The organism is Enterobacter mori LMG 25706 (assembly GCF_000211415.1).
In the GTDB taxonomy this organism is placed as follows: Bacteria; Pseudomonadota; Gammaproteobacteria; order Enterobacterales; family Enterobacteriaceae; genus Enterobacter; species Enterobacter mori.
Genome location: NZ_GL890775.1, coordinates 261905 through 319575 on the forward strand (window position 1 = coordinate 261905; position 57671 = coordinate 319575).

General features: G+C 57.0%; 51 protein-coding genes, 2 tRNA genes and 2 pseudogenes (1 of these 55 cut by a window edge). 32 read left to right on the top strand and 23 right to left on the bottom strand.

Translation table 11 applies throughout. The features are described from left to right. Positions 1–1612: ABC transporter permease (locus tag ENTMO_RS23900; RefSeq protein WP_010428239.1), on the top strand; the 1612-nt coding region annotated here is incomplete at its 5' end. A 182-nt stretch (positions 1613–1794) separates the two neighbouring features. Further along, on the top strand, positions 1795–2940 hold the full coding sequence (locus ENTMO_RS0106285) for a porin (RefSeq protein WP_010428241.1): 1146 nt from the start codon (positions 1795–1797) through the stop codon (positions 2938–2940). Between the two features lie 123 nt (positions 2941–3063). Here the strand turns inward: ENTMO_RS0106285 and mnmH are convergent, their stop codons facing one another. From mnmH to ppiB, 6 genes are all read right to left on the bottom strand, one after another. Beyond that, complete coding sequence (gene mnmH, locus ENTMO_RS0106290) at positions 3064–4134, bottom strand: tRNA 2-selenouridine(34) synthase MnmH (RefSeq protein WP_010428242.1); 1071 nt, start codon at positions 4132–4134, stop codon at positions 3064–3066. Positions 4135–4218: 84 nt separating this feature from the next. Then, complete coding sequence (gene purK, locus ENTMO_RS0106295; RefSeq protein ID WP_010428243.1) at positions 4219–5286, bottom strand: 5-(carboxyamino)imidazole ribonucleotide synthase; 1068 nt, start codon at positions 5284–5286, stop codon at positions 4219–4221. Continuing rightward, on the bottom strand, positions 5283–5792 hold the full coding sequence (gene purE, locus ENTMO_RS0106300) for a 5-(carboxyamino)imidazole ribonucleotide mutase (protein WP_010428244.1): 510 nt from the start codon (positions 5790–5792) through the stop codon (positions 5283–5285). Before purE ends, purK begins: the two co-directional genes overlap by 4 nt. 171 nt (positions 5793–5963) lie before the next feature. After that, positions 5964–6173 (bottom strand): YdgH/BhsA/McbA-like domain containing protein, encoded by a 210-nt coding sequence (locus ENTMO_RS0106305; RefSeq protein ID WP_010428245.1) that lies wholly within the window; start codon positions 6171–6173, stop codon positions 5964–5966. Between the two features lie 139 nt (positions 6174–6312). After that, positions 6313–7035: a UDP-2,3-diacylglucosamine diphosphatase gene (lpxH, locus tag ENTMO_RS0106310; RefSeq protein WP_010428246.1), complete on the bottom strand. Its 723-nt coding sequence runs from the start codon at positions 7033–7035 to the stop codon at positions 6313–6315. 3 nt (positions 7036–7038) lie between these two features. Then, the gene (gene ppiB / locus ENTMO_RS0106315; protein ID WP_010428247.1) at positions 7039–7533 is read right to left on the bottom strand and encodes a peptidylprolyl isomerase B; all 495 of its coding nucleotides are present in this window, start codon (positions 7531–7533) and stop codon (positions 7039–7041) included. Between the two features lie 174 nt (positions 7534–7707). Here ppiB and cysS point away from each other — a divergent pair, with 174 nt between their 5' ends. Continuing rightward, the gene (gene cysS, locus ENTMO_RS0106320) at positions 7708–9093 is read left to right on the top strand and encodes a cysteine--tRNA ligase (RefSeq protein ID WP_010428248.1); all 1386 of its coding nucleotides are present in this window, start codon (positions 7708–7710) and stop codon (positions 9091–9093) included. Positions 9094–9184: 91 nt separating this feature from the next. Here the strand turns inward: cysS and ENTMO_RS0106325 are convergent, their stop codons facing one another. From ENTMO_RS0106325 to folD, 5 genes are all read right to left on the bottom strand, one after another. Further along, entirely contained in the window at positions 9185–9706 is a 522-nt protein-coding gene (locus tag ENTMO_RS0106325; RefSeq protein WP_010428249.1) for a metal-dependent hydrolase, read from the bottom strand. Between the two features lie 73 nt (positions 9707–9779). Beyond that, on the bottom strand, positions 9780–10796 hold the full coding sequence (malI, locus tag ENTMO_RS0106330; protein WP_010428250.1) for a Mal regulon transcriptional regulator MalI: 1017 nt from the start codon (positions 10794–10796) through the stop codon (positions 9780–9782). A gap of 83 nt (positions 10797–10879) precedes the next feature. Continuing rightward, the gene (locus ENTMO_RS0106335; protein ID WP_010428255.1) at positions 10880–12379 is read right to left on the bottom strand and encodes a PTS transporter subunit EIIC; all 1500 of its coding nucleotides are present in this window, start codon (positions 12377–12379) and stop codon (positions 10880–10882) included. A gap of 234 nt (positions 12380–12613) precedes the next feature. Continuing rightward, positions 12614–12826: a ribosome-associated protein YbcJ gene (ybcJ, locus tag ENTMO_RS0106340; protein ID WP_010428256.1), complete on the bottom strand. Its 213-nt coding sequence runs from the start codon at positions 12824–12826 to the stop codon at positions 12614–12616. A gap of 1 nt (position 12827) precedes the next feature. Further along, positions 12828–13694, bottom strand: a complete 867-nt coding sequence (gene folD, locus ENTMO_RS0106345; RefSeq protein WP_010428257.1) for a bifunctional methylenetetrahydrofolate dehydrogenase/methenyltetrahydrofolate cyclohydrolase FolD — start codon at positions 13692–13694, stop codon at positions 12828–12830. Between the two features lie 309 nt (positions 13695–14003). On the opposite strand from folD, the gene fimA reads away from it, so the two are divergent. From fimA to sfmF, 6 genes are all read left to right on the top strand, one after another. After that, positions 14004–14567, top strand: a complete 564-nt coding sequence (gene fimA / locus ENTMO_RS0106350; RefSeq protein WP_010428258.1) for a type 1 fimbrial major subunit FimA — start codon at positions 14004–14006, stop codon at positions 14565–14567. A gap of 69 nt (positions 14568–14636) precedes the next feature. Continuing rightward, positions 14637–15179 (top strand): type 1 fimbrial protein subunit FimI, encoded by a 543-nt coding sequence (fimI, locus tag ENTMO_RS0106355; RefSeq protein ID WP_010428261.1) that lies wholly within the window; start codon positions 14637–14639, stop codon positions 15177–15179. A 34-nt stretch (positions 15180–15213) separates the two neighbouring features. Next, positions 15214–15906, top strand: coding sequence for a type 1 fimbria chaperone FimC (gene fimC / locus ENTMO_RS0106360; RefSeq protein ID WP_010428263.1), 693 nt, complete (start codon positions 15214–15216; stop codon positions 15904–15906). Between the two features lie 14 nt (positions 15907–15920). Continuing rightward, positions 15921–18482 carry a fimbrial biogenesis usher protein gene (locus ENTMO_RS0106365; protein WP_010428265.1) on the top strand — a complete coding sequence of 854 codons (2562 nt, stop codon included), beginning with the start codon at positions 15921–15923 and terminating at the stop codon, positions 18480–18482. Positions 18483–18495: 13 nt separating this feature from the next. Beyond that, the gene (fimH, locus tag ENTMO_RS0106370) at positions 18496–19500 is read left to right on the top strand and encodes a type 1 fimbria D-mannose specific adhesin FimH (RefSeq protein ID WP_010428267.1); all 1005 of its coding nucleotides are present in this window, start codon (positions 18496–18498) and stop codon (positions 19498–19500) included. A 9-nt stretch (positions 19501–19509) separates the two neighbouring features. Next, on the top strand, positions 19510–20034 hold the full coding sequence (sfmF, locus tag ENTMO_RS0106375) for a fimbria assembly protein (RefSeq protein ID WP_010428269.1): 525 nt from the start codon (positions 19510–19512) through the stop codon (positions 20032–20034). Positions 20035–20085: 51 nt separating this feature from the next. Here the strand turns inward: sfmF and fimZ are convergent, their stop codons facing one another. From fimZ to ENTMO_RS0106390, 3 genes are all read right to left on the bottom strand, one after another. Continuing rightward, on the bottom strand, positions 20086–20718 hold the full coding sequence (fimZ, locus tag ENTMO_RS0106380; RefSeq protein ID WP_010428271.1) for a fimbria biosynthesis transcriptional regulator FimZ: 633 nt from the start codon (positions 20716–20718) through the stop codon (positions 20086–20088). An 810-nt stretch (positions 20719–21528) separates the two neighbouring features. Beyond that, positions 21529–22245: a helix-turn-helix transcriptional regulator gene (locus tag ENTMO_RS0106385; protein ID WP_010428273.1), complete on the bottom strand. Its 717-nt coding sequence runs from the start codon at positions 22243–22245 to the stop codon at positions 21529–21531. 24 nt (positions 22246–22269) lie between these two features. Continuing rightward, entirely contained in the window at positions 22270–22968 is a 699-nt protein-coding gene (locus ENTMO_RS0106390; RefSeq protein WP_010428275.1) for an EAL domain-containing protein, read from the bottom strand. Positions 22969–23246: 278 nt separating this feature from the next. Here ENTMO_RS0106390 and ENTMO_RS0106395 point away from each other — a divergent pair. The 11 genes from ENTMO_RS0106395 (at position 23247) to pheP (ending at position 35945) form a co-directional block, all read left to right on the top strand. Next, a tRNA-Arg gene (locus ENTMO_RS0106395) sits at positions 23247–23323 on the top strand. A 284-nt stretch (positions 23324–23607) separates the two neighbouring features. Beyond that, positions 23608–23683, top strand: a tRNA-Thr gene (locus ENTMO_RS0106400). A gap of 79 nt (positions 23684–23762) precedes the next feature. After that, entirely contained in the window at positions 23763–24593 is an 831-nt protein-coding gene (locus ENTMO_RS0106405) for a CPBP family intramembrane glutamic endopeptidase (RefSeq protein ID WP_010428277.1), read from the top strand. A 97-nt stretch (positions 24594–24690) separates the two neighbouring features. Continuing rightward, on the top strand, positions 24691–25551 hold the full coding sequence (gene uilS / locus ENTMO_RS0106410) for a UilS family quorum-quenching N-acyl-homoserine lactonase (protein ID WP_010428278.1): 861 nt from the start codon (positions 24691–24693) through the stop codon (positions 25549–25551). Between the two features lie 329 nt (positions 25552–25880). Beyond that, positions 25881–26897: an iron ABC transporter substrate-binding protein gene (locus tag ENTMO_RS0106415; RefSeq protein ID WP_010428279.1), complete on the top strand. Its 1017-nt coding sequence runs from the start codon at positions 25881–25883 to the stop codon at positions 26895–26897. Positions 26898–26921: 24 nt separating this feature from the next. Beyond that, a complete protein-coding gene (locus tag ENTMO_RS0106420; protein ID WP_010428280.1) occupies positions 26922–28496 on the top strand; it encodes an ABC transporter permease in 1575 nt (524 codons plus the stop codon). Position 28497: 1 nt separating this feature from the next. Continuing rightward, a complete protein-coding gene (locus ENTMO_RS0106425) occupies positions 28498–29529 on the top strand; it encodes an ABC transporter ATP-binding protein (RefSeq protein ID WP_010428285.1) in 1032 nt (343 codons plus the stop codon). Positions 29530–29679: 150 nt separating this feature from the next. Further along, positions 29680–29955: a DUF1471 family periplasmic protein YahO gene (gene yahO / locus ENTMO_RS0106430; RefSeq protein ID WP_010428286.1), complete on the top strand. Its 276-nt coding sequence runs from the start codon at positions 29680–29682 to the stop codon at positions 29953–29955. Positions 29956–30170: 215 nt separating this feature from the next. Then, positions 30171–32354, top strand: a complete 2184-nt coding sequence (locus ENTMO_RS0106435; RefSeq protein WP_010428288.1) for a TonB-dependent receptor — start codon at positions 30171–30173, stop codon at positions 32352–32354. Between the two features lie 126 nt (positions 32355–32480). After that, a complete protein-coding gene (locus ENTMO_RS0106440) occupies positions 32481–34454 on the top strand; it encodes a PhoX family protein (RefSeq protein WP_010428290.1) in 1974 nt (657 codons plus the stop codon). Positions 34455–34556: 102 nt separating this feature from the next. Then, on the top strand, positions 34557–35945 hold the full coding sequence (pheP, locus tag ENTMO_RS0106445) for a phenylalanine transporter (protein ID WP_010428292.1): 1389 nt from the start codon (positions 34557–34559) through the stop codon (positions 35943–35945). Between the two features lie 125 nt (positions 35946–36070). On the opposite strand, the gene ENTMO_RS0106450 is transcribed toward pheP, so the two are convergent. Then, positions 36071–36370, bottom strand: a complete 300-nt coding sequence (locus ENTMO_RS0106450; RefSeq protein WP_010428293.1) for a helix-turn-helix domain-containing protein — start codon at positions 36368–36370, stop codon at positions 36071–36073. Then, a pseudogene (locus tag ENTMO_RS26470) lies at positions 36358–36489 on the bottom strand (type II toxin-antitoxin system RelE/ParE family toxin); the annotation flags it as partial. The pseudogene ENTMO_RS26470 and the gene ENTMO_RS0106450, both read right to left, overlap by 13 nt. Positions 36490–36676: 187 nt before the next feature. Between ENTMO_RS26470 and ENTMO_RS0106455 the strand changes: the two are divergent. The 4 genes from ENTMO_RS0106455 (at position 36677) to ENTMO_RS0106470 (ending at position 41138) form a co-directional block, all read left to right on the top strand. Then, a complete protein-coding gene (locus tag ENTMO_RS0106455; protein WP_010428297.1) occupies positions 36677–37915 on the top strand; it encodes an MFS transporter in 1239 nt (412 codons plus the stop codon). A 15-nt stretch (positions 37916–37930) separates the two neighbouring features. Next, on the top strand, positions 37931–38956 hold the full coding sequence (locus ENTMO_RS0106460) for a sugar phosphate isomerase/epimerase family protein (RefSeq protein WP_010428299.1): 1026 nt from the start codon (positions 37931–37933) through the stop codon (positions 38954–38956). Then, positions 38949–40091, top strand: coding sequence for a Gfo/Idh/MocA family protein (locus ENTMO_RS0106465; RefSeq protein ID WP_010428302.1), 1143 nt, complete (start codon positions 38949–38951; stop codon positions 40089–40091). Before ENTMO_RS0106460 ends, ENTMO_RS0106465 begins: the two co-directional genes overlap by 8 nt. 75 nt (positions 40092–40166) lie before the next feature. After that, positions 40167–41138, top strand: a complete 972-nt coding sequence (locus ENTMO_RS0106470; protein ID WP_010428303.1) for a LacI family DNA-binding transcriptional regulator — start codon at positions 40167–40169, stop codon at positions 41136–41138. Here the strand turns inward: ENTMO_RS0106470 and ENTMO_RS0106475 are convergent, their stop codons facing one another. Further along, on the bottom strand, positions 41139–42383 hold the full coding sequence (locus ENTMO_RS0106475) for a mechanosensitive ion channel family protein (protein ID WP_010428305.1): 1245 nt from the start codon (positions 42381–42383) through the stop codon (positions 41139–41141). A gap of 65 nt (positions 42384–42448) precedes the next feature. After that, complete coding sequence (locus ENTMO_RS0106480) at positions 42449–43885, bottom strand: MFS transporter (RefSeq protein WP_010428307.1); 1437 nt, start codon at positions 43883–43885, stop codon at positions 42449–42451. A gap of 107 nt (positions 43886–43992) precedes the next feature. Between ENTMO_RS0106480 and ENTMO_RS0106485 the strand changes: the two genes are divergently transcribed. Further along, positions 43993–44862, top strand: a complete 870-nt coding sequence (locus ENTMO_RS0106485; RefSeq protein WP_010428309.1) for a helix-turn-helix transcriptional regulator — start codon at positions 43993–43995, stop codon at positions 44860–44862. 153 nt (positions 44863–45015) lie between these two features. Beyond that, entirely contained in the window at positions 45016–45618 is a 603-nt protein-coding gene (locus ENTMO_RS0106490) for a hypothetical protein (RefSeq protein ID WP_010428311.1), read from the top strand. Between the two features lie 27 nt (positions 45619–45645). On the opposite strand, the gene nfsB is transcribed toward ENTMO_RS0106490, so the two are convergent. From nfsB to ENTMO_RS0106505, 3 genes are all read right to left on the bottom strand, one after another. Continuing rightward, positions 45646–46299 (bottom strand): oxygen-insensitive NAD(P)H nitroreductase, encoded by a 654-nt coding sequence (gene nfsB / locus ENTMO_RS0106495; protein ID WP_010428312.1) that lies wholly within the window; start codon positions 46297–46299, stop codon positions 45646–45648. A gap of 120 nt (positions 46300–46419) precedes the next feature. Then, positions 46420–46788 carry an MmcQ/YjbR family DNA-binding protein gene (locus ENTMO_RS0106500; RefSeq protein WP_010428314.1) on the bottom strand — a complete coding sequence of 123 codons (369 nt, stop codon included), beginning with the start codon at positions 46786–46788 and terminating at the stop codon, positions 46420–46422. Beyond that, a complete protein-coding gene (locus ENTMO_RS0106505) occupies positions 46778–47368 on the bottom strand; it encodes a TetR/AcrR family transcriptional regulator (protein WP_010428315.1) in 591 nt (196 codons plus the stop codon). Before ENTMO_RS0106505 ends, ENTMO_RS0106500 begins: the two co-directional genes overlap by 11 nt. Before the next feature lie 191 nt (positions 47369–47559). On the opposite strand from ENTMO_RS0106505, the gene ENTMO_RS0106510 reads away from it, so the two are divergent. Together ENTMO_RS0106510 and ENTMO_RS0106515 are read left to right on the top strand one after the other, a co-directional pair. Next, on the top strand, positions 47560–48663 hold the full coding sequence (locus tag ENTMO_RS0106510; protein ID WP_010428316.1) for a RomA family MBL fold metallo-hydrolase: 1104 nt from the start codon (positions 47560–47562) through the stop codon (positions 48661–48663). A gap of 32 nt (positions 48664–48695) precedes the next feature. Then, positions 48696–49037: a RamA family antibiotic efflux transcriptional regulator gene (locus tag ENTMO_RS0106515; protein WP_010428317.1), complete on the top strand. Its 342-nt coding sequence runs from the start codon at positions 48696–48698 to the stop codon at positions 49035–49037. A gap of 106 nt (positions 49038–49143) precedes the next feature. Here the strand turns inward: ENTMO_RS0106515 and ENTMO_RS23910 are convergent. Then, positions 49144–51288, bottom strand: a pseudogene (locus tag ENTMO_RS23910) (TonB-dependent siderophore receptor). A 123-nt stretch (positions 51289–51411) separates the two neighbouring features. Here ENTMO_RS23910 and ENTMO_RS0106525 point away from each other — a divergent pair. Continuing rightward, positions 51412–52980, top strand: a complete 1569-nt coding sequence (locus ENTMO_RS0106525) for an alpha/beta hydrolase-fold protein (protein ID WP_029484997.1) — start codon at positions 51412–51414, stop codon at positions 52978–52980. On the opposite strand, the gene ENTMO_RS0106530 is transcribed toward ENTMO_RS0106525, so the two are convergent. Continuing rightward, positions 52966–53214, bottom strand: coding sequence for a DUF1158 domain-containing protein (locus tag ENTMO_RS0106530; protein ID WP_010428319.1), 249 nt, complete (start codon positions 53212–53214; stop codon positions 52966–52968). The genes ENTMO_RS0106525 and ENTMO_RS0106530 overlap by 15 nt on opposite strands. A gap of 479 nt (positions 53215–53693) precedes the next feature. Here ENTMO_RS0106530 and ENTMO_RS0106535 point away from each other — a divergent pair, with 479 nt between their 5' ends. The 3 genes from ENTMO_RS0106535 to ENTMO_RS0106545 form a co-directional block, all read left to right on the top strand. Further along, the gene (locus ENTMO_RS0106535) at positions 53694–56402 is read left to right on the top strand and encodes a cation-transporting P-type ATPase (protein ID WP_010428320.1); all 2709 of its coding nucleotides are present in this window, start codon (positions 53694–53696) and stop codon (positions 56400–56402) included. A gap of 106 nt (positions 56403–56508) precedes the next feature. Continuing rightward, a complete protein-coding gene (locus ENTMO_RS0106540) occupies positions 56509–57573 on the top strand; it encodes an efflux RND transporter periplasmic adaptor subunit (protein WP_010428321.1) in 1065 nt (354 codons plus the stop codon). A gap of 9 nt (positions 57574–57582) precedes the next feature. Further along, positions 57583–57671: the start of an efflux RND transporter permease subunit gene (locus ENTMO_RS0106545; protein ID WP_010428322.1), read on the top strand. Its footprint extends 3046 nt past the window's final position; only the first 89 of its 3135 coding nucleotides appear in the window; it begins with the start codon at positions 57583–57585; the stop codon falls past the right edge of the window.

Consider the following 57671-nt stretch of genomic DNA (forward strand, 5'->3'; position numbering starts at 1 on the left):
CAGCCGCTACGACCTGGTGGCGATCCTCAAAACCCTCGGCGCGGGCCGGGCGCAGCTGCGCAAGCTGATCGTCGGCCAGTGGCTGATGGTGCTGGCGCTGTCTGCCATCACCGGCGGGGCCATCGGGCTGCTGTTTGAGAAGCTGCTGATGGTGCTGCTAAAGCCGGTACTCCCTGCCGCGCTGCCGCCCGCCAGCCTCTGGCCGTGGCTATGGGCAATCGGCGCGATGACGGTGATTTCGCTGCTGGTAGGGCTACGCCCGTACCGGCTGCTGCTCGCGACGCAGCCGCTGCGGGTGCTGCGTCAGGACGTGGTTGCCAGCGTCTGGCCGCTGAAGTTTTATCTGCCGATCATTTTTGCCGTGGCGGTTGGGCTGCTGGCCTGGCTGATGGGGGGCAGCACGCTGTTGTGGGCCGTACTGGCGGGGGCCGTGGTGCTGGCGCTGCTGTGCGGCGTGCTCGGCTGGCTGTTGCTCAACGTGCTGAGAAAGCTGACGGTGAAATCGCTGCCCGTGCGGCTGGCGGTCAACCGTCTGCTGCATCAGCCGTGGTCCACGCTCAGCCAGCTGTCGGCGTTTTCGCTGTCGTTTATGCTGCTTGCGCTGCTTTTAGTGCTGCGTGGCGATCTGCTTGATCGCTGGCAGCAGCAGCTTCCGCCAGAAAGCCCGAACTATTTCCTGATCAACATTGCCCCGGAACAGGTGACGCCACTGAAGGGCTTCCTGTCGGAGCACCACATTATTCCTGAGTCGTTCTATCCCATCGTTCGCGCGCGCCTGACGCAGATCAACGGCCAGCCGACGGAAGGAAATAAAGATGAGTCCCTTAACCGCGAGCTGAACCTGACCTGGCAGGATAAACGTCCTGACCATAACCCGATTACCGCCGGAACCTGGCCGCCAAAAGCGGGGGAGGTGTCGATGGAAGAGGGGCTGGCGACGCGCCTGAACGTGAAGCTCGGGGACCGCGTGACGTTTACCGGCGATACGCAGGACTTCAGCGCCAAAGTCACCAGCCTGCGCAAGGTGGACTGGGAGAGCCTGCGACCAAACTTCTTCTTCATCTTCCCGGCAGGTGCGCTGGACGGTCAGCCGCAGAGCTGGCTCACCAGCTTCCGCTGGGAAAACGGCAACGGCATGCTGACCCAGCTTAACCGGGAGTTCCCGACGGTCAGCCTGCTGGACATCGGCGCGATCCTGAAGCAGGTGGGGCAGGTGCTGGAGCAGGTGAGTCGCGCGCTGGAAGTCATGGTGGTGCTGGTGACGATCTGCGGCGTGCTGCTGTTGCTGGCGCAGGTGCAGGTGGGCATGCGTCAGCGTAATCAGGAGCTGGTGGTTTACCGCACGCTGGGGGCAAGCAAGCGGCTGCTGCGCGCCACGCTCTGGAGTGAATTTGCTCTGCTGGGGCTGGTGGCCGGTCTGGTGGCGGCGATAGGCGCGGAGACCGCGCTGGCGGTGCTCCAGACAAAGGTGTTCGACTTCCCGTGGGAGCCTGACTGGCGGCTGTGGTTGACGCTCCCCCTCTGCGGCGCAGTGCTGCTTTCACTCTGTGGCGGCTGGCTTGGCACGCGGTTATTAAAAGGCAAGGCGCTGTTCCGCCAGTTTGCCAGTTAGTTCACATCCGTGATGATTGCGCACCGGTGTATATGCTGGTGCGTAAACACTTAATAGCACAAAGCGATAATAAGCACCTGTTTAGTAGCACAAAACATTAAAAACCCGCCGACACAGCCCGTTTATTTCCAGTTAATATTCATCCGCTAAATATTTAGCAGCGTGTCTATTAAGGAAAAATAATGACTATAAAAAAATCAGCGCTGGCGGCAACGATCGGCGCGGCAGTGGCATTGACTACCTTCGCTTCTCAGGCGGAAATCACCGTTCTTAAGCAAGACCCACAGGCAGGTAACCCGCTGAGCCGTCTGAACTTCACCGTTGGTGGCAGTATTCGTCCTCAGTTCCAGAACATGACCGGCGACGACGGTAAAAACAGCTATAAGCGTAACGGCTTCGACGGCGGCACCCGTTTCCGTTTCGCAGCAGATTACTATCTGTTTGATGACATCAGTTGGATCAGCTACTACGAGCTGGGTGTGAACATTCCGGCGCAGTTCAACTGGGATAACCACTACGCCGAGGGTGCGCACGACACGTCCCGTCGTATGCTCTATACCGGTCTGAAGAGCGACACCTGGGGTACGCTGACCTTCGGTCAACAGAACAGCGTTTACTATGATGTGGTTGGCGCGAAAACCGATATCTGGGACTACGACATGATCGGCCAGGCACCGGGCAACGGCATCAACGGCGATTACGACGGTTCTTATCGTTCACGCCAGATGCTGAAATATAAGAAAACCGTGGGCGATGCTGACATCTACGCATCTTACCTGTTTGAAGACAGCGAATACCTGCCGGGCAACGGCCTGCGCTACAAGCGTAAAGGCGGCGGTTCACTGGGTCTGGATTATCACCTGACCACCGATCTGATCTGGGGCGCCGCGTGGAACTACACTCGTGCGGACATGCGTAACCCGGACAACGGCGACAGCAAAACCTATGACCAGAACATTCTCGGTACCGCGCTGAGCTGGACGCCGGACAACTGGACCTTCTCCGCGGGCGGCGGCTGGTACCAGAACTTCCTGACCACCAAAAAAGTGTCGGTTAACGACTACTTCGCCGGTGATGCATGGGGTATTGAATACTTTGCGGGCTACAAGTTCCCAATCGGTCAGTATGCGGTTAAATCCATCCAGCCTTACTTCATGGGCGACCGCATTGAGTACGTGAACGGTCGTAACTACCAGCGCATCGATAACGGCGTGGGTATCAGCTTCCAGCTGGACTACGGTTTCCGCGTGGATTACGAACACGTGTTCACCTCCAGCACCGACAACCTGGGCGACATGAACCTGGTGCGTCTGCGCTACGACTTCTAAGCCGTCATGTAGGGTGCGGTCTGATGCCCTCACCCTGACCCTCTCCCACGGGGAGAGGGAACAAACATTAAAAACGGCAACCCTGGTTGCCGTTTTGCTTTTCCCTCGCCACCTGACTTTGTTTTAGCGATTAAGCCAGTCAGCGACCTCGCCGTACGTCCCGCGATACACAATCTTCTCCGCATTCTTCTCCAGCTGATAACCGTACATCGGGTCGTAATAGTCGTTCAGGAGCGGTACAAGCCAGCTGAAGTGCGCGTCCGTGCTGCCAGAGCGTTGCTGTTCCAACAGCGCGGAATCTAACAGCGCGGTGAATTCTGCATACCGCTGCAGCCCCAGACGGCGGCGAATGGCGAACAGGCCGTGATGCAGATACTCGCTATATTCCTTCCAGCCCGCTTCTTCGCCGTAGGCAGCAGAAAAATCCGCCCACATATGGTCGAAATACTCTTCGCGCAGACGTTCAAGACGAATTTCAAACGGGTCTTCGACGACAACGATAGGGGCTTCAACCATGCGGTCGCGCAGGCACTCCGGCAGGTGGTTGGAGCCAATCATCCGGCCCTCGTCTTCCAGCACCCAGCGAGAGGCGTCTTTTTTCAACAGCTCAACCGCAAGGTGGTTTTCGAAGCTGGCCTGGGAAAGCTGCGGCGTGAGCGTGCGGCCAAACGACGAACCGCGGTGGTGCGCCAGCCCTTCCAGATCGATACCCTGTGCGTGCTGCTTCACCAGCAGGGTTTTACCGTTTCCGGTGCAGCCGCCGATAAGCACCATCGGCTTTTGTGACTGCTCGATGGTCACCTGAATCGCCGTCTGACGCAGGGCCTTATAGCCGCCGCGGATCAGCGGGTAGTCGACTCCCGCCTCTTTCAGCCAGGCCTGTGAGATATGCGAGCGCTGGCCGCCGCGCGCGCAGCAGAGATAGCCCTCAGGATAGGCAAGGCTGGCCTCGCGCCAGGCGTTGATACGCGCGTCACGCGTCTCGCCGTTCACCAGGCTATGGCCGAGCGCCAGTGCGGCGTCCGGTCCCTGACGTTTATAGCAGGTGCCGACGGCGGCGCGCTCGTCATCGTTCATTAAAGGCAGGTTAAACGCCGCAGGCATCGCGCCCTGGGCGAATTCGATCGGCGCGCGAACGTCGATTAAAGGGGTATCAGACGCGAGGATCGCGCGATAGTCCGTTCCATCGTTCATGGTTATTCCAGAAGAAAACTCAGCAGCAATGGGCGGGGATTGTACGCCGGGGAAGGGGAAGGTCAACTCCCCGGCGTAGATGTCTTACTTGAGCTTTGACTGTGCCCAGACAATTCCGCTCGCGTATTCCGGCGGCAGGAGAGGGATCATCGCCTCCAGCGTGGCGCTCAGGCGATCGGTATCACTGTCGTTTAGGTTCAGGTGACCGACCTTACGGCCTGCGCGAACCTCTTTGTCATACCAGTGCAGATGCACCAGCGGCAGCTTCAGCCAGTCGTAGTTCAGATCGGTGCCGATCAGGTTGATCATCACCGACGGGCTGTTCACCACCGGCTGCGGCAGCGGCAGGTCGGTGATCGCGCGCAGGTGCAGCTCGAACTGGCTGATGGACGCGCCGTTTTGCGTCCAGTGGCCGCTGTTGTGCACGCGCGGTGCCAGCTCGTTAATCAGCAGGCCGGACGGGGTGATAAAGCACTCCATCGCTATCACGCCGACATAGCCCAGTTCGTGCATGATGGCTGAGAGCATCTCTTCCGCCTGCGCCTGCTGGTCAGCATTGGCGTGTGGGAAGGCGACGCTGGTGCGCAGAATGCCGTCCTGATGCAGGTTATGCGTTAGCGGGTAAAAAACGGTGTGCCCGTCATGCCCGCGCGCGCCCACCAGGGACACTTCACCGCTGAAGTTAATGCCCTGCTCAACGATGCACTCGCCGTAGCAGTCGTCCGGCAACTCGGCGGTGTCGTCTGCGCGTAAACGCCACTGGCCGCGGCCGTCGTAACCGCCCACGCGGCGCTTCACGATCGCCAGCTCGCCCAGCATCGCGAAGACGTCATTCCACTCGCTTTTATCGGACAGGAGCTGCCACGGTGCGGTTGCCAGGCCGAGCTTGTCAAACAGCTGCTTTTGCGTCAGACGGTCGGCGATGACAGGGAACACGTCGCGGTTAACGAAGGCGTTATGACGCGCCAGCTCGCGGGTCAGCGCGGTTTCCGGCCAGCGTTCGATCTCGGCGGTGATCACGCTCTGGTGGAACGGTACGGCTTCAGGTTCAGCATCCAGCCCGACGGGCCAGACGGCAATACCCAGCGGTTCACCGGCCTGACGCAGCATGCGGCCTAACTGGCCGTTACCGAGAACGCAAACTTGCTTCATGCCGCACCCCGCGGGTCCGGGTTATCCAGCACCTCGTCGGTCTGGGCTTTACGCCATTCGGCCAGACGCTGGTGCAGATCTTTATCGTGAGTCGCCAGGATTTGGGCTGCAAGCAGGGCTGCGTTTGCCGCACCCGCTTTGCCAATCGCCAGCGTACCGACCGGAATACCACGCGGCATCTGGACAATGGAGTAGAGGCTATCCACGCCGCTTAACGCGGCGCTTTGTACCGGGACGCCCAGCACCGGCACCAGGGTTTTGGCGGCAATCATGCCCGGCAGATGTGCTGCGCCGCCCGCACCGGCAATAATCACCTCGTAGCCATTCTCTTCGGCGCTTTCGGCGAAGCTGAACAGTTTGTCCGGGGTACGGTGCGCGGAGACCACTTCGACGTGGTGCGGAACATTCAGGATGTCAAAGATTTCGGCGGCGAACTGCATGGTAGCCCAGTCGCTTTTGGACCCCATCACGATGGCGACACGCGCCGGATTATTGCGGGAAGACATGCGTCTTAAAACTCCTGTGGTGCGAAACACACTGCTTTCGAGGGCACAGAGAATAGCATGTTATACGGGCAAGGAAAACGGTTGCGCGGTTAAATCTTGAGCCGTTGTTGCCATCAATTCATAACAAAACAGACCGCGATCTGGCGGTCTGTTTTCGTCAATCGGCAACGATTATTTAGTCAGTTGTGCGGTCATGTAAACGCGGTTGTCGACCTTCGCGCTCGTAATTTTATAAGAGGCACCCTGTTCGGCGGCCTGCGCGGCAATTTTCGCTTCTGCGCGGTCAAGGGTAGAAGCGGTTGCGCTCACGCTCTGCGCGAAAGAACCGAAAGAAACCAGGGAGAGGGCAGCAACTGCAACGAAAGTTTTGATGGATTTCATGGTCGTGTTCCTTAAGTATTTTGTCTGGAATAGGGCGTTTTGCCCTGATGTGATAAATAATAGGCCGACCACGGGCTGATTAAAATCGAAACAATTTGCCGATATTATTCAAAAAAATAGAATGAATTGTGAGAAGGGATTAAAACGGAAACGCGATCAGCTCTACGCCCTCAGGCGTGACTTTGACCATGGAGCCTTCGGCGTGCCAGGCACCTAATACCACGCGATGGGCAGGTTCGCCGTTGGCGACCAGCGTGTGGACATCAGGGCGATGGGTATGGCCGTGTATAAGCCACTGGACGTGATGTTTCTCCATCACGTTCACGACCGCCTGCGGGTTCACGTCCATGATGGTCATGGATTTGCTGCTGTTGGCGGCCTTGCTGCCCGCGCGCATTCTTGCGGCGATGCGGTTGCGGATAAACAGCGGCAGGGCGAGGAATAGCGTCTGGATCCACGGTGTATGGACCTTAGCGCGAAACGCCAGGTAGCCGGTATCGTCAGTGCAGAGCGTGTCGCCGTGCATGATCAGGACGTTGCGGCCATACAAGTCGAGCACCTGCTCTTCCGGCAGCAGCGTCATGCCGCTTTCGCGGGCGTAGCGCTGGCCTATCAGGAAATCACGGTTGCCGTGAATGAAGTAGCAGGGGACGCCGGAATCCACCAGCGTTTTAATGGCCGAGGCCATTTCACGATGCAGCGGGTTAGGATCGTCGTCGCCAATCCAGGCTTCAAACAGATCGCCCAGGATGTACAGCGCATCGGCGCTTTTGGCTTCACCGCGTAAAAAACGCAGAAAACCGGCGGTGATCGCCGGTTCTTCCGTTTGCAGATGCAGATCCGCAATAAAGAGTGTCGCCACGAATTACTCGCTGACGGTCACGCTTGTAATCACAACGTCTTCTTTAGGAACGTCCTGGTGCATACCGCTGCGGCCAGTAGAGACGGCTTTGATCTTGTCAACCACGTCCATACCTTCAACCACTTCTGCGAAGACGCAGTAGCCCCAACCCTGCAGGCTTTCGCCGGAGAAGTTCAGGAAGTCGTTGTCAGCCACGTTGATGAAGAACTGCGCGGTTGCAGAGTGTGGTGCCTGAGTACGGGCCATCGCCAGCGTACCGCGGGTGTTTTTCAGACCGTTGTTCGCTTCGTTTTTGATCGCTTCTTTGGTCTCTTTCTGGTTCATGCCAGGTTCAAAACCGCCGCCCTGGATCATAAAGCCGTTGATCACGCGGTGGAAAATGGTGTTGTTGTAGAAACCTTCGCGGCAGTAGTCCAGGAAGTTTTTAACTGTTTCAGGCGCTTTGTCATCAAAGGTCTTGATTACGATATCGCCATGATTAGTGTGGAAAGTAACCATTTTTGCATCCTGTTCCGTTATTGTGGTACGTCGACCCGCGTTCGGGTCATCTATAGGGGCTTGTTATAGCATAACCACAGGATGCGATCACCTTGCATTGTGTGCTGCTTCGGGTTTGAATTACGGGTAGAATACCCGGTTTTCGTCCACACACGTGTTTACATGGAATCTTCGATGTTAAAAATCTTTAATACAATGACGCGCCAAAAAGAGGAATTTAAACCTATCCATGCCGGGGAAGTCGGCATGTACGTGTGTGGTATTACGGTTTACGATCTCTGTCACATCGGCCATGGCCGTACCTTCGTCTCTTTCGACGTGGTGTCCCGCTACCTGCGCTTCCTGGGCTATACGCTGAAGTACGTGCGCAACATCACCGATATCGACGACAAAATCATCAAGCGCGCTAATGAAAACGGCGAAAGCTTTGTGGCGCTGGTGGACCGTATGATCGTTGAAATGCACAAAGATTTCGACGCCTTAAACATTTTGCGTCCGGACAGCGAGCCGCGTGCGACCCACCATATTCATGAAATTATCGACATCACCGAGAAGCTGATCGCGCGCGGTCACGCCTATGTGGCAGAAAACGGCGACGTGATGTTCTCCGTGCCGACGGACCCAACCTACGGCGCGCTTTCCCGTCAGGATCTGGACCAGCTCCAGGCCGGCGCGCGCGTTGACGTGGTTGACGTGAAGCGTAACCCGATGGACTTCGTGCTGTGGAAAATGTCCAAAGAGGGTGAACCAAGCTGGCCATCTCCGTGGGGCGAAGGCCGTCCGGGCTGGCACATTGAATGTTCTGCAATGAACTGCAAACAGCTGGGCAAACATTTCGACATTCACGGCGGCGGTTCAGACCTGATGTTCCCGCACCACGAAAACGAAATCGCGCAGTCCACCTGCGCCCATGGCGGCGAGTACGTTAACTACTGGATGCACTCCGGGATGGTAATGGTTGACCGCGAGAAGATGTCGAAATCGCTGGGCAACTTCTTCACCGTGCGCGACGTGCTGAAGTACTACGACGCGGAAACCGTGCGCTACTTCCTGATGTCCGGCCACTATCGCAGCCAGCTGAACTACAGCGAAGAGAACCTGAAACAGGCGCGCTCGGCGCTGGAGCGTCTGTACACCGCGCTGCGCGGTACCGACAGGTCTGTTCCTGCGGCAGGCGGTGAGGCGTTCGAAGCGCGCTTCGTTGAGGTGATGAACGACGACTTCAACACCCCGGAAGCCTACTCCGTGCTGTTCGACATGGCGCGCGAAGTGAACCGCCTGAAGTCAGAAGATATGGCCGCGGCGAATGCGCTGGCGTCCCATCTGCGTAAGCTCTCTTCCGTGCTTGGCCTGCTGGAACAAGAGCCGGACGCGTTCCTGCAGAGCGGCGCGCAGGCGGACGACGGCGAAGTGGCGGAGATTGAAGCGTTGATCAAAGCGCGTCTGGAAGCGCGTCAGGCGAAAGACTGGGCGGCGGCGGATGCGGCGCGTAACCGTCTGACCGAGATGGGCATCATTCTGGAAGACGGCCCGCAGGGGACTACCTGGCGCCGTAAGTAAGTCTGTAATGCCCGGTGGCGCTTCGCTTACCGGGCCTACAAAAACCACGAACGTAGGCCGGGTAAGGCGAAGCCGCCACCCGGCTTTTCTTTTATCTCCGTTTCCACCACAGCAACCCCATCAGCACCACACCCGGTAGCCACACCCACATCAGTTCCGAGATAATGACCTGATGCCCGTACGGCGTGGTGTAGCGCGACAGCGCAAACGGCGCGACCTTGATCACCTGCCACGGCGCAAAGAAACGTTCATCCGACCACGGCCACAGCCAGCCGACGCCTTTCCCGCCGGTGGTGATCGAATCCAGCAGGCTGTGCGACAGCAATGACACCGTTAAAAACAGCCAGCAGCGCGTCAGGCTGGCCCGGAACCATCGTCGGCCAATCAGCACGCAAAGTATTGGCACCACAAAGGCGAACAGCAGGGAGTGGGTAAAGCCGCGATGGCCAAGAATATTCCCGTAGGCGACGCCGAATTTAAACGCCAGCACGTCAGCGTCGGGCAGCATGGCGAGCACGATACCGGCAAACAGCAGGCGGGGAGGGATGACTTTAGTTCCCAGACCTAAGCCCAGGCAAAGCGGAACAGCGGCGTGCGTAATAACGGTAGGCATTGCGATTATCCATGGTAAATCATGGAAATATAGCAGCGAATTCGCTTTTGCAAACCTGTGCTACATTCTGATTTTACGCCGATTCGCGCGCGATAAGCTGCCCGGAGAGGGTAATGCGCTGGGTTTGCAAGTCCGGCTCTTTCAGCTTGCGGATTATCAGCCCCGCGGCCTGACGCCCGGTTTCGTCACTGGCCGAGGAGACGTAGGTGAATGACGGTGATGTGAGGTTAACGTGAAGCATATCTTCAAAACCGATCAGCGCCACCTGCTGAGTTAAGAACACATCTTTCCCCACGGTGCGACCCACCTGATGAATGCCGGAGATAGAGCCGATCATGGCATCCGGCGAATGGCAGAGCAGGGCGGTGATGGCGTTATTTTTTTCCAGCAGCTGGCGAGTCGCCATCGCGGCGGCCTGCGTGTCGTCGCTGCAGGCCGGTGAATAGTCATCGCGCCAGACCAGTCCGCTTTGCGTCATCGCGCTGCGAAAACCGAGCAGGCGCTGCTCGCGGATAAGGCAGCCCTCGCGTCCGCCAATATAGGCGATCGTGCGGTGTCCGCGCTCGATAAGATAGCGCGCAGCCAGGTTCGCGGCCTGGCGGTTGTCGCGCATCACCAGATTGCATTTTTCATCGAGCAGGGACTGCGAGACCACTACCAGCGGCAGCGGACACTGGCGGATCTGCTCCGGCAGAGCAGAGGTGCGGGTGTCAGACGCGAGATAAATGACACCTGCGACACCCTGCTGCTTAAACGACAGCAGGGTCCGTTCCAGATGTTCCCGGTCGTTCAGCGGCTGGCCGAGAAAAACCATGTATCCCTGCTTCTCCAGTTCCTGAACAATGCTTGCCATCACCTTGATGGAAAAGCTGTCGCTGAAGTCGCGCAGGATCAGGCCGATAAGATTGGAGGTGTTGGCGCGAAGGTTGGCAGCGGCGACGTTATGAACATAGCCGAGCGTCGTGATGGCGGCATTGACCTTCCCGATCGTCGCCTCTGAGATTTTCCCTTTCTGGCGTAGCACCAGCGAAACGGTAGAGACCGACACGCCCGCGTGCTTTGCGACATCAATGATGCTGACTTTCTTCAAAACCGCTCCCTGAAATTTACCGATAATCAGCCAGATAAGACACGTCTTCCAGCGTACAGGAGACGTGTCTTTCAGGCATCTTATTATTTGCCGATCATGGTGGACATGGTCTGGGCGATAAACTGTGCTCTGGCACCGAAAATCACCTGTATACCGTTGTCGCCGACGAAGACCACGCCGCGCGCACCGAGACCGTTAAGACCGTCTTTATCTACCGCGTCGCTTTTTGCCACTTCCAGACGCAGGCGGGTGATACAGGAGCCAACCGAATCGATATTGTGCGCGCCGCCCAGCAGGCTGATGATTTCGGTGGCAAGTTCGGAATCGGACTTGTCATTCGCACTGGCGGTCACTTCGGTACGGCCCGGCGTTTTCACGTCGAAACGGCGGATCACAAAGCGGAAGGTAAAATAGTAAATCAGCCCCATTGGGATACCGATGATAACGGCGCTCAGGAAGTTGGTCTGGTAGCCGTTAAACGACGGCAGGATCCCGAAAGACAGGTAGTCGATAAAGCCTGCCGAGAACGACTTGGCGATGTGCGCATGCAGCAGGTACATGGTCATGTACGCAAGGCCCGCCATGATGGCGTTGAAGACGTACAGGATCGGCGCCACGAAGATAAAGGTGAACTCAACCGGTTCCGTAATACCCGTCAGGAAGCAGGTCAGCGCCGCAGAGAACAGAATACCGGCCGCGATTTTCTTATTCTTCGTGTGCGCTTCGTGGTACATCGCCAGGCATGCCGCGGGCAGCGCAAACAGCATCAGCGGGAACTCGCCCTGCATGAACTTGCCTGCGTTCTGGTAGGTGTCGCTGCTGAAGGATTTCACCCCTTCTTCCAGCATCTTGAACCAGATGGTCTGGTCGCCGTGGATCACCTGGCCCGCCTGGGTGGTGTAATCCCCGAACGAATACCAGAAGGACGGATACCAGATGTGGTGCAGACCGAGCGGGATCAGCGCGCGCTCTACCAGACCGAAGATAAAGGTCGAGGCCGCCTGGTTGTCGCCGTTCACCACCACGGAAAGGGCGTCGATACCGGCCTGGATATGCTGCCACACGTACGGCAGCAGCAGACCGAGCAGGAACGACAGTAACGCCGTCGCAATCGCCACAAAACGTTTACCGGAGAAGAAGCCGAGGAACTCCGGCAGCTGCATGGTGTGGAAGCGGTTATAGCACCAGGCCGCGAGAATACCGCAGATCAGGCCGCCGAAGACGCCCATCTGCAGCGTCGGGATGCCGACCACCATGGCGTATTTCCCGCCCTGAGAGGCCATTTCCGGCGTGATGCTTAGCACGGTGCTGATGGTGATATTGGTGACAAACACCGACACTGCCGCAGAGAGCGCCGCGATGCCGGACTCCGACGCCAGACCCACGGCAGAGCCGATGGCAAACAGCATCGGCAGGTTATCAAAGATAACCCCGCCCGCGTTCATCATCAGCGGCAGGTGGAACTTATCGCCGAAGGCCAGCAGCAGGCCCGCAGCGGGAAGCAGTGAAATTGGCAGCATTAAGGCGCGACCAATCATCGATAACTTAGACAGCGATTTAACAAACCCTGATATCAGACTCATGCTGATTTCCCCCGAGTAGCGCTTTTTTGGCGCTGTTATTGTAAGTAGAACGTTTTAGTAGAACGTTCTACTTATCGTGGAGAAAGAGTGAAAAACGCGCAACTGAAATCTCACCTTTCAACAGATGAAATAGTGATTATTTGAAGTTGATCGATAAATAACCGTGATGGGTGTGAGGGGATTTTTTATCCCCTCTCCCTGTGGGAGAGGGTTAGGGTGAGGGCATCAAACGGCTCAGGCCGTAACGGTCACGCTCTGTCCTTCAAAGCTCACGGTCTGACCCGCGACAATCTTGCAGCGCTTGCGGGTTTCCACCGCACCGTCGACTTTCACTCGCCCGTCGGCGATAACGATTTTGGCCTGCGCACCGCTCTCGCTCCAGCCTTCCAGCTTGAGCAGATCGCACAGCTCTACGTGCGGGTGTTTGCCTAATGAAAATGTGGCCATCTTATGCTTCCTCTACGTCGTGGTACTCTTCGCATGCCTGCAAAGTATTCTGAATCAGTGTTGCAACGGTCATCGGGCCCACGCCGCCCGGGACCGGCGTAATGTATGAGGCACGCGCCGCGGCATCTTCGTACACCACGTCGCCGACCACTTTGCCGCTTTCCAGACGGTTGATGCCCACGTCCACAACAATCGCACCCTCTTTAATCCACTCGCCCGGAATAAAGCCCGGCTTGCCGACCGCGACGATCAGCAGATCGGCATTTTCGACGTGGTGACGCAGGTTTTTGGTGAAGCGGTGGGTCACGGTGGTGGTGCAGCCCGCCAGCAGCAGCTCCATGCTCATCGGACGGCCCACGATGTTAGAGGCGCCAATCACCACGGCGTTCAGGCCGTAGGTGTCGATGTTATAGCGCTCCAGCAGCGTCACAATGCCGCGTGGCGTGCACGGGCGCAGACGCGGCGCGCGCTGGCAGAGGCGGCCCACGTTGTACGGATGGAAACCGTCCACGTCTTTGTCCGGTGCGATACGTTCCAGCACCTTCACGTTGTCGATGCCCGCAGGCAGCGGCAGCTGTACCAGAATGCCGTCGATCTCGTTATCGGCATTCAGGGTGTCAATAAGTTCCAGCAGTTCCGCTTCGCTGGTGGTTTCAGGCAAATCGTAAGAGCGGGAGACGAACCCCACCTCTTCACACGCTTTGCGTTTGCTGCCGACATAAATCTGCGATGCCGGGTTGCTGCCAACCAGCACAACGGCCAGCCCGGGGGCGCGTTTTCCGGCGGCTTTACGCGCCTTCACTTTTTCAGCGACCTCAGAGCGCACCTGCTGCGCAATCGTTTTACCGTCAATAATCTTTGCTGCCATCAGAGAGAAGATTCCGTCTGTAACGTTTGAAAGGGGGGATTGCCTATATTTTGTCAGAAGCGAGCGCCGCTGTCAGTCACCCTTTGCGAGATTTCATCACGGGGCCGCAAAACCTTGTGGAAAGTATGGTCAATTTCCTAGGCGCGAATAGGATGTGACCTGGTAAAATGGCAGTGTTTTGACATATTTTAAAATAGTTTCCTGAGCTACTTTGTCTCCTCCGAAATAAGCTTTCAATTAATCAATTGAACGTATTTCTTATTCCCGATTATCCGCGGGAAGGGTTATTTACATTTTAAAGGAATAGACATGAAACTCAGCAACATTGCTTCTACTGTTATTGCAACTTTGGCCCTGGTCGCGGGTGCCGCTCATGCAGAAGATACCACAACGCCTGTTTCCGTTAATGGCGGAACCGTGCATTTCAAAGGTGAATTAGTGAATGCTGCGTGTTCAGTAAATACTGATTCTTCCGAGCAGACGGTTAATCTCGGTCAGTACCGTACCGCGAAATTCACCAAAGTGGGTGACACCACCTCCAATATTCCGTTCACCATCGAACTGAACGATTGCGATCCGCTGGTTGCGAAAACCGCTGCAGTGGCATTCACCGGTCAGATCGACGCGACGGATAAAACCCTGCTGGCGGTCACCTCTGGCAGCAACGACAACACCGCGAAAGGCGTGGGTATCGAGATCCTCGACAGTAAATCCAGCGTCCTGACCCCAGACGGTGCCACCTTCTCTGCCGCGCAGAACCTGATTGAAGGCACGAACACCCTGAACTTCACCGCGCGCTATAAAGCCACTGCTGCGACCACCGAGCCAGGCCAGGCGAACGCTGACGCAACCTTCGTGATGAAATACGAGTAATGCCTGAGTACAGGGATGTGGTCGACCTCAGGGAGGAGGTCTTTTAATCGCTAATGCCGGGAACGAAGGATGACAAGGACTGGGATACTGTTTTTTGCCCTTGCGATTGCCTCAGCGGTAAACGCACATACCGTGGTAATCGACGGCGGTAAGGTTCACCTGAGAGGGGAACTGGTCAACGGCGGCTGCGCCGTGGCGCCTGATAGCCAGAATATGCGCGTGGATATGGGGCAGTACCGCACCAACTCATTTTCCGGCGTCGGCAGTTTTTCCACGGTAAACGTGCCTTTCACCGTACGGCTGCTCGACTGCAGCGTGGACGTTTCTCGTACCGTGGGGATCCAGTTTCAGGGCGCAACCCCTGCAGAAGATCCGCAGGTTTTCCTGGCGACATCGCGGCCAGGTGAAGCTCCTGTCAGCAGCGGCGTTGGTCTGGCGCTTTTCGACGAACAACAACGTCAGATTATCCCGAACGCCACGGCGGTCAGCTGGTTGCCCATTGATACCCGCGAGCTGGCGTTTCATTTCAGCGCTCGCTACCGGGCGATTTCCGAACACCTCGTGCCAGGCAATATTCAGTCGGATGTCTGGTTTACGTTGATTTATCCCTGACGCCTGCGAACACATTATTAAAGGTACGGTTGTGATGAACACCCTGATTAAACCCGGACTGTTTTTATCTTTTATTTTGATGATGGTTTCTGCCTGTGCAAATGCATCCGGCGGAATTGCGCTGGGCGCGACGCGCGTGATTTATCCGGCAGATGCAAAACAGACATCGCTGGCGATCACCAACAGTAACAAGCAGGAGCGTTATTTAATTAACGCGTGGATTGAAAACGCCAGCGGGCAAAAAGAAAAAACCTTTGCCGTCACGCCGCCGCTGTTTGTGAGCGAGCCGGACAGCGAAAACACACTGCGCATTATTTATGCCGGGCCGACCCTGCCCGCCGATCGCGAATCGCTTTTTTACATGAACGTGAAGGCAATTCCGTCAGTGAGTAAGGCGAAAACAGAGAACAATAACGTGCTGCAGCTGGCCATTCTGTCACGCATCAAGCTGTTTGTGCGCCCGGCTAACCTGTCGATGCCGCCGGAAGAGGCGCTCTCCCAGCTGCGCTTTGAGCGCGTCGGGAACCACCTGAAGGTGAGCAATGCTTCGCCCTACTACGTCACGCTGGTCAACCTGAAGCTTGGCGGTCAGACGCTGGAAAACCTGATGGTCGCGCCGAAAAACTCCGCACAGCAGGTGCTGCCAACCGCAGCCAGCGGCACGCTCTCCTGGCAGAGCGTCAATGATTACGGCGCTATTACTCCGGCGCGTAGCGTCAATCTGTGAGCAGAGTCAGGGCGATGAACACTCAATGGCGTTACTGCCCGGTTGCACTGGCATTGATGACAACGCTCTGGCCGCACACCGGCTGGAGCGAAAGCTACTTCAACCCGGCCTTTTTGTCCGACGACGCCGCCAGCGTGGCGGATTTGTCGCGTTTTGAACAAGGACACCAGCAGGCACCGGGCGTCTATCGCGTGGACATCTGGCGCAACGGTGAGTTTATCGGCACGCAGGACGTGCGTTTTGAACAAGCCGAAAACACGCCACCCGTCGCGGGCGGGTTAGCACCGTGCATTACGCGTGCGATGCTCGACCGTTTCGGCGTCAACATTGCGGCGTTCCCGGAACTGGCAAATGTGCAGGGGGAGACCTGCGTTCCGATGACGACGGCTATTCCCGGCAGCGAAACGGCCTTTAACTTTGCGTCACTGCGCCTGAACGTGAGCCTGCCGCAGGTGGCCATGCAAAACAGCGCCCGGGGCTACATTCCGCCTGAACAGTGGGATGAAGGCATTCCCGCCGCCCTGTTGAATTACAGCTTTACCGGCAACCGCGGCAGCGATGACGACAGCTCTTACCTGAACCTGCAGAGCGGGCTGAACTATGGTGCCTGGCGATTACGCAATAACGGCGCGTGGCGTTACACCCAAAGTAACGGTCAGCGTCACAGCAACTGGCAGAATATTGGCACCTGGGCTCAGCGCACCGTCATTCCGCTGAAAAGCGAGCTGGTGCTGGGCGACAGCAATACCGGTAACGATGTTTTCGACAGCGTCGGCTTTCGGGGCGGGCGGCTCTTTTCCTCCGACAGCATGTACCCGGACAGCATGCAGGGCTACGCGCCTACCGTGCGCGGTATTGCCCGCACGCCAGCCAAGGTAGCGATACGCCAGAACGGTTATGTCATTTACCAGAGCTATGTCCAGCCTGGGGCGTTTGCCATTACCGACCTTAACCCAACCTCATCAAGCGGCGATCTTGAGGTAACGGTAGAAGAGAAGGACGGCAGCCAGCAGCGTTACACCGTGCCTTACTCCACCGTGCCGTTGCTGCAGCGTGAAGGACGCTGGAAATATGACCTGGTGGCGGGGGATTACCGCAGCGGCAACAGCGAGCAGGACACGCCGTTCTTCGCTCAGGGAACGCTCATTACCGGCCTGGCCGACGGCTATACGCTGTACGGCGGCACGCAGCTGGCGTCACGCTATACCGCGATTGCCCTCGGGGCCGGGAAAAACCTCGGGGACTGGGGGGCGGTCTCGCTCGATCTCACCCATGCCCGCAGCCAGCTCGCGGATGACAGCCGCCATGAAGGGCAGTCCCTGCGCTTCCTCTACGCAAAATCCCTTAACGGCTTCGGCACCAACTTCCAGCTGCTGGGCTATCGCTACTCTACCAAAGGGTTCTACACACTGGACGATGTGGCGTGGCGCTCAATGGAAGGCTACCAGTATGGCGAAGGTCAGGACGACGACGGCGTGCCGGACGTGCAGAGTTATCACAACCTGACGTGGAACAAAAAGGGGCGCTTCCAGCTCAACATTTCCCAGTCGCTGGGGGACTACGGCTCGGTTTACCTCTCCGGTAGCCAGCAGAGCTATTGGGGCACCAGCGAATCTAACGTCTGGTATCAACTGGGCTATGCGGGCGGCGTGAAGGGGATCAACTACTCCGTGTCCTGGTCGTGGAACAAGGCCGTTGGGATCGACGGTACGGACCGAATTGCGTCGTTTAACGTCTCCGTGCCGTTCAGCCTGTTTACCCGTAACGGCTATCGCCGCGATAGCGCCATCGACAGAGCCTACGCTACCGCTTCTGCCAGCCGTAACAGCGACGGCGATACCAGCTGGCAGACCGGTGTGAGCGGAACACTGCTCGAAGACCGCAACCTGAACTACAGCGTCACGCAGGGGCACGCCAGCAATAATGGTGCAAGCGGCAGCGCCAGCGCCAACTGGCAGGCGACCTACGGTACGCTGGGCGTGGGCTACAACTACGCCCGCGACCAGCACGATCTCAACTGGCAGCTTTCCGGCGGCGTGGTGGGGCATTCAGACGGGGTGACCTTCAGCCAGCCGCTGGGCGACACCAACGTGCTGATCAAAGCGCCGGGCGCCTCCGGGGTGAGCGTGGAAAACCAGACCGGGGTGAAAACCGACTGGCGAGGCTACGCGGTGATGCCGTATGCCACCGTCTACCGCTACAACCGCGTGGCGTTGGACACCAATACCATGAGCAACAACACCGACATCGAAAATAACGTGAGCAGCGTGGTGCCGACCAAAGGGGCGCTGGTGCGCGCCAGCTTCGATACCCGTATTGGCGTGCGCGCTCTGCTGACCGTCAAGCGCGGCGACCAGCCCGTGCCGTTTGGCGCTGTAGTGCGTGAAACGCAAAGCGGCGTCACCAGCATGGTGGGGGATGACGGGCAGATTTACCTCAGCGGGCTGCCGCTGGAAGGTGAGCTGCTTATCCAGTGGGGCGACGGAAAACAGTCCCAGTGCCGTGCAAGCTATCACTTACCACCGGAAAGCCTGAACCAGGCCATTACGCTGGCGGGGGCACGCTGTGAACGCTAACAGGAACCCAATCATGACCATTATCCGTAGCATATTTGGCGCGGCAGTGTTGTGCAGCGCACTGCCCACATGGGCCACGGTGTGCCAGAACTCCACCGGCGTGGCGAAGGATATTTCCTACGATCTCTCCAACGTGTTTAACAGCTCTAACAACAGGCCGGGGGAGATTGTCACCCTGGCGCAAAAATCTGGACTGGTGGGGGTGAATGCCATTTGTCCCCGCGGGACAACCGGTAAATCCACCATGCGCAGCTATGTCACCGACTTGCCCATTACCACGGTGATCGACAGCTATAAATATGTAAAGCTGAATGAGTACCTCGACGGCGCCATGCAGATCCACGATGACTTTGCGGGCACGTTCTACCCTCCCGCGAATTATATTCAGATGGGGCAGCACCCCAACGTACCGAATAACAAGGCTTTTCCGGTAACCGATTCCAAGCTGGTTTTCCGTCTGAGGGTAACGCGGCGCTTTATCAATATGGTGGTGATCCCGCAGCAGACCATGTTCAGGGTCTATGTCACGACGACAACCGCCGATCCGCTTAATACGCCGGTCTATACCATCAGCTACAGCGGAACGATTCAGGTACCGCAAAGCTGTGCGATCAACGCAGGCCAGGTCGTGGAGTTTGATTTTGGCGATATTGGTGCGTCGTTGTTTAGCCAGGCCGGTGCCGGAAATCGACCGCAGAAGGTTACGCCTCAAAGCAAAACCATTGCCATTAAATGCACAAACGTTGAAGCCAATGCGTATCTGACGATGCGTATCGAAGCGGAGAAAGTATCTGGTAACGCGCTGGTTTCTAATAATCCCGATCTGGGGTTTGTGGTCGCTAACGAAAGCGGCACGCCGCTGACGCCTAACACGCTCACCAGCAAAATTCCGTTCCGCCTGGATGACAGCGCTCAGGCACAGGTCGGCATTCGGGTCTGGCCTGTGAGCGTGACGGGCAACAAGCCTGCCGAGGGCCGTTTCACCTCGCGCGGCTATCTTCGCGTGGATTACGATTAAGGAGGAGCAATGGGACACTGGAGCAGGTACATTGCTGCGGGAGTACTGATGATGCTTCACGCTGGCGCTCAGGCGGCCACGGCGCTGGGGGAAATCAATATTGAGATGTCCGGCAACATCGTCGATTTCACCTGCGTGGCCGAAGGCAATGACAGCGATAAGGTTGTCACGCTCGGCACCTGGCCGACCAAACAGCTAAGAACCACGGGGAGCCGCACGCAGCCCATGCCGTTTACGCTGAAGCTGACCGGCTGTCCTCCTGGCGCAGCCTCCATTACGTTTTCGGGGAAAGCAGACGGCAGCGACAGCGGTTTGCTGGCGCTCAATGATGGCAGTACGGCGGGTCAGGTTGCCGTGGAAATCCGCGATGCGGATAAAACACGGCTGGATCTTCAGCAGGCCAGCCAGCCGGTGACGGTTGATGCAGAAGGTAATGCGGTACTGTCGTTTTATGCCAATTATATTGCCACAGCGGATAACCCTCAGCCGGGACGGGCTGATGCAGATGCCACGTTTATGATCAATTATAATTAGCGCTGACCGCACTCCCTGCAACTCACTTAAGTTGCGGGGAGTGATTTCAGTTTATAGCAGTTCGTGTGCCTTCGCGTAATCTATTAATTCCACAATGCTCTGTACGCCGAGCTTGGAATAAATATTGGATTTGTGCGCGCTAATGGTTTTGTTGCTTAATAGCAACTGCTCCGCAATCTCCTTATTGGATAATCCATTCGCCAGATAGCGTAACACCGTGACTTCGCGATTCGATAATGGCATATCCGGCGTGATACCTTTCCCGGAGCCCAGATGATTTATAAAGTTCAGCGTTTCTGACGGGAAAAAAGAATAGCCCATCAGTATCATTTCCACCGCGTTGTAGATCTCACCCAAATCTTTTCGCTTGCTGACAAAGCCATTGGCCCCTGCGCGAATGGCGCGTCCCGCGTAAAACGACTCTGATTTTGACGAGAGGAACAGAACCTTGATGTCTTTGTTTAGGTTTCTGATTCTCTTAAGTAATGAAAATCCATCGGTTCCCGTCAGTTCGATGTCCAGGATAACCAGATCGATGGGGTGGTTGCGAATACAATCAAGCACTTCATGGCTATCGCCAGACTTGAGTTTGACTATGATATTTTTATTTTTCTGTAGCAGGACTTCTATCGACATTCTGACAATAGGGTGTTCGTCCATAATGATAACGGATGCCGGTTTCATTTTTAATGCCTCAGATTGTTAAAAGCGTTATGCGGAGTTTTGTTCAAACTCTCGAAATGCCGGAAGGATATAGATGGTGATCCTTATACGGTAGTAATTCCCTGGAAAGAGCGAAAGCATCCTTGTTAACGTAGCGAGTAAATTAATGCCTCAGCGCGGTTATCTCATTTGGCTGGTGTGGCAAAAAGGTTTTTCTTATTCATATTTGCAACGCATCTTATTATACCGTGTAAGTTTTCTCCGAAAACCCTGTAAATTAATCCTGGTCCATTGCTTTGTATTATCTTCTGGATCTGAATCGCTATTATTTTAAATTTAGCGCAAATGTCCTGCTATTCCATTTACCACATTTTTTCATCTTTATGTAATAACAAAAAATGACATATATCACTTTGTGTTAATTAATTGTTAACAAAACGAGATGGGGAAAGTGGTGCGGTGCTTTCACAGCAAGCGCAAAAAAACGGCACAACAGGTGGTAAAACCTTCAACTGAAAGCGCGTGGCGACCGGCGGAAAAAAGCTAAACTGAGCAGCAGGATATGCTGCAGTATCCTGCACTCGCGCCTGGCCGGTACAGATAAACTGCTTGTTTTTACATCATTATCATATTTTTAACGGACTCCTGGAGAGCTTAACGGATGGAGGAAAGTGCTGCTATTACCGTTTTCTGTAATATTTCGCGTGGTTTAAGTGGATGAATTAGGAATAGTTGTAATTTTGAATGAAATGTTAAATTGAAACGAAAATTTAACACAAATAGTAGGTTGTTTCTTAAAGGTCTTTAGGAATGAACGGGTTAATGCCTAAGTCAAAACGTGCATTCTGAGAGATTATTAAGAAGGTGCAGCAATTCCTGGCGGTGGTTTAACCCCAGCTTGGTCAAAATGCAGCCGAGACGATAGATAATGCGGCTATAGGGGTGGTTTTGAATCAGGGCAATCTGACGCAGCGTTTTGCCGCGAGAAAGTTCCTGCAGTATGGGCCATTCGTTGCGCGTGAACCACTCTTTCACCGAGCCTTGCGGCGGCTTTGTTTCCCGCAAGTACTGCTGCAGTGCCGCAGCGGGCAACTGACGTTCAAGTACATGAAAGGGCCCCGCCGCTTTGCAGAACAGGCGAGTATCGTAATCATCTGCCCTGACAAGTAGATGGGGGGTAAGAAAAGGCGGGTAGAGGCTATATCGTCTTAGCTGATCCAGTTTGTCGATCAGAGCCGTGGCGCGGCTGTCGATATCGACCACCAGACGCGCGGAGGGCCACTGATTCACCGCGCTTAAGGCATCTTCCAGCACCGGATAGTCAGAGCAACAGCTTAGCGGGAAATTCCCGTTCAGCATTCCGGTGCGCAGGTAATGATCTTCCGTGACCAGAATGATAAACGGGGCGTCAGTTTTATGGGTCAGGCTGGTGGACTGGCTCAAAAATTCGAGTCGGTCAAAGAAGGGGGGAGCAAAAGGCGAGCGTGTAAATCCCAGTGCGTCACTTCCTGTACGACGCCGACGGTAACGGCGCACTGTCATTCCCATGGCCTCCCTCCTGGAGATGGCTGTTTAATCCTCCGGCCATGTCCAGGATGGCCAGTAATATCCCTGGCCGAGTTGCGCCCCTGCCTGGCGTGCGCAGGAACGATCCCGTTCAGTCTCAATACCTTCGATAAGCACCTTCCCGGCGAGCCGAAAACAGCGGGAAACCAGTTCCCCCAGCGCAGGGGTGGCGCGCATACGCCAGAAGGTTTCTTTGTCGATTTTTATGCCGCTGAGTGGCAGTGGCCAGGATAAGAAGGGCTGGACAACGCTGTCATCAACGTCATCCAGCCAGATGCGGTGACCCTTTATGGTCAACTGCTTCAGGCGCTGGGCCAGGACTTGCCGCTGTGTATCGGAGAGTGTGAAAATGTCGACAGGGTCGACAATCTCTATATTCAGCGGCGGGCTTCGCAGTTGCAGCAGACGCTGAAAAAGTTCTGGCACCATGAGTACGGTTATCGGCAGATTGATGAAAATATTGTTACAGGCGACCACGTTTTTTAGCACACGAAGCTGCACTTCCAGCAGCATAAGCGACTGTTCTGCCGATTGTTCGCGGAAAAAATCTTCACTTTGCAGCGTGGGTGACAGAACGCTGAGCACCTCAACGCCGATCCTGTGCGAAGAGGCGAGGGCAACGATGGGCTCAAGTTTGATACCGGTGATATCATGAGAAATGTGCTTTAGCCGGGGAGGCGTATAGGTCAGGTTTTGCGCTGTCACTCCATTGTCCTGTTGTCTGTCAGCCTCCAGGCGGCCGGGATACCTTGCACCAGTGTGACGAGGTGGCCTACAGGAAAACAGCAGGCGTTACTTAAAAGCAGCTAAGCCTTTTCGCAGCGGTAAATTCTACGTGGGATGTAGTGAAAATGTTGAAAAAACAGCCTTATTTACAATCAGCTAGCCGTTATCGATACAGATCGGGGAAAAGGCATTGACTCACCTGCCATTGACCGTATAATTCCACGCGTTTCACCACCGCGAAGTTCACGCTTCTCCGTGCGCCCTTAGCTCAGTTGGATAGAGCAACGGCCTTCTAAGCCGTAGGTCGTAGGTTCGAATCCTACAGGGCGTGCCATTTAGTATCAGGCGTTTACGCCAGCCAATTCTTTCCCTGACCTACCCCCCCCTGCCGATCCTTCACTCTGCGCCTGATTTTACCCGTTGAATTTGCATGGTTAATTCCAGGTGTGTATCATTTTGCTCCCGGCCCTATAGCCTGTCGGTGAGAACGTTTGTTCCGCCATCGACCGGTCATTGGTATCGTTCCAGCAAGGGCCACCACACCGCCACTAGCTCATCGGGAAGAGCGACAACCAGGATGTTGTAGTACGGGGTTCGAGGCTCCGGTGGCGGACCAACGCCGACTTAGCTCAGTAGGTAGAGCAACTGACTTGTAATCAGTAGGTCACCAGTTCGATTCCGGTAGTCGGCACCATATTTATGGCTTCCCCGCGGGACGCCTGCGGCACGACATTCCTTTTCACTGTTGTACATGCCTGTCATGAAGGACAAATATGTGGTATCTACTCGCAACATCGCTTGCCGCGCTTTCCCTTAATAAAAGTCTGGCTTACCTGATGCTGGGGTTAACGGCATTTTTCGGCTGGAAAGAGAGCATTCTTGATGCCCCGGCGCTGCTGGTGATTGCATCAATCGTTATTGGTTGGTCTGTTGTTGAATGGCTACGTAATAACAATAATAAATATACTTATCTGCTCGAAGGCCTGTGCATGGTCATCGCCGTTGCCCTGTTTTTGCATGCGATCCCGGGCTTCCATAACCCCAAAGTGCTGGATGCAGTCGTCGTTGGCCCGCAAAGCATACCGTTCACTATGTACTTTAATATGGACAAGGCGGTGGTGCCGTTCATTCTAATGACGTGCATGCCAACGTTATTCGTAGCAAAACCACTCTATAACGCTGGCAAGGCTGGCTGGGGAATAGTCGTTCTTGCGATACCCGTGCTGTTACTTCTTGCTGTTGCATTGGGCGGGCTGAGAATTGAGCCACATGCGCCAGAATGGTTCGCTCAATTTGCCCTTGCGAATATTTTCTTCGTCTCTTTGGCTGAGGAAGCCTTGTTCAGAGGCTACCTGCAGCAACGCTTGTCCAGGATTCTTCATCCTGTTGTCGCGCTGTTGATTGCTTCAGTCATCTTTGGGCTGATGCATTATCGCGGCGGTTTACTCCTGATTATTTTTGCCAGCCTCGCCGGTATTATTTACGGCCTGGCGTGGATGTGGAGCGGTAGGCTCTGGGTTGCAACGTTATTTCATTTTGGGCTGAACTGCGTGCATTTATTGTTCTTCACCTATCCGATGTATGCCCCTCACGCGGCGATGTGATGCTTTTTAAAACGGCCAGTTCTTATTTGGATTTAAGTCAAATTTTTATATTGACTGGGCTGATAGGCTTACCCCTCTTCATTAGAGGGATAAATATATGTTTTTGACAACACACACATTAAATAATGAGATAGCCTTAACCTTACGTCAGCCGGACAGGGATGAAAAAGCTCCGGTTGTCGTGCTTTGCCACGGGTTTTGCGGGATACAGGACATTTTACTGCCGCGCTATGCTGAAGCATTTACTCACGCTGGCTTTGCGACTATCACATTTGATTACCGTGGTTTCGGCGAAAGCGGTGGGGAGCGAGGAAGGCTGGTTCCATCAATGCAAATTGACGATATCTGTACCGTTATTGACTGGGCGGAGAAGCATCCCGGGCTGGAAGGGCAGCGTATCGCGCTATGGGGGACGTCGCTAGGTGCCTGCCATGTGTTTGCCGCTGCCGTCGAGCGCCCGCAGGTGAAATGCATCATAAGCCAGATGGGGTTTGCGGACGGTGAAGTGATTGTCACTGGCAATATGGATGATAACGACAAGCAGGGGTTCGTCGCCACGCTTGAAAAGATGGTCGAAAAACGCGAGCGCCAGGGTAAGGAGATGTTCGTCGCCATCACGAAGGTATTGGGAGACGAAGAGTCGAAAGCCTTCTTTGAGGAAAATAAAGCGCACTATCCTGCGATGGATATCAAAATACCTTTCCTTACCGTTTATGAAACGCTTCGCTACAAACCTTACCAGTACGCTGAGAAGGTCAGCTGCCCGACGCTCGTGGTGGTGGCTGGAGACGATACGGTTAATGATCCTCAGCAGGGTATTGCGCTATACGAATCCGTCAGCGCCCAGGACAAGCGGCTCTATACCGAGCTGGGCGCAAAACATTATGATTTATATGATGGTAAGCATTTCGATAACGTCATTACCCAGCAGCTGGAATGGTTAACAAAGCGCTTATAAGCGCTGACTGTTTCCATTTCCACTTCACCCCCGCACTGGCGGGGTTTTTTATACGCGCGGCACGCGCAGAGAAAAATGTTCACCGGTGCGCCAGAATAAATAGAAGGCTAATTAATTTTATTATTTACGGGCTTAAGGTTTTCTTAATCTTTAATTAATTCTCCTTTTTAAACTGGATTTTTATCACATGTCATTCCCCTATAAAAAAATTTTCCACTTTTACGTCTAAACTGGATTGATACTAATTATCATTAGCGTTGTTGTATGATTTAATCCTGTCCCACAAAGCTATGAGTGATTACTCCCGTTGGTCTATTAAGGATATGTTCATGAATTCTCGCCTGCTGTCATGCTTCTCGCTTGCCTTGTTGTCTTCATCACTTTTCCTTTCTACACAATCAGTTGCTGCTGATAATAATCAGGGTATCGTTGTGTATAACGCACAGCATGAAAACCTGGTGCAGTCATGGGTTGATGGCTTTACGAAAGAAACGGGAATTAAAGTTACTCTGCGAAACGGCGGTGACAGCGAGCTGGGCAACCAACTGGTTCAGGAAGGCAGCGCATCGCCTGCGGACGTATTTCTGACGGAAAACTCGCCGTCCATGGTATTGGTTGATAACGCTAAATTATTTGCGCCTTTAGATGCCGATACGTTAAAGCAGGTACCCACGGAATTTCGTCCAGCGCACGGTCGCTGGATAGGCATCGCCGCGCGTAGCACCGTGTTTGTCTATAACCCGCAAAAATTAAATGAGACACAGCTGCCAGCATCGCTGATGGATCTGGCGAAACCTGAGTGGAAAGGGCGCTGGGCCGCGTCTCCGTCAGGCGCGGATTTCCAGGCGATCGTTAGCGCAATGCTGGCGCTGAAGGGCGAGCAGGCCACGCTGGACTGGCTCAAGGCGATGAAAACCAATTTCGTTGCTTACAAAGGTAACAGCACCGTGATGAAAGCGGTCAACGCGGGCCAGATTGATGGCGGCGTGATCTATCACTACTACCGTTTTGTCGATCAGTCCAAAACGGGTGAAAACAGCAAAAATACCGAGCTCTACTATTTCAAACACCAGGATCCGGGCGCATTTGTCAGCCTCTCTGGCGGTGGCGTGCTGGCATCCAGCAAGCATAAAGCGCAGGCGCAGGCCTTCATCAAATACATCACCGGCAAAGAAGGTCAGGAAAGCCTGCGTACCAACAACGCCTTTGAATATGCCGTCGGCGTGAATGCCGCGTCCAACCCGAAACTGGTTCCGCTGAAGGATCTGGATGCGCCAAAAGTGGAACCTTCCACGCTCAACAGTAAGAAAGTTATCGAGCTGATGACGCAAGCTGGCCTGCTGTGATCCTGAACGCAAAGTGAATGTCTTATGTCTGGTTTGAGTCTCGGCATCGGTAAAAACCGCGTGCGGAAGCCTGTTCGCAGGCGTCCCGCGCTGCCGATGGTTGCGTTAGCTGTCTTGTTTTCATTACTGGCGCTTCTGCCTTTGGGCTTTATCATTGCCATCGGCATTGAGACCGGCTGGGAAACGATTAAGACGCTGGTGTTCCGCCCGCGGGTGGCTGAGCTGCTCAGCAACACGCTGTGGCTGATGGCGTTAGCGGTTCCGCTGTGCATTGTGTTGGGCGTGGCGATAGCCTGGCTGACGGAGCGCACAATGCTTGCGGGACGAGGCGTATGGTCGGCGCTGGCGGTGGCCCCGCTGGCGATCCCCGCGTTTGTGCAAAGCTATGCCTGGGTAAGCGTGGTACCGGGCATGCATGGCCTCTCTGCGGGGGTGTTCCTCTCTGTACTGGCCTACTATCCGTTTATCTACATGCCGGTTGCCGCGGTGTTGCGCCGTCTCGATCCCACGCTTGAAGATGTCGCCGCTTCGCTCGGATCGCCTCCCTGGCGGGTCTTTTTCCGCGTGGTGCTGCCTCAGCTTAAACTGGCAATCTGCGGCGGCGCGCTGCTGGTGGCGCTGCACCTGCTGGCGGAGTATGGCCTGTACGTCATGATCCGCTTCGACACCTTCACCACGGCCATTTATGACCAGTTTCAGTCCACGTTCAGCGGCCCGGCCGCGAATATGCTGGCGGGCGTGCTGGCCTTATGCTGTCTGGCTATCCTGATGCTTGAAGGCGTCACGCGCGGAAAAACACGCTATGCGCGGATTGGCGCAGGCGCCGCGCGCGAGCAGAAGCGCTGGCCGCTTGAGCCTGCTATGGCGTGGCTGGGACAGCTGCTTTTTCTGACGCTGGTGCTGCTGGCGCTGGGCGTACCCTTAATCGTGTTGTGTCGCTGGATCTGGCTGGGTGGCGTGGAAAACTGGATGAGCGCCGATCTCTGGCACTCGCTGCGCCAGACGCTGATGCTCGGCGTGGGCGGAGCGCTGCTGACGACGGCGTGCGTGATCCCCATCGCGTGGCTCGGGATCCGTTATCCACACCGTATTTTCCGTATGCTGGAAGGGTGCATTTATATTACCAGCTCGCTGCCGGGTATTGTGACCGCGCTGGCGCTGGTCACGGTGACTATCCACTATGCCCGTCCGATTTATCAGACGGAAGTGACGCTGTTCCTCGCCTACCTGCTGCTGTTTATGCCCCGCGCGCTCGTTAACCTCCGGGCTGGCATTGCGCAGGCGCCGGTTGAGCTGGAAAACGTGGCGCGCAGCCTTGGCAGCACGCCCGCTGAAGCATTATGGCGCGTCACCCTGCGGCTGGCCGCACCGGGCGCCGCGGCGGGCGCGGCGCTGGTTTTCCTCGGCGTCAGCAATGAACTGACCGCAACGCTTCTGCTGTCGCCATTGGGAACGCGTACGCTCTCCACCGGCTTCTGGGCTCTCACCAGCGAGATCGATTATGTGGCTGCAGCCCCTTACGCCATGCTGATGATCCTTATCTCACTGCCGCTAACCGCCATTCTATATATGCAGTCTAAAAAAATTGCAGGGCTATGACATGCTTGAATTAACGTCCATTTCGAAATCGTTTTCCGATGCGCGGGTGCTTGATAATGTGAATCTGAGCGTTTCACCGGGGAGCCGAACGGCGATTGTCGGGCCGTCGGGGTCGGGAAAAACCACGCTGCTGCGTATTCTTGCCGGATTCGAAACGCCGGACAGCGGGCGCATTGTCATGCAGGGACGCACGCTGTTCGATGAACACAATTTTGTGCCCGCCCATCTGCGTGGGATCGGTTTTGTCCCGCAGGAAGGGGCGCTGTTCCCACACCTTAATGTGGCTGACAACATCGCCTGGGGGCTGGACGGCACGCGGGATGAAAAACGTCAGCGGGTGGACGCGCTGATGGAGAAAGTCTCTCTGGACAGGCAGCTGGCAACGCACTGGCCGCATGAGATTTCCGGTGGACAGCAGCAGCGCGTTGCGCTGGCCCGCGCGCTGGCTCAGCGTCCGTCAGTCATGCTGCTCGACGAACCCTTTTCGGCGCTGGATACCGGGCTGCGCGCCATGACGCGCAAAGCGACCGCCGACCTGCTGGCGGAAGCTGGCGTGGCCTCGATTCTGGTGACGCACGACCAAAACGAAGCCTTGTCCTTTGCCCCCCAGGTTGCAGTGATGCGCGGCGGGCGCTTCAGTCAGGTGGGTACGCCTTACGAGGTCTACTCCCGGCCCGTTGATGAAGAGACCGCGCTGTTTCTTGGCGATGCGGTGATCCTGCCTGCTCAGCTCTCCAGCGGGTACGCGATGTGCGCGCTGGGTGAAGTGCCCACGGACAATGCCCGTGCGACAGGAGAGGGCAGAGTGATGATGCGCCCGGAACAGCTGCGCGTAACGGCATGCGCCCCGCATGAAAGCCCGATCTCGATTATTGAGGTCGATTTCACGGGCCATTTGTCCACGCTCACCCTTGCCTTAGCCGGGCGACAGGAGCCTGTTGTTCTGAAAACGGTCAGTCAGGCTGGGTGGAACCCTGGCACGGCGGTGCGCATTGATATCGCGGGCGTCGCACGCGTTTTTGAATATTCTTAATATTCGTTAGTTATTTCATGCAATGGGTTGTTATAGAAGAATTTTCCTGAACGTGTGGAATTTCCTGAGATTCTCTACCATGCTCAATACACCTCATCATCGTGTGTGAGGCTTTTCGTAGTTGCTGATTAATCTCAAGGAAAAAAGGTTATGAAAAAAACGACTGCTATTTTGTTGGGAACCGCGTTTCTGTTTACCACTAATGCCTTTGCTGCAGAACTGCTGACGAAAAATGAATTTGAGAAAGTAGAATCACAGTATGAAAAAATCGGTACTGTTAATACTTCAAATGAAGTATCGATTGATGATGCGAAGAAAGAGCTGATTGAGAAAGCAGACAAACAAGGTGCTGATGTGCTGGTACTGACGTCCGGCAATACCAACAACAAAATTCACGGCACCGCCGATATCTACAAGAAAAAATAATGTTATTGCAGCCACCCCCAATGCGGGGTGGCTGTTCTCGTCCTGCGCCTCGTCATCATCCCTCCATTCTGATTAACCTCTTTTCGCGACCAGAAATGCGCGGTTACACTTGATAACGCATAGATAATGCGTATAGTTCTCATTTGCATTGCATTTACACCATTCTAAGGCCCGACCACGGGTCATTTTTGCGCGCACATTTAAACGAGTTAATTATGAACAACACCACAATGCATAAAACGCTGCTGGCGCTTGCCATTGGCGCAGTGACCCATTCCGCTCTGGCGGCGGATGAGAAAAAAGAGGACACCCTCGTCGTCCAGGCTGCGGCGGAGAGTGATTTCACCCCCGGCGGTGACCAGCTGGTGCCCGCCTTCCTCGACGGGCAGGTGGCAAATGGCGGACGCATGGGGATGCTCGGTCAGCAGAACGCCATGGACGTGCCGTTCAACATCATCAGCTACACCTCGAAGCTGGTGGAAGATCAGCAGGCGAAAACCATTGCCGATGTCGTCCCCACCGACGCGGGCGTGCAGTATGTTCAGGGTTACGGCAACAGCGCTGAAACCTTCCGTATTCGTGGCCTGAAGTTCGACGGCGATGACATGACCTTTGGCGGCCTGTCCGGCGTGCTGCCGCGTCCGGTGGTGGATGCCCAGATGGTCGACCGCATTGAGATCTTCAAAGGGGCCAACTCGCTGATGAACGGTGCGGCAAGCTCCGGCGTGGGCGGGATGATCAACCTTGAGCCGAAACATGCGAGCGAGACGCCGCAGGCAAAAGTGGGCGTCGACTACACCTCGGATTCCCAGATTGGCACCACACTGGACGCGGGCCGTCGCTTCGGTGATAACGACCAGTTTGGCGCGCGCGTGAACCTCGTCCATCGGGAAGGGGAAACCGGCGTACCGAATGACCGCCGCCGCACCACGCTGCTTTCCACCGGCCTGGACTACAAAGGCGACCGCTTCCGCACCTCGCTTGACATGGGCTATCAGAAGAAAACCTTCCACGGCAGCCCTACCAGCGTCAATATTTCAGCGGTGGATTTCGTCCCTGAGCCGCCGAAAAATGACCGCAATTTCTCGCAGAAGTGGGCCTACAGCAATATCGAAAACGAATTCGGGATGTGGCGCAGCGAGTACGACATCACCGATGGCTGGACCGCCTATACCGGTCTGGGTGCGCAGCACGCGCACGAGGAAGGGATCTACAGCGCGCCGAAGCTGGTGGACAAGAGCGGCAAGGCCACGGTCAGCCGCCTCGACACCAACCGCATCAGCGACTCCGTCAGCGGGATGGCGGGCATTCGCGGTAACTTTGACACTGGTTTTGTCTCGCACAAGGTCAACGTCGGGTATTCAGCGATGACCAAAAACGAAAAAATCGCGTGGAAAATGTCGGCGGCGGCAGATAACCCGACCACCAACATCTATCACAACACCGGCGTTGATATGCCGGACAGCACTAACTTCAACGGCTTAGGCGGGAAATACAGCGATCCGCTGACCAGCGGGCGTACCCGAACCCAGGGCTGGCTGCTGAGCGATACGCTGGGCGTACTGGACGACAAGCTGCTGTTCACTGCCGGGGCGCGCCATCAGAAGGTGGTCATCCGCGGCTACAACAAAATCACCGGTGCGGAAAACGCGGCGGATGGTTTCGACGGCAGCCGCTGGATGCCCACCTACGGCGTGGTCTACAAGCCGTGGGAGGAAATTTCCCTCTACGCCAACCACACCGAAGCCCTCCAGCCGGGCAAAACTGCACCTAACACCGCCACCAACTACGGCCAGAGCACCGGTATCGTGCACTCTAAGCAGAACGAAGTGGGCGTGAAGGCGGACTTCGGCCGCGTGGGCGGATCGCTTGCGCTGTTCGAAATCAAAATGCCATCGGCAATCCTCGACGACAGCGGCCACTACGGCCTGGACGCCGAGCAGCGTAACCGTGGCGTTGAGCTGAATGTCTTCGGCGAGCCGATGCTGGGTATGCGTCTGAACGCCAGCGCCACCTGGCTGCAGGCCGAGTTGACCAAAACCAAAAACGGCGTCAATCAGGGTAACGATGCGATCGGTATTCCGAATTTCTACGCCGTGCTGGGCGCGGAGTACGACATCAAGCCCGTTGATGGTTTGACGGCGACCGCCCGCGTGAACCACTCCGGCACGCAGTACGCTGACCTGGCAAACACCAAAAAGCTGGACAGCTACACCACGCTGGATCTGGGCATGCGCTATCGCTTCGCGGTGAACCACAATGCAAACCAGATGACCGTGCGCGCGGGCATCGACAACGTGACCAACGAGAACTACTGGGCCAGCGTAGACGATTCCGGCACCTACATCACTCAGGGCGAACCGCGGACCTTTAAGGTCTCGGTTGGCTACGAGTTCTAAGCGTTCCACCTCGTTATCCGGGGCATGGATGCCCCATCCTTCCGTTATCGTGTTATAAAATTGTAACAAAAGCTTCTTACACTGGTCGCCACATTCTTACCTCTTGGCCAATGACAGGAAGCCGCTATGGGCAGACCCCTCAAATCCGTTTTCAAAAAAGAACATCGCGACGAGATCGCTAACCGCAGCGCAAACCCGGTTTTCTCCGAGGTTGCCGAGGTATTCCTTTCCCGCCGCCGTTTTTTGCAGATGGGCGCCGTTGCGGGGGCTGCCGTTTCATTCCCCTTTCTGATCAAACCCGAAAGCGCCATTGCCGCGGTATCGAAGCCTTCCACGCTGGCGAAAGCGGTGTCGCTTGGGTTTAGCAGCATCCCCGTTTCCACGGAAGATACGGTAAGGGTGCCGGAAGGCTATATTGCTCGCCCGTTTTATCGCTGGGGTGACCCGACGGGAATTAAAAACAACATGCCAGCCTTTAAGCCGGACGCCAGCAACACCACGGACGAGCAGGCGGTGCAGGCGGGCATGCACCACGACGGGATGGCGTGGTTTAGCCTGCCGCAGGGAGCGCAAAACCCGGAGCATGGGCTGCTGGCGCTGAACCATGAATACATCGACAACGGAATGCTGTTTACGGACGGCGCCGCGAACTGGAGCCTCGACAAAGTCCGCAAGGGCCAGAACGCGATGGGCGTGTCGGTGGTGGAAGTGAAAAAAACGGGCAGTGAGTGGCAGGTGGTTCGCCCGTCCTCTCTCGCCCGCCGTATAACCGTCAATACGCCGATGGAGCTTACCGGCCCGGCGCGGCATCAGCCTTTAGTGAAAACCGCCGCCGACCCGCAGGGGGAGCGCGTGCTGGGCACCATGCAAAACTGCGCTAACGGCCATACGCCGTGGGGCACCTATCTCACCTGCGAGGAGAACTGGTCGGATATTTTTGTCAAAAAAGCCGATCTTAACCCGCTGGAAAAACGCTACGGCATCAGCGACAGCGACGAGTCCTACCGCTGGAACGAAGTGGATGACCGGTTCAGCGTCGATAAAACCCCTAACGAACCTAACCGCTTTGGCTGGGTCGTGGAGATTGATCCCTACGACCCGACCTCCACGCCACGCAAACACACCGCTCTTGGCCGCTTCAAGCATGAGGGGGCGGCCGTCACGCTCGCCGCTGATAAGCGCGTGGTGGTGTATATGGGTGACGATCAGAAGTTTGAGTACATCTACAAATTTGTCTCGGACAACAAATACGATCCTGCGAACCGTGAAGCGAATATGCAGCTGCTGACGTCCGGCACGCTGTACGTCGCCAGGTTCAACGAGGAGGGGAGCGGCGACTGGCTGCCGCTGATTTTCGGGCAAAACGGCCTGGATAAAAGCAACGGATTTGAAAGCCAGGGCGACCTGCTGATTAAAACCCGCCTGGCGGCTGATGTGGTGGGGGCGACGAAAATGGATCGCCCCGAGTGGATAGCCGTCGATCCGCACGCCAGCGGCAGCGTCTACTGTACGCTTACCAACAACAGCGATCGCGGCAAGGAGGGCAAGGCGCCGGTCGATGCCGCCAACCCGCGCGCCAACAACGTATTTGGTCATATTATGCACTGGCACGAAGACGGGGCCGATCCTGCCGCCGCACGCTTTAAATGGGATATTCTGGTCATGGCCGGGCGTACCGACGGCGACGATCCTAAGGCCAAAGGTTCCATGCAGGGCACGGAATTCGGCAGCCCGGATGGCCTGTCGTTCGATCATCAGGGCGTCCTGTGGATCCAAACCGACGTCTCTTCCAGCACCATCAATAAGAAAGCGTACGAGGGGATGGGCAATAACCAGATGGTCGCCACCATTCCGGGCACCAATGAATACCGCCGTTTCCTGACCGGACCGCGCGGGTGTGAAATCACCGGCATTGCGTTTACGCCGGACAACCGAACACTGTTTATCAATATCCAGCATCCGGGTGAGGGCGGGGATGATATTACCGATCCGGCCAATCCGCGCGCCGTCTCCAACTGGCCAGACGCCAGCCCGAACGGGCGTCCGCGATCGTCAACGGTGGTGATCGTCAAAGCGGACGGTGGGATCATCGGGTCGTGACCGTTATCTGCCGGGTGCATACAGTGGCCCGGCGTTAAACTTGCTACCTCCAGCATGAAGTGTTAAAACGTGCCCCTTCTAAAAAAGAGACAGGGGTAGGGCGTGAAAGACGCGTCATCCGCTTCAGGCCATGGTAGCGCTGAAGCTTCGTCGGATCAGAATCCGACGCTGCAACGTGGTTTGCAAAATCGACATATTCAGTTAATTGCCCTTGGTGGCGCGATCGGTACCGGGCTGTTTCTCGGCATCGGCCCCGCCATTCAGATGGCGGGCCCTGCGGTTCTGCTGGGTTACGCTATCGCCGGGATTATCGCCTTCCTGATCATGCGCCAGCTTGGCGAGATGGTCGTTGAAGAGCCGGTTTCAGGCTCCTTCGCGCACTTTGCTTATAAATACTGGGGCCCGTTTGCAGGCTTCCTGTCCGGCTGGAACTACTGGGTCATGTTCGTGCTGGTCGGGATGGCAGAGCTGACCGCCGCGGGCATCTACATGCAGTACTGGCTGCCGGACGTGCCAACGTGGATCTGGGCAGCAGCCTTCTTCATCATTATCAACGCCGTTAACCTCGTCAACGTGCGCCTGTATGGCGAAACCGAGTTCTGGTTTGCGCTGATCAAGGTGCTGGCGATTATCGGCATGATCGGCTTTGGCCTGTGGCTGCTGTTCTCCGGTCACGGCGGCGAGCGGGCCACAATCGACAACCTGTGGCAGCACGGCGGCTTCCTGGCAACCGGCTGGAAAGGGCTGATCCTCTCGCTGGCGGTGATCATGTTCTCCTTCGGCGGGCTGGAGCTGATTGGCATTACCGCGGCTGAAGCGCGCGACCCGCAAAAAAGCATTCCGAAAGCGGTCAACCAGGTGGTGTACCGTATTCTCCTGTTCTATATCGGTTCGCTGGTGGTGTTGCTGGCGCTCTATCCGTGGGTGGAGGTGAAATCCGATAGCAGTCCGTTCGTGATGATTTTCCACGATCTGAACAGCAACGTGGTGGCCTCGGCGCTGAACTTCGTCATTCTCGTGGCGTCGCTGTCGGTCTATAACAGCGGGGTTTACTCCAACAGCCGCATGCTGTTTGGCCTCTCGGTGCAGGGCAACGCGCCGAAGTTCCTCACCCGCGTCAGCCGTCGCGGCGTGCCGGTCAACTCGCTGTTCCTTTCCGGCGCGATTACCTCTCTGGTGGTGCTGATCAACTACCTGTTGCCGAAACAGGCCTTTGGCCTGCTGATGGCGCTGGTGGTCGCGACGCTGCTGCTGAACTGGATCATGATCTGCCTGGCGCACCTGCGCTTCCGCGCGTCGATGCGCCGCAAGGGACGCGAGACGCAGTTTAAAGCGCTGCTCTACCCGGCGGGGAACTACATCTGCATCGCGTTCCTGGGGCTGATTCTGGTGCTGATGTGCACCATGGATGAGATGCGCCTGTCCGCGATGCTGCTGCCGGTGTGGGTGGTGTTCCTGTTTATTGCATTTAAGCTCTCGCGCAAAAAGTAGCGCGGTTTTCTCCCTCTCCCTGTGGGAGAGGGCCGGGGAGAGGGCACCAGACCGCACCAAACCAGACCGCACCTGCCTTCACGCCCGGTCAGGCGAAGCCGCCACCCGGCTTTGAACATGCAATATTAAATCTCAAACGCTATCCGTTTCCCATTCGGTAACGTCACATCAATGCTCATTTCACCGCCGAGCGCACTAACGTAGCGTTTGAGCGTTGAAAGCCGGGGATCGTTTCCCGGCTGTTCGATTTTCGCTACAGTGGGTTGTTTTACCCCCATTGCCTCGGCCAGTTCTGTCTGAGAAACCTTGAGCTCTTCCCGCAGTTGGTTCAGGGCCACAATTCTGCGCATCACGTCAACTTTAGCCGCAATACGCTCCTGACTTTCCGCGCTCTGTTGCGCCATGAGTTCTTTTAGCGTTGCCATATGGCCTCCTTATCCGCCAGATGTCTGCTGTACTCAACGTCAGCCAGCGTAATCATTTCTTTATAAAACCGTTTTTGATTGCAACCGGTTTTGTCCCCAGCACAGAGCACAGTAGCTTCCTCGCTGTTTTAATTTATAGCCTATTGGCTATAATGACAATCAAAACATCTCGTTTTGTCATCCAGCGATCTTTATCGTGACCCCCCTCCCAATTCCGTTTCGATCCACAGGATCTTTATTTTGTAATCGATTACTTTTTATTTGAACTGTTTTGTAATCGATTACTTTTTCTGGGTGAGGCTCATCATGGTGTCAACAACTGAAAGTAGTGGAAAGGCGATAGCGCAGCACCGGCTGCTGGTGCCTCGGCTGTCGCTGATGATGTTTCTGCAGTTTTTTATCTGGGGTAGCTGGTCGGTCACGCTCGGCCTGGTGATGACCCAGCACAACATGTCGCTGCTGATTGGCGATGCCTTCTCCGCCGGGCCAATTGCGTCTATTCTCTCGCCGTTCGTGCTCGGGATGCTGGTGGACCGCTTCTTCGCCTCGCAGAAGGTGATGGCGGTGATGCATCTGGCGGGCGCAGCGATCCTCTGGTTCGTGCCGGGCGCGCTGATTGCCGAGAACGGCGCACTGCTGATCGGCCTGCTATTTGGCTACACGCTCTGCTACATGCCGACGCTGGCGTTGACCAACAACATCGCGTTTCACAGCCTGGCGAACGTGGATAAAACCTTCCCGGTGGTGCGCGTGTTCGGCACCATCGGCTGGATCGTCGCGGGCATTTTCATCGGCGTGACCGGCGTGGCGTCCAGCGTGACCATCTTCCAGGTGGCGGCGGCCAGTTCCGTGCTGCTGGCGCTTTACAGCCTGACGCTGCCGCACACGCCAGCCCCGGCGAAAGGCCTGCCGGTTAAGGTGCGCGATCTCTTCTGTGCGGATGCCTTTGCGCTGCTCAAAACCCGTCACTTCTTCGTCTTCTCCGTCTGCGCGATGCTGATCTCCGTCCCGTTGGGCACCTACTACGCCTATACCGCCTCATACCTGGCGGATGCCGGGATTGCCGACGTCAGCACCGCCATGTCCTTCGGGCAGATGTCGGAAATCTCCTTCATGCTGGTGATCCCGCTGTTGTTCCGCCGCCTGGGCGTGAAAGTCATGCTGCTGATCGGCATGCTGGCGTGGTTCGTGCGTTACGCCATGTTCGCGCTGGGGGTGAGCGAGGAGGGGCGCTTCCTGCTCTATATCGGCATCCTGCTGCACGGCGTGTGCTATGACTTCTTCTTTGTGGTGGGCTTTATCTATACCGACCGCGTGGCGGGCGAGAAGGTAAAAGGCCAGGCGCAGAGCATGATCGTGATGTTCACCTACGGCATCGGCATGCTGCTCGGCTCGCAGATTTCCGGCGCGCTCTATAACCGTCTGGTGGCGGGGCAAACCGTGCCGCAGGCGTGGGTAACATTCTGGTGGATCCCGGCGGTGGCAGCCGCGGCGATCGCGCTGATTTTCCTTCTCACGTTCAAGTATGACGATGACAAGGCGTAACGTTCAGGAGGTGGTATGAGGACGATGAAAGGACCCGGCATTTTTCTGTCGCAGTTTATTGGCGGGGAAGCGCCGTTCAACTCGCTCGACGGGCTGGCCGGGTGGGCAGCCGGGAAGGGCTATAAAGCGGTGCAGATCCCCTGCAATCATCCGCACATTTTTGATGTCGAAAAAGCGGTCGAGAGCCAGATCTACTGCGATGACATTACCGGCAAGCTGGCAGCACACGGGCTGGTCATCAGCGAGCTGTCGACCCATCTGGAGGGGCAGCTTGTGGCGGTAAACCCGGTCTACAGCGACGCGTTTGACCACTTCGCGCCCGCCGCCGTGCGCGGCAACGATGCAGCGCGACGGGCGTGGGCGACGGAGAAGCTGAAGCAGGCGGCGGTTGCCTCGGCCAGGTTAGGCCTGAAAGCGCACGCGACCTTCTCAGGCTCGCTGGCATGGCCGTTTTTCTACCCGTGGCCGCCGCATAACGAGCAGCGTTTTCAGGATGCATTCGGGGAGCTGGCAGCCCGCTGGCGGCCGATTCTGGATGCGTTCGACGAGCAGGGCGTGGACGTTTGCTTTGAGCTGCATCCGGGGGAAGATCTGCACGACGGCGTGACCTTCGAGCGTTTTCTGGCGAGGGTAGATAACCATCCTCGCTGTAACATCCTTTTTGACCCAAGCCACATGCTGCTGCAGCAGATGGACTACCTGACCTTTATCGACATCTACCACTCGCGCATCAAGGCGTTTCACGTGAAGGATGCCGAGTTCCGCCCCAGCGGGCGCAGCGGCATCTACGGCGGCTACCAGCCGTGGATCAACCGCGCCGGACGCTTCCGCTCGCTCGGTGACGGGCAGATCGACTTTAAGGGCATTTTCAGCAAGCTGACCCAGTACGACTATGACGGCTGGGCGGTGCTGGAGTGGGAGTGCTGCCTGAAGGACGGCGAAACCGGCGCGAGGGAAGGCAGCGAGTTTATCCGCCGCCACATCATCCCGGTCTCCGGGCGCGCGTTTGACGACTTCGCGGCAGGAGGCAAGCATGATTAACGTCGGGATTATCGGCAGCGGGTTTATCGGCCCGGCGCATATCGAGGCGCTTAGACGCCTCGGTTTTGTGCAGGTGGTTGCCCTGTGCGACGGCACGCCTGCGCAGGCGCAGGAAAAGGCGCGAGCCTTGAATGTGCCGCATGCCTACGGCAGCGTTGAGGAACTGCTCGCGCACCCCGATCTGCACGTGGTGCATAACTGCACGCCGAACCACCTGCACGCGGAGATTAACCGCCAGATCCTGCGGGCGGGCAAGCACGTGTTTTCAGAAAAGCCGCTGTGCATGACCCCGGACGAGGCGCGCGAGCTGGTGGCGCTGGCGGAGCAGGCGGGCGTGGTGCACGGCGTGAGTTTTGTCTATCGCCAGTTTGCAATGGTGCGTCAGGCGGCGAGCATGATGCGCGCGGGCGATATCGGACGGCTGTTCGCCTCGCACGGCAGCTATATGCAGGACTGGATGCTGCTGGAAACCGACTATAACTGGCGGGTGGATGCCGCGCTCGGCGGCGCATCGCGCGCGGTGGCGGACATCGGCTCCCACTGGTGCGATACGGTGCAGTTTGTCACCGGCCGCCGCATCATCGAGGTGATGGCCGACCTCGCCATCGTCTGGCCGACGCGCAAGGCTAACGTGGCCGGAAATCAGACATTCGTGCATGACGAGCATGCACGCTATGAAGACAAACCGGTCACCACCGAAGACTTCGGCTCGGTGCTGTTCCGCTTCGACGACGGCAGCAAGGGCAGCTTCAGCGTCTCGCAGGTGAGCGCGGGGCGCAAAAATCGCCTGACGTTTGAGATCAACGGCAGCGAGCGGTCGGTGGCGTGGGATCAGGAGATCCCGCAGCGGCTGTGGGTCGGCCATCGCGCGCAGGCTAACCAGACGCTCACCGACGATCCAGGCCTGATGAACCCTGACGTGGCCGACAGCGCCCATTTCCCCGGCGGGCATATCGAAGGCTGGCCGGACGCCTTCAAAAACATGATGGCGCAGTTCTACCGCGCCGTGCAGGCGGGCGCGATGCCGGAAAACCCGCCGTTTGCAACTTTCTACGACGGCGCAAACGTGATGTATATCATTGATGCGATAGTGAAAAGCCATCAGCAGCAGCGCTGGGTGCGCGTGGCGTATTGACGCGTTGCCCGGTTCGCCGGGCAACCGTTTTATGGTAGCCTGCACAAAACGCTAACCGCAGGATGTGTCGTCGCTATGTCAATTCAGAAAATCGCTCAGCTCGCCGGGGCCTCCGTGGCGACGGTCTCCCGCGTGCTCAACAACAGCGACACCGTGAAGGCGAAAAACCGCGAGCGCGTTCTGCAGGCGATCCAGGAGAGCAACTACCAGCCGAACCTGCTGGCGCGCCAGCTGCGCACCGCCCGCAGCTATATGATCCTGGTGATGGTCTCCAACATCGCCAACCCGTTCTGCGCCGAGGTGGTGAAGGGCATTGAAGAAGAGGCGGAGAAAAACGGCTACCGCATTCTGCTGTGCAACTCCGGCTCGGATATCGAACGATCCCGCTCGGGTTTAAGCCTGCTCTCCGGCAAAATTGTCGACGGCATTATCACCATGGACGCCTTCTCGAAGCTACCGGAACTGGCCGCGCTGATTGGTGCCGCGCCGTGGGTGCAGTGCGCAGAATACGCCGATGCGGGCGCGGTCTCCTGCGTGGGGATTAACGACGTCGATGCCTCCCAGCATGCCGTCAGCCAGCTGGCCGAGAGCGGCCGTACGCGTATCGCGATGATCAACCACGACCTCAGCTATAAATATGCCCGCCTGCGCGAGCGCGGCTACAAGAGCGTGATCCACCTGACGGATCTGGACTATCAGGCGGTGGAATACGCCAACGATCTCAGCTCGCGCGCCGGGATGGCGGCGATGGAAAATCTGCTGAAAGAGAACCCGCCGGACGCGGTGTTTGCGGTATCGGACACCCTGGCCGCAGGCGCGCTGCGCGCCATTCAGCAGGCGGGGCTGCGGGTGCCGGAGGATATTGCGGTCGTGGGGTTTGACGGCACGGAGCTGGCGGACATGATTTCGCTCACCACCATCGAGCAGCCGTCGCGGGATATCGGGCGCAAGGCGGTCGATCTGTTACTGAACAAAATCGACAACCCGGATGCGCCCACGGAAAGGGTGATGATGGACTGGCGCTTTATTTCCCGCGCCAGTACCTGATTATTTTGCGATAACGCCCGCCAGGGAGCGAATATCGTTCCCGGTTGGCGACTGGTGAATACGCAGACCAAATTCATCCACCACCGCAAAAATATGGTCGAAGATGTCGGCCTGAATTTCCTCATATTCTGCCCAGATCACCGTGTTGGTGAAGGCGTATATTTCAATCGGCAGGCCGTTGGCATCCGGCGCGAGCTGGCGCACCATTAGCGTCATATCTTTGCGAATGCGCGGGTGGTTGCGCAGATATTCATTCAGGTAGGCGCGGAAGGTGCCGATATTGGTCATCTTGCGCAGGTTTAATATCGATTCCCCTTCACCGTTCTGCTGATTCCAAAGGTTAATCTCCTCATGACGCGCGGCCAGATAAGGCTTCAGCAGCTTTGCCTGAATCAGCTTCTGCTGCTCCTGCTCGTCGAGAAAATGAATGCTGGTGGTATCGATATTCAGGCTGCGCTTAATGCGTCGACCGCCGGACGCCGACATGCCGCTCCAGTTGATAAAGGCGTCGGAGACCAGCGCCCACGTCGGAATGGTGGTGATGGTGTTATCAAAATTGCGCACTTTTACGGTGGTCAGGCCGATGTCCGTCACCGTGCCGTTGGCACCGTATTTCGGCATTTCCAGCCAGTCGCCGAGCTTCAGCATGTCGTTGGCGGAGAGCTGAATGCCCGCCACCAGCCCGAGTATCGGGTCTTTAAACACCAGCATCAGAACGGCGGCCATGGCACCCAGACCGCTGATCAGAATCGCCGGGGACTGGCCGATCAGCAGGGAGATAATCAAAATCCCCACCAGGATGGCGCTCACCAGCTTGATGCCCTGGAAAATCCCTTTCAGCGGCAGCTGCGACGCGGTGGCCATTTTCTGGGACAGATTGAAAATCACGTCCAGCAGCGAGAAGAAAGAGAGCAGGGCATACACCATCACCCACAGCTTCGCGCAGGTGGTGAGCATTTCCGCCGCTTCGCTGCCTTTTTGCAGCCACAGTACCGCCTGAACGTTGACGATTATCCCCTGTAGGGTAAAGGCCAGACGGTGAAATAACTTATTCTGGGTAATGATCTGCAGCCACAAATGGCTGCTGGCCTGCGCGCGTTTTTCGAAAGCGCGGAGCACCAGCTTGTGCAGAATAAAATGAACCACGATGGCGGTAAGAAAAATAATACCAAAGATAATCACTAACGAGGTGGTGTGATTAATTTCAATCCCTAACTCTTCAACCTGAGCTATTAATTCCTGCATAACGTCTCCTGTATTGATGCAGCCCCATAATGGCGGCTGCGGATCTATTATGCAAATTCACAGGCTTATTTGGCGGCCTGACAGACCTTCACCACGGGTAAACAGAGGCGATGACGCATGCGCAGCGTCGCCAGCGCCAGCACCACCATCATCACCGTTTCCACCGTCAGGAAGACGTTAACTGCCTGAGTGTAGTCCCCGTGATGGTTTTGCAGCGCATGCAGCAAGATTGCGCCAAAAATGGCCGGACCCAGCCCCAGCGCGGCCTGCTGCAGCGTACTGAGAATGGCGCTCGCGGCACCTGCGTCATCGGGCTGAATATCGCGCATCCCGATGCGATAGAAGCTGTTCACGATCAGCGCCTGCCCGTAGCCGACCAGCCCGGTCGCAGGTGCCCGCGTCAGGGCGGTGTTATCCATTCCCCACACCCGGAACGTAACAATCAGCGCCAGCAGACCAGTAATCTGGATCGCCAGACCTGTCAGCAGAATGGTGCTGGTGCTGTAGCGGGCGATCAGCCGAGGGGCAAACCACGCCGAGATAAAGTAGGTCACGCCCAGCGCGATAAAACTGTTCCCGGACTGCCACGGCGCCATGCCAAGGCCGGTCTGCATGGTCAGTGCCATGCAGAACATAAACCCGGACCAAACGCTGAAAAAGAGCATCGCGATCAGCACGCCAAAACGGATGCTGCTGAGCTGCATCAGACGCGGCGGGATCAGCGGGTGCGCATCCTCACGCTCTTTTTTACGCGCGTTCAGCACCATTAAATAGGCCAGTGGAATAATGGCCAGCAGCGCAGCATTCAGCGGCCACGACCAGTGCCACTGCGGGCCGAGCGCCATCGGGAACAGGAGGCAGCAGAGGATCATCGCCAGCAGCACGGTGCCGGTCCAGTCAATGCGTGACGGGGTATCGCGACGGGTTTCCGGCACGTAGCGGCGGCTCAGTGCCAGCACCACCAGACAAATCGGCACGTTGATGAAGAAAGCGTTCCGCCAGCCCAGCCCGGCGATATCCGCCGACACCAGCCAGCCGCCGCCCATCTGGCCGACGATAAACGCAATTCCGCCGATGCCGCCGAACAGGCTAATCGCTTTCGCGTGGGCGGTGCCTTTTAGCGTGACGTGCAGCGTCGCAAGAATTTGCGGCATGATCAGCGCCGCGCCTGCGCCCTGAACGATGCGCGCGGCCAGCAGCTGTTCGATGCTTCCCGCCATGCCGCACAGCAGCGAGGCCAGGCCAAAGCTCGCCACGCCCCACATAAACAGGCGACGGCGGCCAACGTTATCCCCCAGCTTGCTGCCGAGTGCCAGGCAGACGGCGAAGGCCACGCCGTAGAGCGCGACGATCAGCTCCAGTTCTGTAGCGGTGGCGTGCAGTGAGTGGGTGATGGAGTCCAGCGCGACGTTGGTGATTGAGGTATCAATCAGCGGCAGCATCTGGCCGGTTAACAGCAATATCAGGCCTGCGCGGCCCGGTGAAACAACTGACGTATTCATGGGATCTCCATTGCGTCATTCATCAGATGGTCGTAGCATCAACCATCTAATAAACGGGTACCAGTTCTTGCTTATACTGGTACTGGCACTACCATGCAGGGGGATTTATGGCCTTGATGTCTGAACCCGTCGTCTCACTTCAGGATGACACCCGAAAACAGCTGGGTACTTTTTTACGCGCACGACGCGAAAGCCTCGATCCGCAGCGTCTCGGCTTGCCGCGCAGCGGTCGCCGTCGCACGCCGGGTCTGCGCCGTGAAGAGGTGGCGATGCTGGCAGACGTGGGCGTGACCTGGTACACCTGGCTTGAGCAGGGCAGGGACGTCAACCCGTCGAGCGCGGTGATGGCGGCCGTGGCGAAAGCCTTGCAATGCACCCCAACCGAGGCCCGACACCTGTTTGTTTTAGCCGGTTTGCCGCCGGGTGAAGCCCCGCAGGCGGTATGCTGCGAGGGCATCAGCGAAGGCACGCGCCGCCTGCTTGATACCCTGCTGCCAAAACCTGCCAGCATACAGAAACCCAATTTCGATATCGTGGCGTGGAACGACAGTTTTGGTCATCTGATGGGCGTCGATTTTAATGAAATCCCGCCGGAAGACCGCAACTGTATTTACCTGTTCCTCACCCACCCGGCGTGGCGCGCGCGGCTCGGCAGACGCGATGACGTGCTGCCGATATTTGTCTCCTATTTCCGCGCGGCGATGGCCGAACACCGGGGCGACCCGCTGTGGGAGGCGAAGCTGGCACGCTTCTTTGCGGTGTCTGAAGAGTTCAAAACCCTGTGGCACCAGCGCAACGACGTGCGCGGCGTGGAGAACCAGCTCAAGCTGTTTACCCATCCCGAGCTGGGAGATTTCACGCTGCAGCAGATGTACTGGTACTCCGCGCCGCGAAACGGCTCGCGGCTGCTGGTCTATTTACCGGTGGATGAGGCGGGGGAGCGGGCGATGGCGTGGCTGGCGGAGCAGGGGAAATAAGTTTTTTGCGAGGGGCTTTCAGGGAATCACTGCCGATTCTGCTAAGTCGATGAGACAGGTATAAGGTGAGGTTTACATTAAACCAACCGACTGAATCGACATCATTTCGATGAGATGTTAAGTCGTTTATACTCACGGAATGAGAAATCACCTATGTTGCCACTGATGATTGATTCCGCAGATTTCAGCCAAAAGCTCGGCCTTATCTCCCGAAACGTTGAACATACTGAAGCGTTTCTTGCGCGAGGCACGGTGGATTTCCATCTGCCGGGTTTTCTGCTGCCTGTCGGATATCGGCTCTTAAAATCACGTTTTTGCGATGAATACCGTCTCGTGACCACCGACGACGGCAAACCTTATACGGCCTATGCCGTTAAGCTGACGTTTCATAAAGAAATTACCTTTCCCCACGGTGCCGCCACGCAGGTGATGGTCTGGCGTACGCCACGCGCCGTACACCAGCGCGTGATAAGCGGATTACCGCAACTCTTTTTTCAATGGCTGTTAAGTGAATATGACATCGTTGTTTCGGACAGCGAGCAAACGGGAGACGGACAGCGGTTCTGGCTGCGGATGATCGACTGGGCGTTTACCATGAACTATCGCATAAGCGTGGCAGATGGTACGGTGGGAGAAGCGTGGACGTTAACGCCCGTAAACTCTTACGCTGAGCTGGAAGAGCGTTGGATTGCGTTTGCCTGGGGCAACGATCGCGATGTCCATCCGCATCGCAGGCTGGTCATCAGTAAAACGTAACGGGCCACGCGCGGCGGCCCATTTGGATCAGCACTCGGTCACAATCGTGCTCAGCGGCAGGCGGGACTTCGGCAGTGTGGCGTTGAAATCTTCCACGCTGTGATGCCCAACCGGCACCACCACCAGGCTGGTGTAGCCTTTTTCTTTCAGACCAAACTCTTCGTCGAGGATCGCCGCGTCAAAGCCTTCAATCGGCACCGCGTCCAGACCCAACGCGCCCACGCCCAGCAGGAAGTTGCCGACGTTCAGGTAAACCTGTTTCGCCATCCACTGGTCGTCATCTTTCAGATCCACGCGGTGCATGTCGGCGAAGTAGTGGCGGCCTTTATTGTTGGCGGCTTTGGCTTCCGGCGTGTTGAAACGGCCATCGGCCTCTTCCTGATCGACAACGCGCTCAAGCCAGGCATCGTCCATCGCGGTTTTCGCGCAGAACACCACCACGTGAGAAGCATCCAGCATTTTGCGTTCGTTGAACACATAGGTGCCCGCAGCGGATTTCGCCACGCGCGCTTTACCTTCCTCGGTGCTGGCAACAATAAAGTGCCACGGCTGGGAGTTGGTGCTGGACGGGCTGTACTGCAGCAGGGTTTTGATCTTTTCCGCTTCTTCAGCGGTCAGTTTTTTGCCTGGGTCGAACGCCTTGGTAGAGTGGCGTTTCAGGGCGACAGAAATGATATCCATAACAACTCCTGGTGATGAAATTCGCCCGCTCGCGGGCGCGAAAGGAAAGCAGAGTACCGCGCGAAGCGGGAAAAGATAAGGGCGATTCGAGCGCTTAATCTGTTCGGCTCAGCCGAACAATCAGGCCGGGCGTATCCATTTCTGATCTTTTTTCGGCAGCTTATCGACCACCAGATTCCACGAGTCGTTGATGAAATCAGCGACCACCTCAGGCGTGATGTCATCGGTGCCGTAGAGTGAGATCCAGTGCTTTTTATTCAGGTGATAGCCAGGTTCAACGCCGCGATAAATCTGCTGATTCAACAGCGATTTTTCCGGATCGGATTTCAGGCTGACGTGAGGGCGTCCGCGTACAACCGCCATCAGCATAAAAATCTTCCCACCTACTTTAAACACGTCGTACTCGGGGCCGAACGGCCAGCAGTGTTCGGTGAAAGGCATCTCCAGCGCCACGCGTTTCGCGTGCTCCTGCAAGGACTTACCGTCCATCGCTATCCTCCTGAGCCAGCCCGCGCCACATGGCCTCAAAACCGAGCGCTTTAAAATCGACGGCGCGGGACGGATCGCGGGTGGCAAATTCCATTGTGGTTTCGGCCAGCGATAAGAAAATCGCATCGCCAAAGGTTTTAAATTCGTCGGACATAAACACCTGGCGCACCGAGCGGCGGCACAGCTCGTGCAGCTCCGGGAACATATCTTTCACGGCCTGCTCCGTCTCGGCGTTGATCTTCTCACTGACGCCAAGCTGTCGAATGGCAGCGTGTGCGAGAGGGTTTTTGATCCCCCAGTCGACATAGCTGTTCCAGATGTTACGCGTGTGCTCTTTTGGGCTGGTGAGTGAGCGATCCAGATTAGAGAGCATCGCCTGGCAGAGATCCTGCTTCAGGTGGAGGTAAAGGGCATTCAGCAGATCGTCTTTGGTAGCAAAGTAGCGAAACAGGGTGCCTTCGGCGACGCCCGCGTTACGGGCAATGAGCGCCGTTGAGGCGGCAATTCCCGACTGCGCAAACGCAGCGGTTGCTGCTTCCAGTAAGGCCTGTTTTTTATCTTCACTCTTCGGACGTGCCACTCAATTCTCCCCTTTGTCAAATGTAAAAAAACGTATTGAAGCATGCGGTTCATACCGCTGCAACGCGGAATGTCAAAGATCGAAAACGTCTTGACGATATATTCATCATATCTAATAATGAGTGCTTACTCACTCATAATCAAGCTTAACCCGCGTAAACCATCGGATGGGGCGCGTATTCGGGTCAGGAAATGAAAAAGCCTCTATTCATCTGCGTGGTGTTTGTCATGATTGTTGCTTCAGCTGCGAGTTTACCTTTTGTTCTGAACGCCGGATTCGGCCAGCCACCGCAGGGTGAGCAGCTCTCCGAAGTGGAAGCCTCTCCGCAGTATCGCGAGGGGAAATTCCACAATACGCTGCCGACGCCGGGTTATAACGGCGACAAAAACATGCTGGTCGCGACGTGGGAATTTCTGACCAAAAAAACCGAAAACGCACGACCGGCGCAGCCGCTGCCGCTGGTAAAAACCGATCTTGCGAGCCTGCCGCTGGAGCAGGACACCCTGGTGTGGCTCGGTCACTCCTCGTGGTACCTGCAGCTCGCGGGTAAACGCATTCTGATTGACCCGGTGCTCAGCAACTACGCCGCGCCATTCTCGTTCCTCAATAAGGCCTTTGCCGGTGAGTATCCGTGGCGCGCTGAAAGCATGCCGGAGATCGACCTGCTGATTATCTCGCACGATCACTACGATCATCTGGATTACGCCACCATCAGGGCGCTACTGCCAAAGGTGAAGCGTGTGGTGACGCCGCTGGGTGTGGGCTCCCACCTGCGCTACTGGGGAATGAAGCCTGAGATTATTGACGAGCGCGACTGGAACCAGTCGGTGCGCATCAGCGATGAATTGACGGTGCATGTTCTTCCGGCGCGTCACTTCTCCGGGCGCGGCATCAAGCGCGACCAGACCTTGTGGGGCAGCTTTATGTTCGTCACGCCAGAGCAGAAGGTTTATTACAGCGGGGATTCCGGCTACGGCCCGCACTTTAAGGCCATCGGCGAGCAGTTTGGCGAGGTGGATTTAGCCATTATGGAAAACGGCCAGTACGACCAGGACTGGAAGTACATCCACATGCTGCCGGACGAAACGGCGCAGGCCTCGGCGGATCTCAACGCCAAAGCGGTGGTGCCGGGGCACAACGGGCGCTTCGTGCTGGCGAAACACACGTGGAACGATCCGCTGATCCAGCTGGCGCGCGCCAGCAAGGACAAAAATTATCGGCTGCTGACGCCGGAACTGGGTGAGCCCGTGCGGGTGAGTGATACCACTCAGGCATTTCGCGAGTGGTGGGAATAATGTTTAAGCGAGAAGCAGAGGGGGACAGCTGTATGACCATTTCCGCTCAAGTCATCGACACTATCGTCGAATGGATCGACGACAATCTGCACCAGCCGTTACGTATCGAAGAGATCGCCCGCCACGCGGGATATTCGAAGTGGCACCTGCAGCGGCTGTTTATGCAGTACAAAGGGGAGAGCCTCGGGCGCTATATTCGCGAGCGCAAGCTGCTGCTGGCGGCGCGCGACCTGCGTGAATCCGACGCTCGCGTGTACGATATCTGCCTGCGCTACGGGTTTGACTCGCAGCAGACGTTTACCCGCATATTTACCCGCACCTTCAACCAGCCGCCGGGTGCGTACCGTAAAGAGAACCATAGCCAGACACATTAACTTGTCGCATGTAGGCCGGGTAAGGCGTAGCCGCCACCCGGCTTTTGTGTGGGCCCGGTGCCCGTAATTGCCCGGTGGCGCTACGCTTACCGGGCCTACAAATCACTCACCACCGATAATTCACCGTCGCCGTCACCGTTCGGCCAATCCCGTAGAAGCACGCCGTATCGCTTGCGCACGACGCAACATATTTCGTGTCCGCCACGTTATTGACGTTGAACTGCACGCTCGCTCCTTTCAGGCTGTGGTTCATCTCGCCCAGATCGTAGCTCAGCATCGCGTCATACAGATCCACCGAGGGCACCTTGAAGGTATTCTTCGCATCACCGTAGCTGGTACCGATGTAGCGCATCCCCACGCCAGCGGTCAGGCTCTTCAGCGCGCCGCCCGGAACGGTATAGCTGGCAAACGCCGATGCCATATGCGCCGGAATGCGCGCCGGCGTTTTGCCTTCTGTTCCCGCCACCGTCGTGCTTTTTGTTTTCGCATCGGTGTAGGTGTATGAGCCAATCAGGTTGATGTTGTCCATCAGCGTGGAGTGGATTTCCGCCTCAACGCCTTTCGAACGCACTTTGCCCGCGTTCTCAAACCAGCCTTCGGCGCTGTTGTAGGTCGCCACGTTGTCCTGGGTTAAATCGTACAGCGCGAGGGTCATCAGCGTACTGTCGACCGGCTGATACTTCAGGCCAATCTCGGTCTGCTCCCCGGTGGTTGGCTTGAAGGGGGCAACGCCAGGCGCGCGGTTGGTTTGCAGGTTCGGTTCAAACGAGGTGCTGTAGCTGACGTACGGCGACAGGCCAGAATCGAACGCGTACAGCAGGCCGGTTCGCCAGGTGAACTTGCTGTCATTCTGCTGGGTTAAGCTGCCGTCGGTGAAGTCGTGAGTTCGCACTTCGCTCCAGTCGTAGCGCCCGGAGACCAGCCATTCCCAGCTGTTCCAGCTCATTTGATCCTGCAAATACAGCCCCATCTGGTCGAGATTTTGCTGCTCGTCGGTGGCCGTTTTGAAGGTGCTTTCATCCACGTTCACGCCGTACACCGGGTTCGTCCAGTCGAGGTCCTACTGTGAACCGCTCCCGCGTTCCAGCAGCTGTTTATCTTTGCTGGTCTTGTAGTCGAACCCGCCGAGCAGGGTGTGGCTGACGCTGCCGGTCTCCATCAGATACTCAAGCTGGTTATCCAGGCCAAATTCGTTGGTGGTGCGCTCTTCATGCTGCGCGCGTCGCGTCAATACCGTGCTGTTGGCCGCGCTGCTGGCGTAAACGAGGTAACGGTATTTTTGTTTGATGCTGGCGTAACGCGCGTTCTGGCGGAAGGTGAGGTCGTCGGCGAACTGATGTTCCAGCTCGTAGCCGATCGTCGTCTGCTCACGCCAGGACTGGTTGTAATTCGGATCGCTGACGTTAAACTCGCGCGGGATGTATTTCCCGTCGACGCTTTTGACCGTGCCGTAGGCGGGCAGGAAGTTGCGGTAGCCCGCATCCGGATCCTTCTGGTAGCTGGTCAGCAGCGTAAAGCGGGTCTGATCGTTCGGGTACCAGGTGATAGCAGGCGCGATCGCCATCCGCGTCTCTTTATAATCATCCACCTGATTATGCTGGGTACGGGCGATACCGTTGACGCGATACAGCACGCGGCCGTCGTCGCTCAGCTTGCCGCCGAAATCAAACGCGCCTTCTGCCAGATCGTTATTGCCGGTGCGGAACTGCACGTTATGGATGGATTCCGCGGTTGGCCGTTTGCTGGTCATGCTGATTAACCCGCCAGGGTTGACCTGACCAAACAGCACCGACGCCGGGCCACGCACCAGCTCCACGCGCTCCAGTACCCACGGGTCAATCGTACCCGTCTGGGACGAGGCTGTTGCGCCGAAGCTCAGGCCGTCGAGGAATTTCGGCACATAGCTAAAGCCGCGCACGAACACCTCGTCGTTACGGTTCGACGAGCCGCGGTACTCGGTAAACACGCCCGCCGAGTAGCGCAGCGCCTGCGATACGGACGTCACGTCCTGCATGTTCATCTGATCGCGGGTGATCACCGATACCGACTGCGGCGTTTTCACGATCTCCGCGCGGGTCTTGGTCGCGGAGAGCGTTTGGGTTGCCACAATCCCTTTTACCGGGGCGGTGGGTTCTTCACTCACGCCCTGCGTCACCGTTATGGTTTCTTCTCTATTTTCAGCCTGAGCCGCCACGCTGGTCGTCGCCAGACTCAGCAGACACAGTTGCATTATCTTATTATTCTTAAACATTTTTTCTACTCATCCTTGGTTGCTATCGCCATAGAAACACCGTTAAAACGCGTTAGATGATATTGCAAATTATTACCATTTGCATTAGCGTTGATAACAAATTTCGTCAGGGAACAAGCGGTAATGAAGAGGGTATGGAGCGGATTATTACTCGGGATAGGTGTGCTGCCTGCGGTGGCGGCAACCTGCGAACACTCTTCCCGGCAGGGAGACGTCCAGGGGAAGTTTGATGCCAGCGGTGAAGTCTGTTTTATGCTGCCAGAGCTTGCTGAAAATTATGTCTCCGCCACGCTGCATGGCGTAACGGATGCCCGCCTGCTGGACGGGCAAAACCGCCGGATTCGTACGTTGGTTGAAAACGGGCCCGCCGATGGCGAACACACGCTGCTTTTTGCCCTGCCGGAAAAGCAGAGCATCTCGCTGGTCCTGCACGGCGAAGCGGGTAAACCCTGGCGTTTTCAGTGGTGGATGAAAGAGACATCTGCGCTACCGCGCGTACAGATGCTTGCACCTGAAAGCCCAACGCTTCAGGCGCTGGCAAAAGAGATTGCTGCCGGAGGGAGTACCGACGCGTTCTGGCAGACGCAGATTCGGCAGGGAACGCCGATGGTGGAGCCGGTAGACGCAGAACATAAGCGCGTCACCTTCCTGTGGCGCGGCGCGCGGGATAACGTCTTTATTCTCGGCTCACCGGCGGGGGATCACGACCCGCTGTTCCGCCTGGGCAACAGCGACGTCTGGTTCCGCAGCTATGTAGTGCCCGCCGACACGGTGATGCAGTACAAGCTCGCGCCCGATGTGCCGGTCGTCGAGGGTTCCTCACGCGATCAACGTCGCGCGATCCTGGTGAGCGCCCAAGCCGATCCGCTCAACCCGAATACCTTTGGTGAACAAAAGACGGATCGCTGGAACCGCTATTCGCTGCTCGATCTCAGCCCGGCACGCTATTGCTCCGTGCAGGCCACGGCCCAGCCGCTGGTCCACGGGTCACTAAACCGCCAGAGCATCACGAGCAATATCCTCGGTAATTCCCGCCAGGTGATGATCTATAAACCGCGCGGTGCACAGCCTGCACGCTGGACGCTCATCCTCTTCGACGGGCAGATTTATCAGGACGAGTACCATTTCGCTAACGTGCTGGACGGTCTGATCGCCCGCCATCATCTTCCGCCGATTAACGTGGCGTTTATCGACAGCCTCGATCACGCCCGACGCGGCAACGAGCTGCCGCCGAACCCGGATTTCGCCGACTTTATGGCGCATGAACTGCTGCCGTGGCTGCGCGGGCAGGGCATCGCGATGCAGCGGCAGAAAACGGTGCTGGCGGGGTCGAGCTACGGGGGAATCGCGTCGTCATGGGTAGCGCTGCGCTATCCGCGCCTGTTTGGTAACGTGCTGAGTCTTTCAGGTTCGTACTGGTGGGCACCGAAAGGGGAGGCTCCCGGCTGGCTGACGCGGCAATATCAGCAGTCGCCACCGTATCCGGTGCGCTTCTGGCTGCAGGCCGGAAAGTTTGAAACCACGGGGCCGGGCGGGGGCATTTATCGCACTACGCAGGATTTCGAACAGGCGTTGAGGGAGAAAGGGTATCGCGTCAGCTTCCATCCCTCATCCAGCGGTCACGACTACGCGGCCTGGTGTGAAGCGCTGATCCACGGCATGCGTGACTTCACCGGCTTACGACGCCAGTGAAAACCAGCGGCGCCAGACGAAACGCAGGATAAAGAATTCGATGGCGCCGAGGGCTAAAAACCACAGGCAGAACAGAATGGTGTAGAGCTGGTTCAGATCGACCATATGGAAGGTCGTCATCAGCTTCTGCGCCAGCACCAGACCCAGTGACGGCGCGGGTAACAGCAGGCAAGAGATCAGGGCCAGCAATAAAATGCCCCCCGCCGTAAGCAGCGATTCTAACGGGTGTTTCATCGTAATGTTAATCGTCAGTTAAAAATGTCATTGTCCGGCATTCTGTAACGTAAAGCAATATCAGCCCCGCTGGCCATTTTGAATAAAACAAAGACATTATTACTGCGAATAAATAACAATATACGACCCGGTGTTCATATTAATATCGCGTTATGTAAATAAATGTCCGTATCAGGAAAATAATTTTACAAATGTATAGGTGCTATAACCAATTAACGTGGCAATAACAATGGCTGCGACAATGTATAACGCCAGGCGTCGTCCGCGATAAATACCAAACATGGTTCCCCCTCGTTTAGTGTTGGTTTAGAAATATTTTGTAAAAATCAGGTCATCGAAATAGTTTTAATCAGTTTTGAATAACCGAGAAGTCATTATATTGCGGTAGATCAATTTTACCCGCAAGACTTAAAAATGAATTTATTTAAGCCAGAAAGGAATTCAGGCTTCTGTTCACCGGATATTGAAGGAAAAATACGATGACCGAAAAAAAATTGTCCCCAAACATGCCGCCTTCCGGCGGGCTGGCATACCAGCAGACCGCAGAGCAGGTGCTTACGTACCTGCAGAGCCAGGCCAGCGGTCTGGATCGTGCAGAGGCGCAGGCGCGTTTGCAAAAATCAGGTCCGAACGCGCTGCCGAAGAAAAAAGGTAAACCCGCCTGGCTGCGTTTTTTGGCCCATTTTAATGATGTGCTGATTTATGTCCTGCTGGCCGCCGCCGTATTAACGGCAGTAATGGGCCACTGGGTTGATACGCTGGTTATTCTGGGCGTCGCGGTAATCAATGCCTTAATTGGCCATATTCAGGAAAGCAACGCGGAAAAATCCCTGAAGAGTATTCGCAATATGCTCTCCAGCGAGGCGCGCGTTATTCGTAACGGCAGCCACGAAACGATACCCACAACTGAAATAGTTCCGGGCGATATTATTGTATTACGCGCGGGGGATCGTATTCCGGCGGATATGCGTCTAATCGAAGCGCATAATTTACGCGTGGAAGAGGCGATTCTGACCGGTGAATCCACCGTGGTGGATAAGCACACGAATCCGCTGAGCGGCGCACTGCCGCTGGGCGACCGCACCAATATGGTCTTCTCCGGGACGACCGTAAGCGCGGGCGGCGGCGTCGGCCTGGTCACCGCGACCGGCAAGGATACCGAACTCGGCCACATCAACCAGATGATGGCGGGCATTGAAAAACACCGCACGCCGCTGCTGGTGCAGATGGACAAGCTGGGTAAAGCGATCTTCGCCATTATCCTGGCGATGATGGCCGCGCTGTTTGTCTTCAGCCTGGTGTTCCGCGAAATTCCAATGGGCGAGCTGCTGCTCTCCCTGATTAGCCTGGCGGTGGCCTCCGTGCCGGAAGGTCTGCCAGCGATTATCTCCATCATCCTCTCGCTGGGCGTGCAGGCGATGGCGCGCAAGCGGGCCATTATCCGCAAGCTGCCGACGGTCGAAACCCTGGGCGCGATGACCGTGGTTTGCTCGGATAAAACCGGCACTCTGACCATGAACGAAATGACGGTCAAAGCCATCATCACCGCCGACGCCTGCTACCGCGTGGACGGCAACAGCTACGAGCCGGTGGGCAACATCTACCTGGAAGGCAGCAACGAGCCGGTCCACATCCAGCCGGGCACCGTGCTGGAGCAGTACCTGCGCACCATCGACCTGTGTAACGACAGCCAGATGATTCAGGACGAGCGCGGCCTGTGGGGCATTACCGGTGGGCCGACCGAGGGCGCGCTGAAGGTGCTGGCGGCGAAGGCCAGCCTTGAGCCGGTCATGACCACGCTGGTTAACAAGATCCCGTTCGACTCGCAGTACAAGTACATGAGCACCCACTACCAGATTGGCGGTGAGGAGCAGATCCTGATCACCGGTGCGCCGGACGTGATTTTCGCCCTATGCGCCGAGCAGCAGACCCGTAACGGTGCGGAAGCCTTCAACCGCGCGTACTGGGAAACCGAGATGGAGCGCTATGCGCGTCAGGGGCTGCGCATGGTTGCCGCGGCGTTTAAGCCAGCGAACGGCGAGCAGGAGCTGACGCACGACGACCTGAGCCACGGCCTGATCTTCCTCGGCATCGCCGGGATGATGGATCCGCCGCGTCCGGAAGCGATTGACGCGATCGGCGCCTGCCAGCAGGCGGGGATCCGCGTGAAGATGATCACCGGGGATCACCCGCAGACGGCGATGAGCATCGGCCAGATGCTGGGGATCACCAACAGCGAGCAGGCGGTGACCGGCTACGAGCTGGAGAAAATGGATGACGCCGAGCTGGCGGATGCGGCGGTGAAGTATGACATCTTCGCCCGCACCAGCCCGGAGCATAAGCTGCGCCTGGTGAAAGCGCTGCAGGATAAAGGTGAAATCGTCGGCATGACCGGTGACGGCGTGAACGATGCCCCGGCGCTGCGTCAGGCGGACGTGGGCATCGCGATGGGCATCAAAGGCACGGAAGTGACCAAAGAGGCGGCGGACATGGTCCTGACGGACGATAACTTCGCGACCATCGCCAGCGCGGTGAAAGAGGGGCGTCGCGTTTACGACAACCTGAAGAAGACCATCCTCTTTATCATGCCGACCAACCTCGCGCAGGGGCTGCTGATTGTGATTGCGCTGCTGGCGGGGAATATCATTCCGCTGACGCCGGTGCTGATTCTGTGGATGAACATGGCGACCTCCGCCACGCTCTCCTTCGGCCTGGCCTTTGAAGCCGCCGAGCGCAACATCATGCGCCGTCCGCCGCGTCAGACCGGGCAGCACGTGATGGACGCCTACGCCGTCTGGCGCGTGGCCTTCGTCGGCACCATGATTGCCATCGCCGCCTTTGCGCTGGAAGCCTGGCTGGCCCCGCGCGGCCACAGCGCGGAGTTCATCCGCACCGTGCTGCTGCAGATGCTGGTCTGCGCCCAGTGGGTGTACATGATTAACTGCCGCAACACCGAAGGGTTCTCCCTGAACCGTGGCCTGCTGGCAAACAAAGGTATCTGGCTGGTGACGGGCGTGCTGTTCCTGCTCCAGGCGGCGATTATCTACCTGCCGTTTATGCAGATGTTGTTCGGCACTGAAGCGCTGCCGCTGCGCTACTGGTTCGTGACTCTGGCGGTGGCGGGCGTGATGTTCTTCGTCGTCGAAATCGAGAAGCGACTGACCCGCAGGTTCCGTAAGGCTGCATAACTTTTTGCCCTCACCCTAACCCTCTCCCACAGGGAGAGGAAACTCTGACCTCCCTCTCCCTGTGGGAGAGGGCCGGGGCGAGGGCAAACAACGCCGAGGTACTCCCATGAAATTCCCACTCCTGTTCGCTCTCCTCGCCAGCACCCTGCAACCCGCCTTTGCCGCCGCCATTCCCGTTCGCGTCGCCGCCGTGGAGCAGACCGCCCACGCCGCGGAGCGTCAGATCCCGGGTCGCATCGAAGCGATTCACACCGTTGAGCTCCGCGCCCGCACGGAAGGCGTGATTACCAAAATCCACTTCCGCGACGGGCAGTACGTGAAAAAGGGCGACGTGCTGTTCGAGCTGGACGACGCCGAGCCGCGCGCCTCCCTGCGCCTGGCGCAGGCCGAGGTGAGAAGCGCCGAAGCCACGCTGCGTCAGACGCAGCAGCAGCTTTCCCGCCTTGAAAGCCTGGGTAGCAGCAACGCCATCAGCCGTCACGACGTGGATAACGCACGCATGCAGCGGGACGTCGCCAGCGCCGCGCTGGAGCAGGCGAAAGCCCGTCTCGACACCCGCAGCGTCACCCTGAACTACACCCGCATCGCCTCGCCGATTGACGGACGCGTGGGGCACAGCAGCTTCCACGTCGGCAGTCTGGTCAACCCTGCGAGCGGCGTTTTGGTGGAGGTGGTCCAGCTCGATCCGATCCGCATCGCCTTTGCGCTGGAAGAGGGGGCGTTTGCCACCAAAGCCGGACAGCATGCGGATATCAGCGCCATGAAGCAGGCCTGGCAGGCGTTAATTGACAGCAACGGCCAGCGCGTCAGCGGTGAGCTGACGTCGGTGGATAACCGAATCGACCCGCGCACCGCCAGCGTGATGCTACGTGCCGAGTTTGCCAACCCGCGCCATCAGCTCCTGCCCGGTGGCAACGTGAACGTGACCCTGCGCCCGGCAAGCGAGCAGCCGGTTCTGACCCTGCCCGCCGCCGCGGTACAGCAGAACGGCGACGGGTTCTTTGCCTGGGTGGTTAATGCCGACGGCAAAGCCGAAATGCGCCCGCTGAAGGTCGCCGGACAGATTGGCCAGCAGTTCCAGGTTACCTCCGGCGTGAAGCCCGGTGAGCGAGCAATCACTGACGGCGCGCAGCGCGTGCAGCCCGGCGCTGCCGTCCAGATACTGAACTAAGGAGCCATCATGCTGACGTTTTTCATCAAACGCCCGCGCTTCGCGATGGTGATTGCGCTGGTCATCACCCTGCTCGGGGCCATCGCGCTGAGGATTAT

What these genes read in the sequence shown, in the direction of transcription:
- ENTMO_RS0106285 (WP_010428241.1), top strand. Translation starts at nt 1,795, where the DNA reads ATGACTATAAAAAAATCAGCGCTGGCGGCAACGATCGGCGCGGCAGTG.
- mnmH (WP_010428242.1), bottom strand. Translation starts at nt 4,134, where the DNA reads ATGAACGATGGAACGGACTATCGCGCGATCCTCGCGTCTGATACCCCT.
- purK (WP_010428243.1), bottom strand. Translation starts at nt 5,286, where the DNA reads ATGAAGCAAGTTTGCGTTCTCGGTAACGGCCAGTTAGGCCGCATGCTG.
- purE (WP_010428244.1), bottom strand. Translation starts at nt 5,792, where the DNA reads ATGTCTTCCCGCAATAATCCGGCGCGTGTCGCCATCGTGATGGGGTCC.
- ENTMO_RS0106305 (WP_010428245.1), bottom strand. Translation starts at nt 6,173, where the DNA reads ATGAAATCCATCAAAACTTTCGTTGCAGTTGCTGCCCTCTCCCTGGTT.
- ppiB (WP_010428247.1), bottom strand. Translation starts at nt 7,533, where the DNA reads ATGGTTACTTTCCACACTAATCATGGCGATATCGTAATCAAGACCTTT.
- cysS (WP_010428248.1), top strand. Translation starts at nt 7,708, where the DNA reads ATGTTAAAAATCTTTAATACAATGACGCGCCAAAAAGAGGAATTTAAA.
- ENTMO_RS0106325 (WP_010428249.1), bottom strand. Translation starts at nt 9,706, where the DNA reads ATGCCTACCGTTATTACGCACGCCGCTGTTCCGCTTTGCCTGGGCTTA.
- ENTMO_RS0106335 (WP_010428255.1), bottom strand. Translation starts at nt 12,379, where the DNA reads ATGAGTCTGATATCAGGGTTTGTTAAATCGCTGTCTAAGTTATCGATG.
- ybcJ (WP_010428256.1), bottom strand. Translation starts at nt 12,826, where the DNA reads ATGGCCACATTTTCATTAGGCAAACACCCGCACGTAGAGCTGTGCGAT.
- folD (WP_010428257.1), bottom strand. Translation starts at nt 13,694, where the DNA reads ATGGCAGCAAAGATTATTGACGGTAAAACGATTGCGCAGCAGGTGCGC.
- fimA (WP_010428258.1), top strand. Translation starts at nt 14,004, where the DNA reads ATGAAACTCAGCAACATTGCTTCTACTGTTATTGCAACTTTGGCCCTG.
- fimI (WP_010428261.1), top strand. Translation starts at nt 14,637, where the DNA reads ATGACAAGGACTGGGATACTGTTTTTTGCCCTTGCGATTGCCTCAGCG.
- fimC (WP_010428263.1), top strand. Translation starts at nt 15,214, where the DNA reads ATGAACACCCTGATTAAACCCGGACTGTTTTTATCTTTTATTTTGATG.
- ENTMO_RS0106365 (WP_010428265.1), top strand. Translation starts at nt 15,921, where the DNA reads ATGAACACTCAATGGCGTTACTGCCCGGTTGCACTGGCATTGATGACA.
- fimH (WP_010428267.1), top strand. Translation starts at nt 18,496, where the DNA reads ATGACCATTATCCGTAGCATATTTGGCGCGGCAGTGTTGTGCAGCGCA.
- sfmF (WP_010428269.1), top strand. Translation starts at nt 19,510, where the DNA reads ATGGGACACTGGAGCAGGTACATTGCTGCGGGAGTACTGATGATGCTT.
- fimZ (WP_010428271.1), bottom strand. Translation starts at nt 20,718, where the DNA reads ATGAAACCGGCATCCGTTATCATTATGGACGAACACCCTATTGTCAGA.
- ENTMO_RS0106385 (WP_010428273.1), bottom strand. Translation starts at nt 22,245, where the DNA reads ATGGGAATGACAGTGCGCCGTTACCGTCGGCGTCGTACAGGAAGTGAC.
- ENTMO_RS0106405 (WP_010428277.1), top strand. Translation starts at nt 23,763, where the DNA reads ATGTGGTATCTACTCGCAACATCGCTTGCCGCGCTTTCCCTTAATAAA.
- uilS (WP_010428278.1), top strand. Translation starts at nt 24,691, where the DNA reads ATGTTTTTGACAACACACACATTAAATAATGAGATAGCCTTAACCTTA.
- ENTMO_RS0106415 (WP_010428279.1), top strand. Translation starts at nt 25,881, where the DNA reads ATGAATTCTCGCCTGCTGTCATGCTTCTCGCTTGCCTTGTTGTCTTCA.
- ENTMO_RS0106420 (WP_010428280.1), top strand. Translation starts at nt 26,922, where the DNA reads ATGTCTGGTTTGAGTCTCGGCATCGGTAAAAACCGCGTGCGGAAGCCT.
- ENTMO_RS0106425 (WP_010428285.1), top strand. Translation starts at nt 28,498, where the DNA reads ATGCTTGAATTAACGTCCATTTCGAAATCGTTTTCCGATGCGCGGGTG.
- yahO (WP_010428286.1), top strand. Translation starts at nt 29,680, where the DNA reads ATGAAAAAAACGACTGCTATTTTGTTGGGAACCGCGTTTCTGTTTACC.
- ENTMO_RS0106435 (WP_010428288.1), top strand. Translation starts at nt 30,171, where the DNA reads ATGAACAACACCACAATGCATAAAACGCTGCTGGCGCTTGCCATTGGC.
- ENTMO_RS0106440 (WP_010428290.1), top strand. Translation starts at nt 32,481, where the DNA reads ATGGGCAGACCCCTCAAATCCGTTTTCAAAAAAGAACATCGCGACGAG.
- ENTMO_RS0106450 (WP_010428293.1), bottom strand. Translation starts at nt 36,370, where the DNA reads ATGGCAACGCTAAAAGAACTCATGGCGCAACAGAGCGCGGAAAGTCAG.
- ENTMO_RS0106455 (WP_010428297.1), top strand. Translation starts at nt 36,677, where the DNA reads ATGGTGTCAACAACTGAAAGTAGTGGAAAGGCGATAGCGCAGCACCGG.
- ENTMO_RS0106460 (WP_010428299.1), top strand. Translation starts at nt 37,931, where the DNA reads ATGAGGACGATGAAAGGACCCGGCATTTTTCTGTCGCAGTTTATTGGC.
- ENTMO_RS0106465 (WP_010428302.1), top strand. Translation starts at nt 38,949, where the DNA reads ATGATTAACGTCGGGATTATCGGCAGCGGGTTTATCGGCCCGGCGCAT.
- ENTMO_RS0106470 (WP_010428303.1), top strand. Translation starts at nt 40,167, where the DNA reads ATGTCAATTCAGAAAATCGCTCAGCTCGCCGGGGCCTCCGTGGCGACG.
- ENTMO_RS0106475 (WP_010428305.1), bottom strand. Translation starts at nt 42,383, where the DNA reads ATGCAGGAATTAATAGCTCAGGTTGAAGAGTTAGGGATTGAAATTAAT.
- ENTMO_RS0106480 (WP_010428307.1), bottom strand. Translation starts at nt 43,885, where the DNA reads ATGAATACGTCAGTTGTTTCACCGGGCCGCGCAGGCCTGATATTGCTG.
- ENTMO_RS0106485 (WP_010428309.1), top strand. Translation starts at nt 43,993, where the DNA reads ATGGCCTTGATGTCTGAACCCGTCGTCTCACTTCAGGATGACACCCGA.
- ENTMO_RS0106490 (WP_010428311.1), top strand. Translation starts at nt 45,016, where the DNA reads ATGTTGCCACTGATGATTGATTCCGCAGATTTCAGCCAAAAGCTCGGC.
- nfsB (WP_010428312.1), bottom strand. Translation starts at nt 46,299, where the DNA reads ATGGATATCATTTCTGTCGCCCTGAAACGCCACTCTACCAAGGCGTTC.
- ENTMO_RS0106500 (WP_010428314.1), bottom strand. Translation starts at nt 46,788, where the DNA reads ATGGACGGTAAGTCCTTGCAGGAGCACGCGAAACGCGTGGCGCTGGAG.
- ENTMO_RS0106510 (WP_010428316.1), top strand. Translation starts at nt 47,560, where the DNA reads ATGAAAAAGCCTCTATTCATCTGCGTGGTGTTTGTCATGATTGTTGCT.
- ENTMO_RS0106515 (WP_010428317.1), top strand. Translation starts at nt 48,696, where the DNA reads ATGACCATTTCCGCTCAAGTCATCGACACTATCGTCGAATGGATCGAC.
- ENTMO_RS0106525 (WP_029484997.1), top strand. Translation starts at nt 51,412, where the DNA reads ATGAAGAGGGTATGGAGCGGATTATTACTCGGGATAGGTGTGCTGCCT.
- ENTMO_RS0106530 (WP_010428319.1), bottom strand. Translation starts at nt 53,214, where the DNA reads ATGAAACACCCGTTAGAATCGCTGCTTACGGCGGGGGGCATTTTATTG.
- ENTMO_RS0106535 (WP_010428320.1), top strand. Translation starts at nt 53,694, where the DNA reads ATGACCGAAAAAAAATTGTCCCCAAACATGCCGCCTTCCGGCGGGCTG.
- ENTMO_RS0106540 (WP_010428321.1), top strand. Translation starts at nt 56,509, where the DNA reads ATGAAATTCCCACTCCTGTTCGCTCTCCTCGCCAGCACCCTGCAACCC.